The sequence below is a fragment of the Janthinobacterium silvisoli genome (genome assembly GCF_014200725.1).
GTDB lineage: Bacteria > Pseudomonadota > Gammaproteobacteria > Burkholderiales > Burkholderiaceae_D > Janthinobacterium.
On the sequence record NZ_JACHCL010000002.1, the window covers coordinates 1,203,085 to 1,260,422 of the forward strand.

The 57,338-nt window shown below is 57.7% G+C and carries 51 protein-coding genes, 1 tRNA gene and 2 pseudogenes (2 of these 54 only partly in view); 20 read left to right on the top strand and 34 right to left on the bottom strand.

All coding sequences use genetic code 11. From position 1 onward, the window contains the following. Positions 1-127, top strand: partial view of a YnfA family protein gene (locus tag HDE75_RS15535; protein ID WP_183676835.1) — the final stretch only. The gene continues 227 nt to the left of window position 1, outside the view; only the last 127 of its 354 coding nucleotides appear in the window; the start codon falls outside the window, past its left edge; its stop codon occupies positions 125-127. Here HDE75_RS15535 and HDE75_RS15540 read toward each other — a convergent pair whose 3' ends face one another. Both HDE75_RS15540 and HDE75_RS15545 read right to left on the bottom strand, forming a co-directional pair. After that, on the bottom strand, positions 128-535 hold the full coding sequence (locus HDE75_RS15540) for a TerB family tellurite resistance protein (protein WP_183676834.1): 408 nt from the start codon (positions 533-535) through the stop codon (positions 128-130). A gap of 20 nt (positions 536-555) precedes the next feature. After that, on the bottom strand, positions 556-1,515 hold the full coding sequence (locus HDE75_RS15545) for a TerC family protein (RefSeq protein ID WP_311735120.1): 960 nt from the start codon (positions 1,513-1,515) through the stop codon (positions 556-558). 130 nt (positions 1,516-1,645) lie between these two features. Between HDE75_RS15545 and nhaR the strand changes: the two genes are divergently transcribed. Then, positions 1,646-2,545 carry a transcriptional activator NhaR gene (gene nhaR, locus HDE75_RS15550; protein ID WP_183676833.1) on the top strand — a complete coding sequence of 300 codons (900 nt, stop codon included), beginning with the start codon at positions 1,646-1,648 and terminating at the stop codon, positions 2,543-2,545. Between the two features lie 48 nt (positions 2,546-2,593). Here nhaR and HDE75_RS15555 read toward each other — a convergent pair whose 3' ends face one another. Next, positions 2,594-2,971 carry a c-type cytochrome gene (locus tag HDE75_RS15555; protein ID WP_183676832.1) on the bottom strand — a complete coding sequence of 126 codons (378 nt, stop codon included), beginning with the start codon at positions 2,969-2,971 and terminating at the stop codon, positions 2,594-2,596. Positions 2,972-3,074: 103 nt separating this feature from the next. Further along, positions 3,075-4,088 carry a zinc-binding alcohol dehydrogenase family protein gene (locus HDE75_RS15560; protein ID WP_183676831.1) on the bottom strand — a complete coding sequence of 338 codons (1,014 nt, stop codon included), beginning with the start codon at positions 4,086-4,088 and terminating at the stop codon, positions 3,075-3,077. A 93-nt stretch (positions 4,089-4,181) separates the two neighbouring features. Between HDE75_RS15560 and HDE75_RS15565 the strand changes: the two genes are divergently transcribed. The 3 genes from HDE75_RS15565 to HDE75_RS15575 all read left to right on the top strand — a co-directional run bounded on the left by HDE75_RS15565 (position 4,182) and on the right by HDE75_RS15575 (position 7,132). Beyond that, positions 4,182-5,099: a LysR family transcriptional regulator gene (locus HDE75_RS15565; RefSeq protein WP_183676830.1), complete on the top strand. Its 918-nt coding sequence runs from the start codon at positions 4,182-4,184 to the stop codon at positions 5,097-5,099. 125 nt (positions 5,100-5,224) lie between these two features. After that, entirely contained in the window at positions 5,225-5,671 is a 447-nt protein-coding gene (locus tag HDE75_RS15570; RefSeq protein WP_221291866.1) for a cupin domain-containing protein, read from the top strand. A 135-nt stretch (positions 5,672-5,806) separates the two neighbouring features. Continuing rightward, on the top strand, positions 5,807-7,132 hold the full coding sequence (locus HDE75_RS15575; RefSeq protein ID WP_183676829.1) for a chloride channel protein: 1,326 nt from the start codon (positions 5,807-5,809) through the stop codon (positions 7,130-7,132). Here HDE75_RS15575 and HDE75_RS15580 read toward each other — a convergent pair. The 4 genes from HDE75_RS15580 to HDE75_RS15595 form a co-directional block, all read right to left on the bottom strand. After that, the gene (locus tag HDE75_RS15580; protein WP_311735121.1) at positions 7,122-7,637 is read right to left on the bottom strand and encodes a MarR family winged helix-turn-helix transcriptional regulator; all 516 of its coding nucleotides are present in this window, start codon (positions 7,635-7,637) and stop codon (positions 7,122-7,124) included. The two genes, HDE75_RS15575 and HDE75_RS15580, sit on opposite strands and share 11 nt — an antisense overlap. An 87-nt stretch (positions 7,638-7,724) precedes the next feature. After that, positions 7,725-8,792: a toxin-antitoxin system YwqK family antitoxin gene (locus HDE75_RS15585; protein WP_183676828.1), complete on the bottom strand. Its 1,068-nt coding sequence runs from the start codon at positions 8,790-8,792 to the stop codon at positions 7,725-7,727. A 14-nt stretch (positions 8,793-8,806) separates the two neighbouring features. Continuing rightward, positions 8,807-10,645, bottom strand: coding sequence for a lipid A export permease/ATP-binding protein MsbA (msbA, locus tag HDE75_RS15590; RefSeq protein WP_183676827.1), 1,839 nt, complete (start codon positions 10,643-10,645; stop codon positions 8,807-8,809). Positions 10,646-10,766: 121 nt separating this feature from the next. Then, a complete protein-coding gene (locus HDE75_RS15595; RefSeq protein WP_183676826.1) occupies positions 10,767-11,147 on the bottom strand; it encodes a hypothetical protein in 381 nt (126 codons plus the stop codon). A gap of 178 nt (positions 11,148-11,325) precedes the next feature. Between HDE75_RS15595 and HDE75_RS15600 the strand changes: the two genes are divergently transcribed. The 4 genes from HDE75_RS15600 to HDE75_RS15615 are packed head-to-tail and all read left to right on the top strand — an operon-like array spanning position 11,326 to position 14,527. Further along, the gene (locus tag HDE75_RS15600; protein WP_221291867.1) at positions 11,326-12,846 is read left to right on the top strand and encodes a metal-dependent hydrolase family protein; all 1,521 of its coding nucleotides are present in this window, start codon (positions 11,326-11,328) and stop codon (positions 12,844-12,846) included. Positions 12,847-12,886: 40 nt separating this feature from the next. Then, positions 12,887-13,870, top strand: coding sequence for a ribonuclease Z (locus HDE75_RS15605; protein WP_183676825.1), 984 nt, complete (start codon positions 12,887-12,889; stop codon positions 13,868-13,870). A gap of 15 nt (positions 13,871-13,885) precedes the next feature. Then, positions 13,886-14,053, top strand: coding sequence for a hypothetical protein (locus tag HDE75_RS15610; RefSeq protein ID WP_183676824.1), 168 nt, complete (start codon positions 13,886-13,888; stop codon positions 14,051-14,053). A gap of 6 nt (positions 14,054-14,059) precedes the next feature. After that, complete coding sequence (locus HDE75_RS15615; RefSeq protein WP_183676823.1) at positions 14,060-14,527, top strand: GNAT family N-acetyltransferase; 468 nt, start codon at positions 14,060-14,062, stop codon at positions 14,525-14,527. Between the two features lie 48 nt (positions 14,528-14,575). Here the strand turns inward: HDE75_RS15615 and HDE75_RS15620 are convergent, their stop codons facing one another. Together HDE75_RS15620 and HDE75_RS15625 are read right to left on the bottom strand one after the other, a co-directional pair. After that, the gene (locus HDE75_RS15620; RefSeq protein ID WP_183676822.1) at positions 14,576-15,355 is read right to left on the bottom strand and encodes an alpha/beta fold hydrolase; all 780 of its coding nucleotides are present in this window, start codon (positions 15,353-15,355) and stop codon (positions 14,576-14,578) included. 126 nt (positions 15,356-15,481) lie between these two features. Continuing rightward, entirely contained in the window at positions 15,482-16,564 is a 1,083-nt protein-coding gene (locus tag HDE75_RS15625; protein ID WP_183676821.1) for an aldo/keto reductase, read from the bottom strand. A 171-nt stretch (positions 16,565-16,735) separates the two neighbouring features. Between HDE75_RS15625 and HDE75_RS15630 the strand changes: the two genes are divergently transcribed. Further along, positions 16,736-17,611: an AraC family transcriptional regulator gene (locus tag HDE75_RS15630; protein ID WP_221291868.1), complete on the top strand. Its 876-nt coding sequence runs from the start codon at positions 16,736-16,738 to the stop codon at positions 17,609-17,611. Here the strand turns inward: HDE75_RS15630 and HDE75_RS15635 are convergent. After that, positions 17,588-18,784, bottom strand: a complete 1,197-nt coding sequence (locus HDE75_RS15635) for an MFS transporter (RefSeq protein WP_183676819.1) — start codon at positions 18,782-18,784, stop codon at positions 17,588-17,590. The two genes, HDE75_RS15630 and HDE75_RS15635, sit on opposite strands and share 24 nt — an antisense overlap. A gap of 88 nt (positions 18,785-18,872) precedes the next feature. Here HDE75_RS15635 and HDE75_RS15640 point away from each other — a divergent pair, with 88 nt between their 5' ends. Continuing rightward, a complete protein-coding gene (locus HDE75_RS15640) occupies positions 18,873-19,778 on the top strand; it encodes a LysR family transcriptional regulator (protein ID WP_183676818.1) in 906 nt (301 codons plus the stop codon). Positions 19,779-19,786: 8 nt separating this feature from the next. Here HDE75_RS15640 and HDE75_RS15645 read toward each other — a convergent pair whose 3' ends face one another. The 4 genes from HDE75_RS15645 to HDE75_RS15660 all read right to left on the bottom strand — a co-directional run bounded on the left by HDE75_RS15645 (position 19,787) and on the right by HDE75_RS15660 (position 22,981). Next, the gene (locus tag HDE75_RS15645) at positions 19,787-20,407 is read right to left on the bottom strand and encodes a flavin reductase family protein (protein WP_183676817.1); all 621 of its coding nucleotides are present in this window, start codon (positions 20,405-20,407) and stop codon (positions 19,787-19,789) included. 32 nt (positions 20,408-20,439) lie between these two features. Then, positions 20,440-21,291: an AraC family transcriptional regulator gene (locus HDE75_RS15650; protein WP_183676816.1), complete on the bottom strand. Its 852-nt coding sequence runs from the start codon at positions 21,289-21,291 to the stop codon at positions 20,440-20,442. 15 nt (positions 21,292-21,306) lie between these two features. Continuing rightward, the gene (locus tag HDE75_RS15655; RefSeq protein ID WP_183676815.1) at positions 21,307-21,939 is read right to left on the bottom strand and encodes a YbhB/YbcL family Raf kinase inhibitor-like protein; all 633 of its coding nucleotides are present in this window, start codon (positions 21,937-21,939) and stop codon (positions 21,307-21,309) included. A gap of 124 nt (positions 21,940-22,063) precedes the next feature. Further along, positions 22,064-22,981, bottom strand: a complete 918-nt coding sequence (locus HDE75_RS15660; RefSeq protein WP_183676814.1) for a DMT family transporter — start codon at positions 22,979-22,981, stop codon at positions 22,064-22,066. 124 nt (positions 22,982-23,105) lie between these two features. Here HDE75_RS15660 and HDE75_RS15665 point away from each other — a divergent pair, with 124 nt between their 5' ends. Next, the gene (locus HDE75_RS15665; RefSeq protein ID WP_183676813.1) at positions 23,106-23,906 is read left to right on the top strand and encodes an AraC family transcriptional regulator; all 801 of its coding nucleotides are present in this window, start codon (positions 23,106-23,108) and stop codon (positions 23,904-23,906) included. Positions 23,907-24,023: 117 nt separating this feature from the next. Here HDE75_RS15665 and HDE75_RS15670 read toward each other — a convergent pair whose 3' ends face one another. After that, positions 24,024-31,622, bottom strand: a complete 7,599-nt coding sequence (locus HDE75_RS15670) for a beta-1,3-glucanase family protein (RefSeq protein ID WP_183676812.1) — start codon at positions 31,620-31,622, stop codon at positions 24,024-24,026. Positions 31,623-32,158: 536 nt separating this feature from the next. On the opposite strand from HDE75_RS15670, the gene HDE75_RS15675 reads away from it, so the two are divergent. Continuing rightward, positions 32,159-32,539 (top strand): BPSL0067 family protein, encoded by a 381-nt coding sequence (locus HDE75_RS15675; RefSeq protein ID WP_183676811.1) that lies wholly within the window; start codon positions 32,159-32,161, stop codon positions 32,537-32,539. A 94-nt stretch (positions 32,540-32,633) separates the two neighbouring features. Here HDE75_RS15675 and HDE75_RS15680 read toward each other — a convergent pair whose 3' ends face one another. Both HDE75_RS15680 and HDE75_RS15685 read right to left on the bottom strand, forming a co-directional pair. Further along, positions 32,634-32,942: a carboxypeptidase-like regulatory domain-containing protein gene (locus HDE75_RS15680; protein WP_183676810.1), complete on the bottom strand. Its 309-nt coding sequence runs from the start codon at positions 32,940-32,942 to the stop codon at positions 32,634-32,636. A 131-nt stretch (positions 32,943-33,073) separates the two neighbouring features. Next, positions 33,074-34,141 (bottom strand): alginate lyase family protein, encoded by a 1,068-nt coding sequence (locus HDE75_RS15685; protein WP_183676809.1) that lies wholly within the window; start codon positions 34,139-34,141, stop codon positions 33,074-33,076. 395 nt (positions 34,142-34,536) lie between these two features. Here HDE75_RS15685 and HDE75_RS15690 point away from each other — a divergent pair, with 395 nt between their 5' ends. Both HDE75_RS15690 and HDE75_RS15695 read left to right on the top strand, forming a co-directional pair. Beyond that, complete coding sequence (locus HDE75_RS15690) at positions 34,537-35,817, top strand: glycosyltransferase (RefSeq protein ID WP_183676808.1); 1,281 nt, start codon at positions 34,537-34,539, stop codon at positions 35,815-35,817. Between the two features lie 272 nt (positions 35,818-36,089). Continuing rightward, positions 36,090-36,482: a tautomerase family protein gene (locus HDE75_RS15695; RefSeq protein ID WP_183676807.1), complete on the top strand. Its 393-nt coding sequence runs from the start codon at positions 36,090-36,092 to the stop codon at positions 36,480-36,482. Between the two features lie 54 nt (positions 36,483-36,536). On the opposite strand, the gene HDE75_RS15700 is transcribed toward HDE75_RS15695, so the two are convergent. From HDE75_RS15700 to HDE75_RS15710, 3 genes are all read right to left on the bottom strand, one after another. Continuing rightward, positions 36,537-37,670 (bottom strand): sensor histidine kinase, encoded by a 1,134-nt coding sequence (locus tag HDE75_RS15700; protein ID WP_183676806.1) that lies wholly within the window; start codon positions 37,668-37,670, stop codon positions 36,537-36,539. 280 nt (positions 37,671-37,950) lie between these two features. Beyond that, the gene (locus HDE75_RS27075; RefSeq protein ID WP_465052541.1) at positions 37,951-38,319 is read right to left on the bottom strand and encodes a hypothetical protein; all 369 of its coding nucleotides are present in this window, start codon (positions 38,317-38,319) and stop codon (positions 37,951-37,953) included. A 38-nt stretch (positions 38,320-38,357) separates the two neighbouring features. Continuing rightward, positions 38,358-39,413 (bottom strand): oxidoreductase, encoded by a 1,056-nt coding sequence (locus tag HDE75_RS15710; protein ID WP_183676805.1) that lies wholly within the window; start codon positions 39,411-39,413, stop codon positions 38,358-38,360. 131 nt (positions 39,414-39,544) lie between these two features. Here HDE75_RS15710 and HDE75_RS15715 point away from each other — a divergent pair, with 131 nt between their 5' ends. Next, positions 39,545-39,973, top strand: coding sequence for an RrF2 family transcriptional regulator (locus HDE75_RS15715; protein WP_183676804.1), 429 nt, complete (start codon positions 39,545-39,547; stop codon positions 39,971-39,973). Between the two features lie 91 nt (positions 39,974-40,064). Here HDE75_RS15715 and HDE75_RS15720 read toward each other — a convergent pair whose 3' ends face one another. Next, on the bottom strand, positions 40,065-40,763 hold the full coding sequence (locus tag HDE75_RS15720; protein WP_183676803.1) for a DUF1353 domain-containing protein: 699 nt from the start codon (positions 40,761-40,763) through the stop codon (positions 40,065-40,067). A gap of 375 nt (positions 40,764-41,138) precedes the next feature. Between HDE75_RS15720 and HDE75_RS15725 the strand changes: the two genes are divergently transcribed. After that, on the top strand, positions 41,139-41,585 hold the full coding sequence (locus HDE75_RS15725) for a hypothetical protein (RefSeq protein ID WP_221291869.1): 447 nt from the start codon (positions 41,139-41,141) through the stop codon (positions 41,583-41,585). 143 nt (positions 41,586-41,728) lie between these two features. Here the strand turns inward: HDE75_RS15725 and HDE75_RS15730 are convergent, their stop codons facing one another. Together HDE75_RS15730 and HDE75_RS15735 are read right to left on the bottom strand one after the other, a co-directional pair. Then, positions 41,729-42,343, bottom strand: a complete 615-nt coding sequence (locus tag HDE75_RS15730; RefSeq protein WP_183676802.1) for a hypothetical protein — start codon at positions 42,341-42,343, stop codon at positions 41,729-41,731. A 292-nt stretch (positions 42,344-42,635) separates the two neighbouring features. Further along, positions 42,636-42,875 (bottom strand): hypothetical protein, encoded by a 240-nt coding sequence (locus tag HDE75_RS15735; RefSeq protein ID WP_183677975.1) that lies wholly within the window; start codon positions 42,873-42,875, stop codon positions 42,636-42,638. A gap of 210 nt (positions 42,876-43,085) precedes the next feature. Here HDE75_RS15735 and HDE75_RS15740 point away from each other — a divergent pair, with 210 nt between their 5' ends. Next, positions 43,086-44,486 (top strand): aminotransferase-like domain-containing protein, encoded by a 1,401-nt coding sequence (locus HDE75_RS15740; protein ID WP_183676801.1) that lies wholly within the window; start codon positions 43,086-43,088, stop codon positions 44,484-44,486. 528 nt (positions 44,487-45,014) lie between these two features. Here HDE75_RS15740 and kwaB read toward each other — a convergent pair. The 3 genes from kwaB to HDE75_RS15755 all read right to left on the bottom strand — a co-directional run bounded on the left by kwaB (position 45,015) and on the right by HDE75_RS15755 (position 47,057). Continuing rightward, the gene (gene kwaB / locus HDE75_RS15745) at positions 45,015-45,935 is read right to left on the bottom strand and encodes an anti-phage protein KwaB (protein ID WP_183676800.1); all 921 of its coding nucleotides are present in this window, start codon (positions 45,933-45,935) and stop codon (positions 45,015-45,017) included. Between the two features lies 1 nt (position 45,936). Then, positions 45,937-46,527 (bottom strand): anti-phage protein KwaA, encoded by a 591-nt coding sequence (kwaA, locus tag HDE75_RS15750; RefSeq protein ID WP_183676799.1) that lies wholly within the window; start codon positions 46,525-46,527, stop codon positions 45,937-45,939. Between the two features lie 71 nt (positions 46,528-46,598). Continuing rightward, on the bottom strand, positions 46,599-47,057 hold the full coding sequence (locus HDE75_RS15755) for a hypothetical protein (protein ID WP_183676798.1): 459 nt from the start codon (positions 47,055-47,057) through the stop codon (positions 46,599-46,601). An 88-nt stretch (positions 47,058-47,145) separates the two neighbouring features. Between HDE75_RS15755 and HDE75_RS27035 the strand changes: the two are divergent. Next, a pseudogene (locus tag HDE75_RS27035) lies at positions 47,146-47,825 on the top strand (SOS response-associated peptidase family protein). 452 nt (positions 47,826-48,277) lie between these two features. Here the strand turns inward: HDE75_RS27035 and HDE75_RS15765 are convergent. The 7 genes and pseudogenes from HDE75_RS15765 to HDE75_RS15795 form a co-directional block, all read right to left on the bottom strand. Then, on the bottom strand, positions 48,278-49,963 hold the full coding sequence (locus HDE75_RS15765) for a hypothetical protein (protein ID WP_183676797.1): 1,686 nt from the start codon (positions 49,961-49,963) through the stop codon (positions 48,278-48,280). A gap of 670 nt (positions 49,964-50,633) precedes the next feature. Then, positions 50,634-50,921 (bottom strand): annotated as a pseudogene (locus HDE75_RS15770) (phage portal protein); the annotation flags it as partial. A gap of 260 nt (positions 50,922-51,181) precedes the next feature. Then, positions 51,182-51,271: transfer RNA gene (locus tag HDE75_RS15775), tRNA-Ser, on the bottom strand. 70 nt (positions 51,272-51,341) lie between these two features. After that, positions 51,342-53,396: a putative bifunctional diguanylate cyclase/phosphodiesterase gene (locus tag HDE75_RS15780; protein ID WP_183676796.1), complete on the bottom strand. Its 2,055-nt coding sequence runs from the start codon at positions 53,394-53,396 to the stop codon at positions 51,342-51,344. Between the two features lies 1 nt (position 53,397). Beyond that, positions 53,398-54,573 (bottom strand): EAL and HDOD domain-containing protein, encoded by a 1,176-nt coding sequence (locus tag HDE75_RS15785; protein ID WP_183676795.1) that lies wholly within the window; start codon positions 54,571-54,573, stop codon positions 53,398-53,400. A gap of 205 nt (positions 54,574-54,778) precedes the next feature. Continuing rightward, positions 54,779-55,414, bottom strand: coding sequence for a response regulator transcription factor (locus tag HDE75_RS15790; protein WP_183676794.1), 636 nt, complete (start codon positions 55,412-55,414; stop codon positions 54,779-54,781). A 22-nt stretch (positions 55,415-55,436) separates the two neighbouring features. After that, positions 55,437-56,810 (bottom strand): cache domain-containing protein, encoded by a 1,374-nt coding sequence (locus HDE75_RS15795; RefSeq protein WP_183676793.1) that lies wholly within the window; start codon positions 56,808-56,810, stop codon positions 55,437-55,439. 261 nt (positions 56,811-57,071) lie between these two features. On the opposite strand from HDE75_RS15795, the gene HDE75_RS15800 reads away from it, so the two are divergent. Continuing rightward, positions 57,072-57,338, top strand: partial view of a carbon starvation CstA family protein gene (locus tag HDE75_RS15800; protein ID WP_183676792.1) — the 5' portion only. 1,794 nt of this gene lie beyond the right edge of the window; the window shows 267 of its 2,061 coding nt (coding positions 1-267); its start codon is at positions 57,072-57,074; its stop codon lies beyond the right edge, outside the window.

Consider the following 57,338-nt stretch of genomic DNA (forward strand, 5'->3'; position numbering starts at 1 on the left):
CATCGCCACCGCGCTGGGCTGGCTGTGGCTGGTCGACGGCATCACGCCAGCCTGGACCGATATCGTCGGCGTGGGCCTGGCCCTGGCTGGCTCGGCTGTGATTGCCATGGGCAGCAAGACAGCCTGATCAACGCGTATGCCGGTGGAAATTGGTTTCAGCTGACCAGGCATTGCTGGCGCGGGTCAGCAAAACCGCTTCCCCATCGGCCAGCCAGCCGTCGGCATCGGCGATTTTCCACATCGCATGCAAGAGCTTGCGGCGCAAGTCCGGATCGGCAATCTCGGCCAGCAGGCTATCGATCACAGGGTTGCTCAGTTGTACCGCGCCGTGCAGGGTGGCGGTCGCCGTCAGCATGTCGTCGCACAGTTCTTGCAGCAAACGCTGGAACTCAGCAGCATCCATATCGATATGCTCGAGTATCTTGCTGCGCTGCAGGGCCTGCAATTCGGCACTGGCCAGGTTGCCGTCGACGATCATCATCAAGGCCAGCAGCCGTCCCGCTGCCTGTGGACTATTTACCGCATACGTACGCATCATCATTCCTTCAGTTAGATTTACTTTTCACTGCGGCGTATCAATACGCTCGCTACACAACTTGCCGCGATCAGCACCGCCACCACGACCAGCGAAGCTTCTACCGGCACGTGGTACCACGGCATGATCAACATCTTTGCGCCGATAAACACCAGCACCATCGCCAGGCCATACTTGAGCAGATGGAAACGGTCCGCCACGTCGACCAGCAGGAAATACAGGGCCCGCAATCCCAGGATGGCAAACAGGTTCGACGTGAACACGATGAACGGATCGGTCGTGATGGCGAAAATGGCCGGGATCGAATCGACGGCAAACACCAGGTCCGTCACCTCGATCAAAATCAGCACCAGGAACAGCGGCGTGACATACAGCAAGCCTCCCTTGCTTACCGTAAAGCGTTCGCCATGGTCACCCTCGGCCACCCGCAAATGGCGGCGGGCAAAACGCAGCACGGGGTTGTTGACAACGTCAGGCTCGGCATCGGCCGCCACCAGCATGCGCAGTCCCGTGACCAGCAAGAAGGCGCCAAACAGGTACAACACCCAGCTGAACTCGCTCACCACCCAGGCGCCCGCCATGATCATCACGGCGCGCATCACGATCGCCCCGAATACGCCGTAAATCAACACCCGGCGCTGGTACTGCACCGGTATCTGGAAGGCGCCAAAGATCAGCAGAAACACGAACACGTTATCGACCGACAGCGCTTTTTCTATCAAATAGCCGGAAAAGAATTCCAGCGCCTTCTGATTGGCGATCTCGGGACCAGCCGTGCCATTCAGATACCACCACAGGCCGCCGTTGAACATCAGCGCCATGCCGACCCACACCAGCGACCAGATGGCCGCCTCCTTGACACTGACCTTGTGCGCTTTGTTGCCGCCGAATACAAACAAATCCAGGACCAGCATCAGTAGCACGAAAGCGATAAAGCCGGCCCAGACGGGCGCCGTTGCAATACTCTCCAGGCCATTCATAAACTACCTCCTCGCATGGTTTTATCTAAAGCCAGGTAACCATCATAGAAGCAAATAATACATCGAACAAATCGAATATAATGAATGAATACATCGAAAAATTCGATGTATTGATGACCGGGAGAAGACCATGTCTGCGCTTAACTTCAAGCACTTGCGTTATTTCTGGATGGTGGCCAGGACGGGCAGCATTGCCCGCGCGGCGGAACAGCTGCATTTGACGCCGCAATCGATTTCCGGGCAGTTGAGCGACTTTGCCGAGTCCCTGGGCGTGGAATTGTTTCGCCGCAACGGGCGCAAGCTGGAATTGACGGATACGGGCCGGCGCATCCTGCGCCATGCGGAAGATATTTTCAGTACCGGCGATGAGTTGCTGGAAATCGTGCGCGACCAGTCACGCACCAGCACCACCACGTTTCGCGTCGGCTGCGCCGATTCCGTGTCGAAACTGATCGCCTGCCGCCTGGTCGAACCGGCCTTGAGCCTGGATCAACCGCTGCGCATGATTTGCCGCGAAGGCCGGCTGGCCAGCCTGCTGGCGGACCTGGCCGTGCACCGGCTGGACCTGATCATCGCCGACCGCACCATGCCGGCTCATTTGAGCGTGCGCGGCTTCAATCATTTATTGGGAGAAAGCGGCATGACCGTGTTTGGCACGGCAGCCCTGGCGGCCACCTTGCCGGGCGAGTTTCCCGCCTGCCTGGACGGCGCCCCGCTGCTGCTGCCGGGAGAAGACTATGCCATCTACGGCCGTTTGCTGCAGTGGCTGGGCGAAAACAAGCTGCATCCACGCATCGTCGGCGAGTTCGATGACAGCGCAATGATGCAGGCGTTTGGCCAGTCCGGCGCCGGCCTGTTCTTTGCCCCCACCGTGATCGCGCGCCAGGTATGCGAACAATACGCGGTGGTGGCGCTGGGCCAGGTCGACAGCCTGGTGGAACAGGTGTATGCGATCACCACCGAGCGCCGTTTGCGCCACCCGGCCACGGTGGCCATCAGCCAGAATGCGCGGCGCGAGCTGTTTGCATAAGCTGTTTATATAAGCTGTTTGCAAGCAAGCCTGAATGGCTGCTGGACATCATCGATTTTTTAAAATCACAGCACTCATGTATTGATGCAAATCACGAAAATCCTGCACCCGCCAGGCGTACGGCGCCAGCTTGACGCCATTCTCACGCAGGGTTTTCGGTATCAAGTCGCCATTGGGACGCAGTATGACCGATGACACAATCACGCCCGGATAATCATGCAGCCGCTTTTTGAAAGCAGCTGTCGTCAAATCAGGGGTGGCAGGATTGCTTTTATTCGCCAATGGCCCAGTTCCCTTGATATCTATTCCATGGCACATGGCGCATCGCTGCACATAGAGTTTTTTCCCATTGGCATTATCGGCGAACGATGATGAAGTTTGCATCATCGATAAGATTCCTAGTGTGGCGATGAATAATAGTTTCATTTTTATGTGGGCTGCTTGTCTCAATCAAATATGAATCCAGAGTAGACCCCTCGCACCCGCGAGAGGCCGGCTGGCAGGCCGGCATTGTCCCATTAATCCCGGTTTAATCCTGTTCTGCCAGCACGATCTTGCCGCAACCACCACCACGTTCGATCATGCCGTGCGCCAGCGCCATGCTGGCAGCTCCTGGCGCCAGCCGCTGCTGCAGAGTGCTGCGCAACACACCCTCTTCCAGCAAGCGCGCCACCCGCTGCAGGATGTGATGCTGCTCGATCATGTCCGGCGTGCCATACAAGGGCCGCGTAAACACCATTTCCCAGTGCAGCGACACGCTTTTGGCTTTCAGCGGGGCCGCATCGAATTGCTGGTGGTCATCAATGACGGCCAGCTTGCCGTGCGGCGCGATAATCTCGACCAGTTCCTGGAAGTGCTGCGCCGTATTCGACAAGGCGGCGATATGCGTCACAGCAGGAATGTTCAAGGCAGCGACCTGCGCCACCAATGGCAGGCTGTGGTCAATCACGTGATGGGCACCCATGCTGCGGCACCATGCGACGCTGTCCGGGCGTGACGCGGTGGCGATTACCGTGAAACCCGTCAACTGGCGCGCCAGCTGTATCAGCAGCGAACCCACGCCGCCCGCGCCGCCCAGCACCAGCAAGCTGCCGCGCTGCTGCAGGTCTCCCGGAGTGATGGCAAAGCGCTCGAACAGCAATTGCCAGGCCGTCAGCGCCGCCAGCGGCACGGCAGCGGCTTGCGCAAAACTCAGATTGGCCGGCATGGCGGCCGCAATGCGCTCATCGACCAGCTGGTATTCGGCATTGCTGCCCGTACGGTCAAACGAACCGGCGTAATACACGCGCTGACCCGGCTTGAATAAACGCACTTCAGCGCCGGCGGCTTCCACCACCCCAGCCGCATCCCAGCCGAGGGCACGCACCGTATCAGGCACTTGCACCAGCCCCGCGCGCACCTTGGTGTCGAGCGGATTGACGCCCACGGCGTGCACGCGCACCAGCACATCGCGCGGACCGGGGACAGGTTTGTCGACTGTCGTGTCGAACAGGCAATCAGGGTTGTCCACCTTGCTGCCCAGCTTGAAAGCTATGCTTTTCATAAGACTACCTCCATGTAAAAACCCATGGTAGAGCGCTGCACAACAAAGAAAAATATGCTTCAATGCGTTTCACTACTGACCAAACTGTCATGAATGAATACCACTGATAACTTATCTGGCGTGACCCTGTTCGTGCAACTGGCGCGGGCGGGCAGCTTTGTCGCAGCGGCGCGGCAAGCAGGCATTTCGCCATCGGCCGTCAGCAAGAGCCTGGCCCGGCTGGAACAGCGCCTGGGCGTGCGCCTGTTCCAGCGCAGCACGCGCCAGCTGAGCCTGACGGCGGAAGGCAAGCTATTTCTCGCACGCAGCGAGCACATCCTGGCGGAAATGCAGGCCGCCCAGCAGGAGCTGGCTGGCCATCAAACACCGCAGGGCAAGCTGCGCCTGGGCTTGCCGGAACTGGGGCAATTCCTGTTGCCCGTGCTGGCCGACTTTGCCGAACAGCATCCTGCCATCACACTGGAGCTTGATTTCAGCGATGGGCTGGCCGACGTGGTGGGCGAAGGCTTTGACGCCGTGCTGCGCATCGGTGCGCCGCGCGACTCGCGCCTGGCCGCCCGCAAGCTGGCCCAGTTCCACTCTTGCGTGGTGGCTTCGCCGTCTTATCTGGAGCGCCATGGCACGCCACTGACACCGGCCAATCTGCAGCACCATGCCTGCCTGCACTATCGCTTCCGTCACAGCGGCAAGATCGAAGCCTGGCATTTACTGCGGGAAGAAGATGCGCCGCCGCTGGAACTTCCCCTGTCCATGGTCTGCAACAACCTGGAAGCGCGGCTGCACTTCGCCCAACGCGGCCTGGGGCTGGCCTGGCTGCCGCACTTTCATGTGCGTGCGGCGCTGGCCGATGGCAGCCTGCGCGAAGTGCTGGCGCCTTACGCCGTGCACGACCATCCAGCCCACAGTTGCTGGCTGTTATGGCCCTCCGGGCCGCATCTGGCGCCGAAAGTGCGGGCCTTGATCGACTTTTTCGCCGACGCGGGAAGCTTCTTGCAAAGCGTCGAAAAATAAGGCTGCTTTTCGCATGATTATTGCCAGAGCGGATATTTCTTATGAGAAATTGTTTCCATATGATCGTATCGATGCTAGCCAGCAAGGGCTGGCGTCGTAACTGATTTGACCAACAATGGAACTCAATGATGCGCTTGATATCGAAAGCAGGAACTGCCGTCTCCCTGGCCCTTGCCGGATGGCTGTCGATGGCTTGTGCGCAGGCAAAGGACGCCGCGCCAGCCGTGCAGGTCGAGACCCTGTCGAAGACCAGCACGGCCTGGGATGGCGAGGCATACCAGGCCTACCCCACGGGCACGCCGGAAGTCACGGTATTGAAAATCACCATCCCCGCCCACTCGGAACTGCCCTGGCATACCCATCCGATGGAAAATACGGGGTACATCTTGTCCGGTGAGTTGACGCTGGAAAAAAAGGACAATGGACAAAAAATGGTCTTCAAGCCAGGGCAAGTGGTCAATGAAACCATCGGCGAAGTCCATCGCGGATTGACCGGCGACGAGCCGGTAGTGCTGATCGTGTTTTATGCGGGACAGAAAGGCATGCCATTGTCTGAAAAGCCGCTGCCTTGATGGCTTTGCGATAACAGCCGTGTTCCCCTAGCGCCAAGCAATAAAGTAACGCCAGCGAAATACATTTGCCCAAATATAGGTTTATAATCGCAAGTCTCCCCGACGCCCAGCGCGCCTCCTTCAGGACTTGCCGCAATGAAACACCTGCACGATATCCCTTCTGCTTTCAAGCAAGAGTTTGCCAACCCGCGCCTGTGGTGGACGCGCGCCGTCGTGATCGGCATGGCCGCCATCGCCGGCCTGGTGGTGGTCGGCTTTACCTGGCTGGCCGAAGGCGCGCTCGACCTGTTTCTGCATTTCAATGCCAAGGCCTGGTGGCTGGTCCTGCTATGGACGCCTGCCCTGGCCGCCCTGATCGTCTGGCTGACGCGCCGCTACGCCGCAGGCGCGGCCGGCTCCGGCATCCCGCAAGTGATGGCCACCCTGGACCCCGCCGTCAGCCCGGCCGACCGTTCCCTGTTCGTGTCGCTGAAATTGAGCGCAGCCAAGATCGTGCTGACGGCGGGCGGCATGCTGGGCGGTTTGTCGCTGGGACGCGAAGGGCCGTCCGTGCAAATCGCCGCCGGCGTGATGCTGGCCGCGCGCCGCTTCTTGCCACGCCACACGCAAATCAGCGCGCATTCCTTGCTGGTGGCGGGCGGCGCGGCCGGTATCGCGGCCGCCTTCAACACGCCGCTGGCAGGCGTCATGTTTGCCATCGAAGAACTGTCGCGCACGCCCGAACAGCGCAATAGCGGCTTGATCGTGGCCGGCATCGTGCTGGCGGGCTTGATGGCCGTTTCCATTACCGGCAACGCCACGCATTTTGGCGTGATACACCCCGGCCCCATCGCCATGGCGCTGGCCCTGCCCGGTTTGCTGGTGACCCTGGTGGCGGGTGTGGCGGGCGGCTTGTTTTCGCGTTTGCTGCTGGCCTCGGCACGCGGCAACCCGCTGGGCAAATTATCGGGCTGGCGCAGCCGCTACCCGGTCTTGTTTGCCGCCGTCTGCGGTTTGCTGGTGGCCGGTATCGGCATCGCCAGCCACGGCGCCACGTTTGGCAGCGGCACGGGCGCCACGCGGGCCATGCTGGCTGGCGACAGCAGCATGCCAGCTGCTTTTGTCGGCTTTAAATATGTGGCCACCTGGCTGACCGTCTGGTCAGGCGTGCCGGCCGGCATCTTTGCCCCATCGCTGGCCATCGGCGCCGGTATCGGCCATGACATCGCGCAATTATTGCAATACCCATATGCGCCGGCCCTGATCGCGCTGGGCATGGTAGGTTTCCTGGCGGCCGCCACGCAGGCGCCTCTGACGGCCTTCATCATCGTCATGGAAATGGTCGATGGCCACAGCATGGTGCTGAGCCTGATGGCTTGCGCAGTGGTTGCCAGCACCGTTTCGCGCGTGCTCAGCCCACCGCTGTATGGTGCGCTGGCGCAACTGCAATTGCAGCGATTGCCTCAAGCGCCTACATCGTAAAGGTGAACGGCTGCATGCCGGCCTGGCGGTCATCAGGCGTGACCACGGCCAGCAAGGCCGTCAGCCCCTGGTTCAGTTGCGCCAGGCTGCTAGCGTCAAGCTGGGCCAGCGCACTGGGCAGCAAACCACGCGCGGGCTGCGGCGCATCGGCGATGACAAGCTGGCCCTGCTCCGTCAAGGTCAGGGTCACGACGCGCTGGTCGGGCTGGTCGCGCGCCTTGCGCACATACATTTTTTTCACCAGGGCATCGACCAGATTGCTGGCCGTGGTCTGGTGCAGCGACATTTTCGTCGCCAGTTCCCCCATGCGCAGGCCGGGCTGGTCGTGCAGCTCCTGCATCACCCATAATTGCGCACCGGACACGCCACACTGCTTCTCGATCTGCGCCGAGTGCCGCTGCGCCGCGCGCATGACAACGCGCATGTTTTGCAAGGCCAGGCTGCGCGCCCGTTCCAGCTCACCTGGCGCTACATTGACCGTTGCCGACGCTACGCGTTCTATCACCACTGTCTCCTGAGATTATCCCGGCCCTTGAGTCATCCTCGACCAAGCCGCAAACCCGCATGATACCTGCAATCGCGTATCAAGAGATCATGGATTAAGGGGCACCGGCTGCCCATCCTGCCAGGCTTGCGCCATGGTCTGCTTGCCGCTTTTATCCCAACGGCGTTCCACACCCTGTTTCTGATCATGCTCATACGGCACGATCTGTTGCAAGCTGCCATCGCTGTACCAGATTTGCATCAAGCCATGACGTTGCCCATCGACAAAGGGAATCACGCTGGCGCGCACGCCGTTTTCATACCACTCGGTCACATCGCCCTGCTCGCGCCCCTGCACATCACGCTGCCAGGCAATCACGGGCTTGCCATCCGGTGCCCATTTTTGCATGCTGAGGACTTCGCCGTGGTGGTACAGCACTTTTTGCGATACTTGCCCATTGTCATGGCTTTCAAACGACCAGCCTTCAGGCTGGCCATGCACGAATACGGTGCGGGCGCGCAAGCTGCCGTCCGGGGCGTAATCGACAAACTCGCCTTCGCGCTTGTCATGCACGAAGCGCACGCGCTGATACAGTTGTCCATTGGTATGAAATACTTCCGACAAGCCATGCATCTGGCCATCTTTCAGGTGGGCACGGCTGCTGACCTTGCCATTCGCCCCATACGATACATAGACACCATCAGCTATCTTTTGACCGCGATACACGATGCGGCTCATCAACTGACCATTCTCGTGGAAACTCTCGACCAGGCGCCCATTCGGCAATGGTGTTTCGCGCTGTTTGAGCTGGCCACTCTCGTAAAACAGCTCGCCGCCGGCCAGTTCCTTGCCCTGGGCATCGAGCCTGGCTGTTTTAAACACCTGCCCATTCTCGTAATACCATTTGCGCAGGTGCACAAACTTCGCCTGGCTCAATTTCAGATCGGTGGTGTAAGTCTCCATGGCAATTTTGCCTGGCGTTTCGGGAAACGCCAGCAACACATGCCAGGCGCCCAGCGCCTCGTCGCGCACGGGCGGCGTGCGCAAGGCATACATGGCGTGCGACGCATCGCTGGGCTCAAAATCTTGCGTCAGATACATGGATTGCGCTTCTTCTGGCGCAGGCGCTTGCCGCGCATGCGCGACCAATGGCAGAGCCAGCGCCAGCCACAACATTGGCCAGGACTGCTTCACACGCTGCGCGGCGCTGCCGGCTCGCGCGACAGCTGGCTGGCATGCAGGCGCGCATAGGCGCCATTGCGCTCCAGCAAGGCTGCGTGGGTGCCAGATTCCACCAGCTGGCCACCTTGCATCACGACGATACGGTCGGCGCTCTCAATGGTCGACAAACGGTGGGCGATGACGATGGTGGTACGGTCGCGCATCAGCACTTCCAGCGCCGCCTGCACTTGCCGCTCGGATTCGGTATCGAGCGCACTGGTGGCCTCGTCGAGCAGCAAGATAGGCGCATCCTTGTACAGCGCGCGGGCGATCGCCAGGCGCTGGCGTTGCCCGCCAGACAGGCGCGAACCGTTCTGGCCGGCTGGCGTCGCATAGCCTTGCGGCAATTGCTCGATGAAATCATGGGCGTAGGCGGCGCGCGCGCACGACTCGATGCGGGCCTGGTCCGGCGTCGGATCGCCATACGCGATATTGGCCGCCACCGTATCGTTGAACAGGATCACGTCCTGGCTGACCAGCGCGAACTGGCGACGCAGGGCCAGCAATTCGTAATCGCGCACATCGACCCCATCGAGCAGGATACGGCCGCTGCTCACGTCATAGAAGCGGGGCAGCAAGCCCAGCAAGGTGGTCTTGCCACCGCCGGAACCACCCACCAGCGCTACCGTCTCGCCGGCCGCGATGTCGAGCACAATATTGTTCAGCGCGGTAGGGGCATCGGGATCGTCGCTATAGCGGAAATTCACATTCTGCAAGGACAGATTACCCTGCACCGTCGCTGGCGTCTGCGTGCCAGGGTCGGGCTCGACCGGCGTATCGATCAGGGTGAATACGGATTCGGCCGCTGCCAGGCCACGCTGCAGCGGTTCATTGATCTTGGTCAGGTTCTTGATTGGCGACTGCATGGCCATCAGCGCGCCCATGAAGGCGACGAAGGCGCCGGGCGTGATGGCGCCGCTTTGCGCGCGCAGCATGGCGAAATAAATCACCGACGACAAGGTGATACCAACGAGCATCATGATGAAGCCGGAATTGACGGCCGAGGTGGACGCATGCTTGACGGCCAGCTGGCGGTTCAGCTTCACGACCCGCAGGAAACGTTTCTTTTCATATTGCTGGCCGCCAAAGATTTTCACCACGCGCTGCCCGCCTATGCTTTCATCGAGCACGGAGGTGAGTTCCCCTACGGCTTGCTGTGCGCTCTTGCTCAAATGGCGCATGCGACGCCCCGCCAAGGTGACTACCAGCGCGACGATAGGCAAGGATGCCATGCAAAAGATGGCCAGCTTGACGTCTATGCTGAACAGCAAGACCAGATAGCCGATGGTGGCCACCGAATCGCGCACCATCACGTTGAGTACGTTCAAGCCCGCCTGCGATACCTGGCTGGCATCGAAGGCCACGCGCGATTGCGTCACGCTGGTGGTGGTGGTGTCAAAAAAGCGGCTGGGAAGGCGCATGATGGTGGCAAACATCTGCTCGCGCAAATCGGCCTGCACCCGGCTCGACAGCCACACGGAACCGTAATCGCCGGCAAAACTCGACACCATGCGCATGACGGCCAGGCCCAAAATGGTGGCCGGGATCACCCATAGTTCCGTCTGACCCGCATGCGCGGGCAGGAAGCGGTCCACCCAGCCTTGCAGCGTGGCCATCATGCCCGTCACTGGCGCGGCATGTTCGGTGGCGGTGCTGCGCATGGCGTCCACCACGTTTTGCAACTGGCGTATCAGCAGCACGTCGGTGGCAGACGCCACGCCCACGGCCAGCAAGGTGGCGGCGACAATCGCGCCGTAACGGCGAAACTGGCTGACCAGGCGGAAAAACAATCGGCGGCTTTGCTGCATGTAGGTGAGAATGGTAAAAGGGAAAGCGTGATTTTAACGCGTGCCGGGGTTCCCTAGAAGAAACTCTCCAGGCCAGCACGGGAATCAGCCTCCCAATACAACAGCTTGGCTGCAGGACCGGCTAGGATTTCGCCACTTTCCAGTTTTCGCTACCGGCCTTGCACAGTTTCAATTTCAGCGTCTGGTCCTGCCCCTTGGCCGTCAAAGCCACATGCAGGGTACGGCACACCTGGGCATCCGTCTTTTCCGTCTCGCTGGCCGTGATGTCGGCATGGATGCGCACGGAATTGCGCAAGCCTTCATTGCTCCACTGGCTGGTTTCACCATCCTTTTTTTCATTCAGCACCTGCGTCGCGGCCTTGGTCAGGGCCGGGCTATCGTATTTATTCAGATAAGCCATCGGCGTTTCCGCCAGGAAGCCCAAGCCCACGGCGGCGGCCGTGCCGCTACAAACAACCAGCGCCAGCGCGGCGGCAATTTTTTGATATTTTTTAAAAAACATGCGTGACCTCCTCGATTAAGCATCATCAGGCATTGAACTGCGAACGGCATGCGGGCCCAGCATAGCGGACCACGTGTCAATTCTATATTTGTTTTCGTAAAGCAAGTGCACGCTTGACTCCGCTTACCGTGCGGCTTTCAATGAACGCTCCAACACCTCGACATAAGGGATGACCGCCATGGCACTGGTTCACACTGGATTGACGATAGCGGAACAGACACTGGCCAGCGCCTGGCAAAAGACCTGGCAGACGGGCGGCTTGAAACCCCGCGCCTGCGATTGCGGCGGCACCGTCTTCAATATCCTGTATCAGCGGGTCATGGCGGACATGCGGCGGCGCCAATTTCTGGGCGGCACGGCCGCCATGCTGGCTCCCTTCCTGGGACTGTCTGCTAGCAATGCCATTGCCCAGCAGCCGCAGGCGCCCGTACGGCCATTGCTGCTGACCAATCTGCGCCTGTTCGACGGCACGGGCAAGCCGCCACGCACGGGTGTCAATGTGCTGGTGACGGGGTCCACCATCACCGCCCTGCCATCAGCCGGCGAGAAAGTCGAAGGCGCACAAATCATCGATTGCCAGGGCAAGCTGGTGATGCCAGGCTTGATCGACGCCCACTGGCATACCATGCTGGCCGGCATCAACCAGGCCACGGCCATGACTTCCGATGTCGGTTATTTGTACCTGGTGGCGGCGCAGGAAGCGCAGCGCACCCTGTTGCGCGGCTTTACGTCCGTGCGCGATGCGGGGGGCCCTGCGTTTGCCCTCAAGCGCGCCATCGATGAAGGCATCGTAACTGGTCCGCGCATCTTCCCATCGGGCGCCATGATTTCGCAAACCTCGGGCCATGGCGATTTCCGCCTGCGCTCGGAAGTGCCGCGCGCGGCCAATGCACCGTTGAGCGTAGTGGAATCGGTGGGCGTGGCCATGATCGCCGATGGCGAAACGGAAGTGCTGCGCCGGGTGCGCGAACAATTGATGCTGGGCGCGACGCAAATCAAGATGCTGGCTGGCGGCGGCGTGGCCTCGCTGTACGACCCGCTCGACAGCACGCAATACTCGGAACGCGAACTGCGAGCCGGGGTGGAAGCGGCTGCCGACTGGGGCACTTACGTGATGGCCCACGTCTATACGCCGAAAGGCATACAGCGCGCCATCCGCGCGGGCGTGCGCAGCATCGAGCATGGCCAGCTGGCCGACGACGAGAGCGCGCGCATGATGCGCGACGGCGGTGTGTGGTGGAGCTTGCAACCGTTTCTGCAAGACGAGGACAGCAATGTGTATCCCGATGCGGCGCGCCGGGCCAGCCAGCAAATCGTTTCCGATGGCACGGTGCACGCTTATGCGCTGGCGCAAAAATACGGCATCAAGACGGGCTGGGGCACCGATATCCTGTTCAATGCCAAGATCACGCACACGCAAGGCCGGCAACTGGCCAAACTGACGCGCTTTTACGATCCGCTCACCCTGCTGGCGCAGGCCACGGGCCAGAATGGCGAACTGCTGACTTTGTCAGGTGCACGCGCGCCCTATGCCGGTCCCTTGGGCAAGCTGGCCGTGGGCGCGCTGGCGGACTTGCTGGTAGCCGATGGCGACCCGACGAAAAATCTCGATTTCCTGGCGCAACCGGAGCAAAACTTGCTGCTGATCATGAAAAACGGCCACATCTACAAGGACAAGCTGGGCGCACAGGCAAGTTAACGGATAGCCAAGCAAAGCAGCCTGCCGCATAATATGCGGCATGTTCAAACTGACTTTCCTCGGCACGTCTTCGGGCGTGCCCACCCGCTACCGTAACGTCACCTCGCTGGCCGTCCAGCCCTCCACCAGCCGCGACTGGTGGATGGTCGATTGCGGCGAAGCGACCCAGCACCGCTTGCAGCGCATACCCCTGTCCGTGCACGACCTGGCCGGCATCTGCATCACGCACGTGCATGGCGACCATAGCTACGGCTTGCCGGGCCTGCTCGCCAGCGCTTCCATGACGGGCCGCAAGCGGCCCTTGCTCCTGATCGCGCCACCCGCCATCAAAGCCTGGATCGACGCCACCTTGCTGCACACGGAACTGTTTTTGACGTATCCGCTGATCCATATCGACGTCAACAGCAGCGACATCGTACATCAGGAGACAGGGCTGATCATTACCCGCCATGCGCTGTCGCACCGCGCCGACAGCGTGGCGTTCCGCTTCGCGCTGGAAAGCAGCAAGTGGAAACTGGACAAGGCCGCCCTGCAAGCACGCGGCGTACCGTCCGGCCCGGCCTGGGGCCAATTACATGCAGGCAATGACGTGCAGCTGGAAGACGGCAGTCTGCTGGCAGCTGCCGACTTCCGCATCACGAAAACAGACCAGGCGACCATCGTCATCGGCGGCGACAACGACACGCCGTCCCTGCTGGCAGACGCCTGCGCCGGTGCGCAATTGCTGGTGCATGAAGCCACCTACACGGAAGCCATGCTGCAAAAAGTCGGCCCCGGCCCCACCCACAGCTCCGTGCAGCGGGTGGCGCAATTTGCCGCCGCCAGCCAGTTGCCGAATTTGATACTCACGCACTTTAGCGCGCGCTACCATCACGCGGCCGGTATGGCGGAACTGGAAGCGGAAGCCAGGCAGCACTATGCCGGCAGCTTGTTCCTGGCGCGCGATTTTGATACCTATGAACTCGATGCGGCTGGCGTACTGAACAAGCTGCCTCCCCCTGAACACCAGACCAAAGGAGAATAGCAAGTGGACAAACACATGATAGAGCAGCGCCTGAGCGAACTGAAACGCAACCAGGCACAAGGCGAACAACAGCTGCTGACACTGGACGCGCAAAAACGCGAGCTGCAAGCCACGCTACAACGCATCAGCGGCGCCATTACGGTGCTGGAAGAATTGCTGGCCTCCCCCGATACGCCTGACTGAGAACCCATGAGCCTTCAAAAGACATCGATTACCTTCAGCCCCGGCCGCGCCGGCGACACGCCAGCGTATATCGCACTGCGCGGCAAGACCCGGCAAAATGCCATCGGCCAGGAGCGCCTGGCCGAACTGGGTATCACGGCAGAGTCGTGGGCGGAAATGATAGAGTCCGGCAATCTGCCAGGGCAAGTTTGCCATCAGGATGGCCAACTGATCGGCTATTGCTTTGGCGACAGGGAAAGCGGCGAGATCGTCGTGCTGGCGCTGTTGCCGGAAGCCGAGGGACTCGGTATCGGCAAGGCTTTGCTGGACAGGGTGATGGCTGAACTGAGCGCAGCAGGCCATGCTCGATTGTTCCTCGGCTGCTCCAGCGACCCGCAATCACGCTCCTATGGCTTTTATCGCCATCTGGGCTGGAAATCGACGGGCGAAACGGACCAGTACGGCGATGAAGTACTGGAATACCTGTTCACATAATGCGCCTGGCCTGATACCAGGCAGGCATCAGGCAGAGCACAATAGGACTTACAGGCCAGCCGCTTTTTCAATCAGGGCAGCAATTTCCTGTGGATGGGAAATCAGCGCCAAGTGGCTGCCTTTGACTTCGATGGTTTGCGCATGCATGCGCTGGGCCATGAAGCGCTCGAAGTCAGGATTGATGGTGCGGTCTTCCGTCGAGACAGCGTAATAGCTGGGCTTGACTTTCCAGGCGGCCTGGGTAGTGCGGGCCGAAAAGATCGCTTGCGAGGCTTGGCCTTGCACCGCATACAGGGTGCGCGCCTTGGCGGTATCGAGATCGCCCGCAAAGTCATGCAGGAAAGCCTGTTCGCTCAGCTGGGCATAACCGTCCGGCGTCTTGATCAGGCCAGCGCTGGCAGGTGCTGCCGGGAACTTGGCCGCCAGCGCGCCGTAATCTTCACCGGCATCGGGGCCACGCGCCGCCACGTACACCAGCGCCGACACTTTCGGATCGGTACCGGCTTCGGAAATCACCATGCCGCCATACGAGTGCGCCACCAGCACAGTCGGGCCATCCTGCAGCGCCAGCACGCGGCGCGTTGCTTCGGCATCGTCAGCCAGCGAGCGCAATGGATTTTGCACGGCAGTCACGTGCAAGCCCGCTTTTTGCAGCAGTGGAATTACTTCCGACCAGCTCGACGCATCGGCATACAGGCCGTGCACCAGCACCACATTCTTGGCGACAACAGGATTGGCGGTCGGCGCCGCACTTTGCGCCATGGCGCCGGTGGAAGCGAAAAGAAAGGTAGCGCTGGCGATCGCGGCGGAAATAAGACGAGCTTGCATGATATGGTCCTTGGAGTGGGTTGGGGAAACAGTAAGGACAGTATGCAAGCGTGCCTGCAACAGCAACATGACACGCTTATGACAAAATAATGACAAGAAGAACTCAAAGACCAGGATGAACCGTGCCTAGTAGCGTGTGCTGCTCGCCGTCAGCCACGGCAGCGCCGTGGTTTGCCGGCCATCGACCGTGGCGCCAGCAAACGCCAGCATCGGCGCCAGGTGTTCGTTGACGTCGGCCGGGAAATTGAGCGCCGGTTTGGTGACCTGGTCCAGCCTGGCGATCTCTTCCTGCGTGAGCTTGAGCGTCAATGAACTGAGGTTGTCCTGCAACTGGTCCAACCGGCGCGCGCCGATCAGGGTAGAGACTACGCCCGCGCGGCCTTGCACCCAGGCCAGCGCCACTGCGGCCGGGCTGGCCTGGCGTTCGGCGGCGATGGCCTTGACGACATCGATCACCAGGAATTCCTGTTCCGACGGCGAAGCGCCCACCAGCTTGGAACGCTCGGACTGGCTGATGCCGGCATTTTCACGCGTATATTTGCCGGACAGCCAGCCGCCCTTGAGCGGACTCCAGGGCATGGCGCCCAAATGCAGTTCACGCGCCATCGGCATCAATTCGCCTTCCACCGTGCGCTGCAGCAAGGAATATTCCAACTGCAGCGCGATCAGCGGCGCCCAGCCGCGAAATTGTGCGATGGTTTGCGCCTGCGCGGTTTTCCAGGCCGGTGCATCGGAAATGCCGATATAGCGGATCTTGCCAGCCCGCACCAGATCGTCCAGGGTGCGCATGGTTTCCTCGATCGGCGTGCTCGGTTCCCAGTTATGTATCCAGTACAGGTCGATATAGTCCGTCTGCAGCCGGCGCAGTGACGCTTCGCACTGCTCGATGATAGCCTTGCGGCCATTGCCGCCACCGTTCGGGTCGCCCGCATGCAGGTTGCCAAAGAACTTGGTGGCGATCACGCTGCGGTCGCGGCCTTTACGCCGCGCAAAGAAGTCTCCGATGATTTTTTCCGAATGCCCATTCGTGTACAGATTGGCCGTATCGATAAAGTTGCCGCCCTGCTCCAGGTAGGCGCTGAGGATAGCTTCCGAGTCGGCCGGGCTGGAACCCCAGCCCCAATCTTCGCCGAAAGTCATGGTGCCCAGGCACAGAGGGCTGACATGCAGGCCGGAATGGCCAAGGGTGATATAGGAATCGAGCGACATGGTGTACTCCTGATGGTGGTGGTGAAGCCTCCATCTAACCACCGCCCAGCCTGCGCACACTAGCCGATAAGGCGCAGAGTCTTGCACGATCCGCTCAATCCTGCGTCCGCAAGCTGTTTGCGCTTGCGAACAATCCCAGCCTGGGGCTACCATCAAAGCATGGATAAACTGATGGAAATCTGTGCCCTGATCCGCCGCCAGGCCCATGACTGGCCAGCGCAACTGGCCGTGGACGGCGTGCGCGTATATGCCTCGCAGGACGCCACGCCGCCAGCCCAGCATATCAGCGAGCCGATGTTTGCGCTGGTGGCGCAAGGGGCCAAGCAAACGATATTGGGCGAACGCACCTATGACTATGGCGCCGGGCAATATCTGGTGGTGTCCGTCGATTTGCCGATGTGCGGCTGCATTACCGAGGCCAGCGCGGAAGCGCCCTTCCTGGCTGTCGGCCTGACCCTGAAACCGGCCATCATCGCCTCCTTGCTGCTGGACATGCCGCACAGCACAGTGACGGCAGCGACCAGCGTTTCTGGCATGCACGTCAGCAATGCCAGACCCGAGCTGCTGGACGCCGTGCTGCGCTTGCTGCGCCTGCCCGACCAGCCTGGCGATATCGCCGTGCTGGCGCCGATGCTGGAACGTGAAATCCATTGGCGGCTCTTGTCTGGCGAACAAGGTGTGGCAATACGGCAGATCGGCATGGCCGATAGCCGGCTGTCGCATATCGGCCGGGCCATCCGCTGGATACGCGAACATTATGCCGAGTTGCTGCGCAGCGAGGATCTGGCCCGGCTGGCGGCCATGAGCGTGTCATCGTTCCACCGCCATTTCCGCGCCGTGACCGCCATGAGTCCCTTGCAATACCAAAAGCAAATCCGCTTGCAGCAGGCGCGCGTGCGGCTGATGCAGGAGCCTGGCGACGTGGCGGCCATCGGCTACAGCGTCGGCTACGATAGCCCTTCGCAATTCAGCCGCGAATACAGCCGTTTATTTGGCGCGCCACCGGGCCGCGACAGCGTCCAGCTACGCACCAGCAGCATCTTGTAGCGGACAAGCGGCCAGATGTGATGCACGCGCGCTGCGCGACCAGCCCAGCGCCCCGAACGCCAGCGCAATCATGGCGATCGATACCAGCGGCAAGGCGTCCAGGCCCCACACCGGCGCCACCTTGCCGGCCGTCGAGGAGCCGAGCGCCATGCCGATGAACAGGCACGAGGAATTGAGCGCCAGCACCAGGCCGCGCCACTGCGGCGCCAGCTCCACCATGCGCCGCTGCTGGGCCGGCAAGAAAATATCGACTGCCAGCGCCCACAGCACCAGGGTGGCCAGCGCCACCACCAGCCAGCCTGGCGTGACAGCCAGCACCACGAAGGCCACGCCCATCATCAGCAGCGACATCGTCAGCGAACGTTCGGCCGACCATAGCATCGCCAGCTTGCGCGCCACCTGGTTGCCGGCGATGCCCGCCAGGCCATAGATCAGCAAGGCGATGGACACCATTTGCGGACCGGCGCCGAATTTATCGTGCAAGATGGGCGTGATCATGGTGTAGCTGGCAAACAAGCCACCCAGGCCCAGCACCATCACCGCCAGCGCGCTGGCCAGATCGCGCCGGCACAGCACGGTCAACAAATCGCGCAGCTGCACTTTCTGCCCTGCCGAACGGTCCTGCAGCATCAAGGCCAGCAACACGCCGGAAATGACGGACAGCAAGGCGATCAAGCCAAACATCGCCCGCCAGCCCAGCGTGTGGGCGATCCAGGCCGACAAGGGCACGCCCACCACCGACGCTACCGTCATGCCCGTAAACACGATGGCCAGCGCCTGGCCCTGGCGCTCGGGCGGCACCATGGTCGAACCGAGCGAAGAACCGACCGGCGTCACGGCCGCCATGCCCAGTCCCGTCACGATGCGCGCCAGCACCAGCACCGTGTAATTGGGCGCCAGCGCGCAACCGGCCGCCCCCAGCGCCACGGTGGCCAGGCCGGCCAGCAGCAAGCTGCGGCGCGGCAAGTGGCCGGCAAATACCTGGATCAGCGGCGCGCTGATGGCAAAGGTGACGGCAAACACTGCCACCAGCATCGCCACCGCGCTGCGCGGCATGGCCAGCGAGGTGGCGATTTCCTGCAAGGCGCCCACCACCGACAGCGAGGCCGTGCCGGTGGCGAAAAAGGAAAAGCTCAGCAATCTGAGGATAAGGCTGGTGGAACGCTTGCTCATGATGGTCTCGAAGGGAATACGCGATACCGGCATGATGGCCCCATCACTGGTATATTTGAAATCGATTGTTAATATTCGAGGTATAACTATGATCGATATGAAAGGCGCTGACCTGGCCTTGCTGGTGTCGCTCGACGTCTTGCTGGAAGAAGCCAACGTCACCAGGGCAGCCGTGCGTCTGAACATCAGCCAGCCCGCCCTGTCGGCGCAACTGGTCCGCCTGCGCGACTTGCTGGGAGACCCGCTGCTGTTGCCATCCGAGACCGGGCGCGGCATGGTGGCCACTGAGCGCGCCCTGCAATTGCGCGCGCCACTGCGCGAGGCGCTGCTGGGCCTGGAAAAAACCGTGCGCGAGCCAGCCGTGTTTGATCCGGCCAGCGCCCAGCGCAGCTTCACCGTGGCGGCCAACGACAATGCCACCGCGATACTGGGCCTGGGCCTGGCGCGCACGTTCGAGGCACAGCATAACGCCAGCCTGCGCCTGGCGTTTCGCAACGCAGATCCGGAACAGGTGGTCGGCCAGATGGAAAGGGGAGAAATTGACGTGCTGATCGCCGGCTCGCGCTTCCTGCCGCCCGCCTTGAAAAGCCGTGAACTGATCAGCGACGTTTTCATGCTGGCCCAGCGCAAGGGCCACCCGCGCGGCACGGTCCCGCCCGACCTGGCCAGCTATTGCGCGCTGCAGCACGTGATCGTCTCGAACAGCGGCGGCTTCCATGGCTTCATCGAAGAGCATCTGGCCGCGCTGGGCATGCAGCGCCAGGTGGTTTTATCCGTGTCCAGCTACAACCTGGTACCGCTGATGCTGGCCAGCACCGACTACGTCTGCGCCCTGCCCCTGTGCCTGCTGAACCGCTTTAGCGACACGCTCGATATCTTCCCCCTGCCGCTGGCCAAGCTGGGCTTCACCCTGTCGATGGCCTGGCATCCGCGCAGCGACAATGATGCAGGGCACCGGTGGTTAAGGGAGCGGCTGATGGACGAGGCAAAGTAAGAGAACGCCTATCGCGGCCGGTACATCTGAAACAGGGACTCCTGGCTCACTTCGAAATAGTCTGCAGGCCCGCCACCACGCAGTATAGGATGGGCGCCCGCCGTATCGTAGCTGCCGTTTTTCAGCAAAGCCTGGTCGATATGCACGCCGATCACTTCGCCCAGCACCAGCCAGGTGGCAATTTCATCACCATCAGCGCTGGCCAATTGCAGTATCTGGCTACAGCGGCACTCGAATGCCACCGGGCTTTCTGCAACGCGCGGCACCTTGACCATACGCCCGGGGACAGGCGTGAGGCCGGCCAGTTCAAACTCGTTGATGTCCGGCGGGGCCGCCACGGAACTCAGATTCATGGCCTCGGCCAGGGGGCGGGTTGCCAGATTCCAGACAAATTCACCGGTTTGCTCGATATTGTTCAAGCTGTCTTTACGGCCGACGCTGGCAAAACCGATGATGGGTGGGGTGTAGTTAAAGGCGTTGAAGAAACTGTAGGGCGCGAGGTTGAGCACACCGCTGGCTGAATGCGATGCGATCCAGCCGATCGGGCGCGGCCCCACGATGGCGTTGAAGGGGTCATGCGCCAATCCATGTCCTTTGGACGGCTCGTAAAAATGCTTGTTCTCTGTCATGTTTTTTCTACCCTATCAATTACATCATCAACTCAGCGCACCTGCGATGGCGAGCATCCGAAACGCTCGCGGAAACGCAGGGAGAAGCGTGCACTGGCGCGGTATCCGCACGCTTCAGAGATATGCTGAAGATTCCAGCCGGTGGTCTGCAGCAAGGTCATCGCGTGGTGCATGCGTATATCCAATAGCAAAGTTTCAAAGCGTAAATTTTCGGCCGCCAGCCTGCGCCTTAAGGTCGCTTCGCTCATGGCAAGCTCCCGGCCAGCCTTGGCCGTCGTCCATGGATGCGCGGGTGCATCCGCAAGAATACGCTTGAGGCGGTCAGCAATATGTTGCGTCGATGGCCGCGAAAAATGGCAGCCGCGCTCAGCCAGCGCCAGCAGCAAGCCGACCAGCCTGTGCATTTGCTCGCGCTCGCTGATGTTGCTTGAAGAGATGCCGCGCACGCAATGCTCCAGGGTATCGGCCAGGTCCGCGTCGAGCACCATCTGGCGGCCATGTGCGACTGCTGGCGATGTCAGCATGTCATCCGCATGACGCCGGTGAAATTCCAGCATCACTTCCGGTGCAAACGCCAGCAGCAAAGATTGAAACGTCTGCTGCTCGCCACCAGGGATTTTCTGGATATCGGCACACGCGTTTTGCGCCATTGCCACCAGCGTCAATGGACCATCCAAGGTCATGGAAGTTTCCCCATTGTCGATGATCATCTGGCCTGACTTCACCAGCAGCAAGGTGGCGTCAAAAAACCTGAAACCCTGGGCGTGCTGTGGTCGGCGCAAGCACGGCTGGACCAGCGTGCACAAGCCCCCGCGAGTGACGAGATTGCCAGATGGCAAAGACAATATCGCTACTCCCTTGCCGCTATCTGCCATCGTTTTCATGTGCCTGCAACTATCTCACTTTTGTTGCAAATCGGGATTCAGGGTATAGGTGCCAGTGAGACTGGCTTGCGCAAGCACGTGACCGGCGAGCGCGTCCCGCACATTAGCGCCAGTCAAGGGAGCATTGACGGCGATATGCGGCAAATCGAGTGCGTACAAGGTGAATACATAACGGTGTACCAGCGTATCGTTCCAAGGCGGACATGGACCATCGTAGCCGTGATAGTCACCCGCCATTTGCGCATCGCCCGCAAACCAGTTGGTATAGTCATTGATGCCGTGACGCAAACCATCGGGTGCTGCGGGACCGGCTTTGCCGCGCGCCAGCACGCCATCACTATGGCTGCCGGCAGCGATCTCACGCGCAACCGCAGGAATATCGAGCAAGAGCCAGTGGAAGAAATCGACGCGGGGCAGCGATGCTGGCACTTCCCGCCCTTCCTGGTTGACGTCCTCGCCACTGCTTGGTACGTCAGGATCGTGACAAATCAAGGCGAACGATTGTGTACCGGCAGGCACATCGCTCCAGGCCAGGTGTGGATTGCGGTTGCTGGACAAGGCCACGTGGGTCACTGGATCAATGACCGCAAAGGCAAATTCGCCTGGAATGATGGCGTTATCGGAAAAGCTTAGGCTGCTCAATTTCATGGGGGCTGGCTCGCTATGTTGTGGAGGGAACAAACAAAATTATAAGCAACATCAAGCAGAATAAATGAACCATTCCGATCAAAATAGTGGCATTGGCAGTCAATTTGATTGGATTTGATGCACTTTACCACTGCCGTACAAAACGTGACGCCAGCCACGCATGGCAGCTGACGCAGACAATGCCGGCCACGACGAACAATGCGCCGACCATGAATCCCGGGTTGATTTTCTCGTTTAACAGCCATGCGCCCAGCGCTACGCCGAACAGCGGCGTGAGGAAGGAAAACGCGCCTAGCCCGGAGGCCAGATAGCGGCGCAGCAAGGAAAACCATAGCAGCAGGCTGAGGAACGAGACGATCACCGACTGGAACAGCAGGTTGGCAATCAGCAAGGGCGTGGCGTGGAAGGTGGTTTGCCCCGTGAGCACGGCAAAACCCAGCAAGACTATAAACGCCACTGACAGCTGGAAGATGGCGGTTTGCGATGCAGACACCTTGGCCAGCCCCGAACATCGCACCAGCACGGTAGTCGCGCCCCAGGCGGCGCCCGACAGCAGGCACAGCGCATCACCGAACAGGCTGCTGGCATCGCTAGACTGCTGTCCGCTGGACGGCGTAAAAAAAGTGATGGCGACGCCGGCAAAAGCCAGCACGATGCCCAGCCATTGCACGGGCTTCAAGCGCTCGGAACGCAAGCTGAAATGCAGGCCGACGGCGGCAAACAGTGGCGCCGTGTACAGGAACACCACGCCGTGCGCGGCGCTGGTGAAACGCAGGCCCGTACCCAGCAGCAGATACTCCAGGGCAAATAAGAGACCGGCGCCCAACCCCGCGCGCCATGGCAGGGAGGCAAGGCTGGGCTTCTCACGCCGGTACAGCATGAAGAGGGCAACCAGCACTGCGCCTATGCCGGAGCGCAAGGCGATCTGCAGGATGGGGCTGGCGTCATGCGCCGTCGCCTTCAGCCCGATCTGCTGCATGCTCCACACCAGGCACAACATGATCATCGCGGCGACCGCCTGCCGGTCGATATTCTTGTACATGACCGATACCTTTCCTGAATAAAACCCATTATGTGACAGGCAGATTTTCTTGATATAGTGAATATCCGCCAAGGCATCGCTGTTTCCGGTCAACCTCAACACTGCCAAAAATGGGAGAGTATTCGTGCAAAAGAAGACCCGGCAAATCCTGCTCGCCCCCTACACACAGGAACTTCCTGGCGCCATCTATTTCCGCAGCGCCCCCATGCCGGCAGACGGTTTTTATCCCCCGCATCATCATCCCTGGGGCGAATTCGTCTCGGCAGTCAGCGGCGTGGTGGAAGTGCAATATGCAGGAGGGCACTATGTGGTGCCACCCCAGTACGGTATCTGGCTACCGCCCCATACCGAACACCTGGCGCAGAACCGCAGGGAAGCCTGGCATAGCTCGGTGTATATCAGCGTGGCGGAATGCGCGGACCTGCCCACGCAAGTGACGGCCTTGACGGTCAGTCCCTTGCTACGCGCGATGCTGGAACATCTGCACCGGCAGCCGCCAGGCATACCGCCAAGTGCAGCAGAAGCGCGCTTCCTGAAGGTACTGGTCGACCTGCTGGCGACAGCCGAACGGGCCGGCAGTTACCTGCCCAGCTCGGACGATCCGCTGGTGCAAAAAGTATTGAACATGCTGCAGCATGAGCCGGGCGATAGCCGCTCCGTGGCCGAACTGGCGGCGCATGTCCATACCAGTGAGCGCACCTTGATGCGCCGCTGCCAGCGCGACCTGGGCATGACCCTGGCGGAATGGCGGCAACGGTTGAGGGTCGTCAAGGCCATGTCCCTGCTGGCGCAAGGCCGCACGGTGGAAAGCATCGCCCTGGAACTGGGCTACGCCAGTTCCTCGGCCTTCATCACGATGTTTCGCCGCCTGACGCAGGAAACGCCGGACGAATACCGAAAACGCACGGTGGGACTGGAGCGCTGAAGTCAAGCCAAAGCCAGCTAAGCACTAGCCGAAAAAAAAGGCCGCGGCGTCAACCACGCCGCGGCCTTCTCACTGTTGACTAGCGTTGTTCTGCTTGTCTCCAGATGACTTCATGACTTACCAGCCTATGCCCAGCACCAGGTGTTCCGGTTTAGGGCCGATGACGCTCGAGCTTTGGCCCGATACGTCGTCATAGGCAAAACCGTAAGCCTTGGCGCCGACACTATGGTCATGCCAGAACTTCGCATAGTAGTTCGCTGGCGACGCCGCATACCACGCGGCGGTCGGAGCGCCCCACAAGGAGGTGTCTTCCATGATATGGCGGTTCAAGGCGGCGGCGATTTGTGCTTCCAGTGCCAATTCAATGGAAATCACTGCACCGTCGGTTTCGCCAGCCAGCGGACTGGCCAGCACGCCTTTGGCTTCCAGCATGTCCTGGGTGCTAGGCTTGCCTGGCACCGTGTACACAGTGCTGCCAAGCACGCCATTACCCTTGTCGATTTCATGGAATACGACGGTATCATCGGCAGCGACCTGACCGACGAAACGGCGCGAATTATCGTACATATCTACGACCAGTGGCTTGGTGCGGTACAGATTCCACATGTCGTTAATATATGCATCGAAATACGCAGCGTTGACACGGCCGGAATCGAAGCTGCTCTTGCCTGGCGCCAGGATACGGCGAGGCTGCACTGCGTCTACCAGAAACTCTTTCGGCATTTCTTTCTGGTAAGCCGCAAGGATGCTGTCGCGCGTTTCGGAAATACCGACTTGCTGGTGGAAATTATGGCTATCGCCATACACGTCCATCAACAGCGGGAAACCAAATTGGTCCACCTGGGTCGGGTTCATGTACAAGTTGTCGTTGAGCGTGAACTCGTACCAGTCAAAGTAGATATCGATGTTCGGATCATTATGGTTATTCAGATCCGGACCGGCGAAACCAGTTTGATGATTAATATCCTCATTAATCTTGATGAACAGCGGCGAGCCCATCGAAACAAAGATACGGCCCGAATCCATCTTCGGCAACTTCAAGTTCTTGGCTTGCGCCAGGGTGAAGAAGTAATTGCTGAAGTTCTCGCCGTTTTTCGTCAAATGACCTGGTGCATCATTATCAGACAACAACATTGGCAAGATCGTGCCGTCCGCCTGGAGGTAGGCGAAGTTGTCCTTGTTGTTAGGATCACGGCCAATCACGGCCACGTAGATCTGATCATCAGTCCATTTACCATTGGTATTGTTTTTCAGATCGACCGTGACGAAACCCGGAACTACCGGATAGTCGGGATTGGTACCGCCGTTGTTACCACCGCTGTTACCACCATTACCGCCAGTATTACCAGTGCCACCATTATTACCGGTGCCACCGTTGCCGTTGTCGACCGGATTCACGGTCAGCTTGGCGCCGGTCGATACTGCACCGATGCCGTTGGCATTGGTGACGCTGACGCTAAATACCGCACCGTTGTCGCTGCTCTGCACCGCTGCAATATCGTAGCTGGCAGAGGTCGCGCCTGGGATCAGGTCGGTATTGCGGTTCCATTGATACGTAAAGGAACCGTTGCCGGCAACGCTGGCCTCGAAGTGGGCGCTCTGGCCTGCGGTCACTGTAACAGCAGCCGGCTGTGCCGAGAATTGCGGTGCAGGGCCCGGGTTAGCCGGACCGTACACTTCGAACTCGTACAGCGAATAGCCGTATGGCGTGGCGCGGACAAAGCCTTGCAGGCGCACATAACGGGCAGAGACCGTCGGGAACGTAATCTGTTCCACGCCGCCCTTGCCGCCGGTGATGTGCTTGACTGGCACCCAGGTATTTTTATCATTCGATACCTGGATTTCATACTCGCTGCCATAGGCATTTTCCCATTGCAAAGTCACTTGCGAGATCAGGGTAGGCGCGTACAGATCAATCGCCATCCATGCCTTGTCGTCGAACGCCGACGACCAGCGGCTGTCGCGGCTGACGATACCGTCAATCGCCAGGTTGGCAGTGGTGCCCTGCGGATTTTCGACAGGGCTGGAAAACGCGGTCTTGCCGAGTGCCAGATTGCTGCCCAGTACCACATCGCTACCGCCGCCAACGCCATTAGCGGCGCCACTCGCGGCACCCGTGCCGTTGTTCGCGCTATTAATGGTATTGGTATCGCTGCCACTACCGGCGCTGATGCTTTGCGGTACGCCCACGGTCAACACTGCGCCATCGCTAGGCAGTTTGCTACCGTTCGAGCTTTCCACCACGACACTGTAAATCGCGCCGTTGTCATCGCTGGTCACTGCTGGCGTATCGTAGGACGGTACGTCGGTGCTTGCCACCAACACGCCCTGCTTGAGCCATTGGTAAGTCAGCGTGCCCGGACCCACTGCGTCCACCGTGAAGTGGGCCGACTGGCCGACCGCCACAGTTTGCGCTGCAGGCTGGGTACGGATGGTCAGTGCAGGTGCGTACACTTGCATCTCATACAGGGAATAACCATATTGCGTGCCGCGTTTCACACCGTGCATGCGCACATACTGTGCCTTGGTGATGGCGAACAACAGATTTTCTACACGGCCTTGCCCGCTGTTCTGGGTATAGACTGGCGTCCAGACTTGATTGTCTACCGAGGTCTCGATAATGTATTTCGAGCCAAACGCAGTTTGCCAATCGAGCACCACCTGGTTGATCTCTTGCACGGAGCCGAGATCGATGCTGACCCATTGGTTGTCCGAGGTAGCGTCGTCGCCCTGGAATACAAACGATGCCCAACGGGTACCTTCCAGGCCATTGTCGGCGCGCACCCTGCCAAAACCATCATTGACATACTGAGGGCCAAAGTAGTCGGCACTCTCCGTGGAGCTGGAGCTTGGCGTGCCTTTCAACGCCAGGTTGGCGGCATCGGACGGTACGCCGTCGATGACCAGCAAGTTGGCGTCGTTGCTGCTGGTCACTGCACCGTTGGCCGGATTGGTGACATCGACCCGGAACCGTTCGCCGTTGTCGGCCAGTGTCACAGGCGACGTGGCAAAGCTGCTGCTGGTGGCGCCAACGATCAGCTGATCGTTGCGGAACCATTGGTAAGTAAAGCTGTCGGCGCCGCTGGCGACAACGCTGAACTTGGCCGTCTGGCCTGGAACCAATGACTGGTTAAACGGCTGCGACACGATGGCAGGCGCTTGCTGCTGCGGTGGCTGATTGCCGCCACCAGTACCATTGTCGTTTGCCGCGACGATGGTCAGGACAGCTGGATCGCTGGTGATGCTGTTGCCACGGCTATTGCTGATGATCACCTTGTACTTGGCGCCATCGTCGCTTTTCGTCACGACCGGGCTGTAGACCGGGTTGAGCGAAGAAGCCACTTGCACATCATTACGGAACCAGGTGTAGGTCAGAGGACCGGTACCTGTGGCGACGGCGGCAAAATACGCTTGCTTGTCACCGCTGGCCGACAATTTGACCGACTGGGTCAAAGGCTGGGCAACGATGGCTGGTGCCGCAAACTGCAGCGTACCACTGACGCACAGCACGTCGTTCGGGAAGTTGTTGAACAACTGGGTCGTAACATCGCCGTTGGACGACACCACGTAGGCACGGGTCGCATCGGTTTCCGAGATGTTCGAGGTCCAGGTGCTCCAGCCGCCCGGGAAGGCATCGACGTTAAAGCTGTCGCCAGCGATCGACAATGCTTCTTCCCTGGTCGGCAAACGGCTGCCGATGGTGGAGCAATACTGGCCAGCCAACACCTGGGTGAACTGGGCGATGCCATTCTTGGTCGGTACGCGGCTCCACAGCAAACTGGTGCTGTTGTCGGTGACGACGTTGTTGTTGCCTGGTACCAAGGTGTAACGCTCGGGAGCGCTGCCGTCCTTGGACAGATGGGCAACGTTATACACTTCCAGCTCGTCCAGCGAATAACCGTAGTCAGGGCTACCGCGCAGGGTGCCGGTCATGCGCACATAACGGCCGTTGACGAGAGGGAAAGAGGTATCTTCCACGCCGCCATTGCCTTTATCTTGCGAATAAGCCTTGGTCCAGGTTTTATTATCGTTCGATACTTCAACGATATATTGCTTGGCATACGCCGGATCCCAACGCAGGATCATGCGGTTCATGTCCATCGGCGAACCCAGGTCGACCGTCAGTTCAGCCGTCGGGTTGAAAGCCGAACCCCAGCGCGAATTGATGTCGCCATCAACTGCCTTGCTTGCTGCCAGGCCGATCGCATCCTGGGTGGTGTCTGCCGTCGCCGTGCGGGCGCGTGCCAGATTGACGCCAGGAGCGGCTTGCAACAGCGAAACAGGATCGCTGGTCTGGTCGCCGGCGGCATTGTGCACGAGTACCGTGTAGCTGCCGAAATCGCCAGCCTGCATTGCCGGGAAGTCCAAGGTGGCGCTGGTGCCGACGATGCGCTGGTTCTTGTCGAACCAGGTGTAGGTCATCGGTTGGGAACCCGTTGCCTGCACCACCAGAGTGGCATGGCTGTTCAGCGCTGCCACCTGATTGGCTGGCTGCGTGAAGTGCGGTCCGGTCGCAGCGCCCACGGTCAGGGTGACCGGTGTCGATTGCACGCTATTGACCAGATTGCTTGCCACTACGTAGAACGAGGCATTGTTATCACCCAATACGACAGCGGGGATGGTATAGCTGTTCGACGTTGCGCCATCAATCTTCTGATTGTCGCGATACCACTGGTAGGCCGGTGGCGGCGCACCATTTGCAACGATCTGGAAGGTAGCGGTCTGGCCTTCTACCAGGCTCAGTGCCACAGGAGCGCTGACGATGACTGGCGCTTGCGGCGCAACTACTGTCTCGACGGCGTCGCTGCTGGTCTGGTCGCCAAAGCTGTTTTTCACCTTGACAGTGTAGACAGCGTTATTGTCGCCATTGACCGCCAGGGCGGTGTCGTAGCTGCTGCCTTTGGCGCCAACGATTTCAACGCCATTGCGGTACCAGGTGAAGTCCAGCGGTGCGGCACCCGACACGACTGCTTCGAAATGCGCAGACTGGCCTACGCTGACGGTCAGCGATTGCGGTTGCGCCACGAATGCTGGCGGCAACTGGCTGGCGTCGGCAGGTTGCGGTACTGGCACGACTTCAAAGCTGGCAACATTGCTTTGCAGCGTGCCATCGGAAGAAGCTGCCGTCACCGTCACGGTACCCGGTTCGAACTTGCTGCGCACCGCGATACGCACCAGGCCGCCTTCGGCTGCCAGTTCATGGTCGCCAGGCGCGTGGTAGCTGGTCGGCTTGTCTTGCGACACGGCATTGTTCCAGCCGCCACGATAATTGCCGTTGCTGCTGACCGTAAACGTGATGTTGGTGCTATCTTCAGGCAACAGGATATTGTTCGCGTCAACCACTTTAGCGGTGATGAACGCGGCATCGCTGCCGTTGGCCGTGATCTGGAAGGTGCTGCCGTCAGGCTTTTTCAAGCCAGGCTCGGTGCTCAGGATGATGTGGTCGGCCTTGCCGGCGGTAGCACGCTGGTCTTGTACAACCTGGCCATTGTATTGCACCACATTACCGATTTCATCGAGACATTGGGCCGTGACGGTACCAGCTTGCCATTGAACATTGTCCCAGTGCGCCTGATGCGGCAGACCGGTGGTGTCCTGGGTCAAGTCGGTATTTTCAAAGTCCAGCGGATTCGGCGTCTGATCGTCGCCCTGCTTCACGCCATTGACCAGCAAACGTACCGCCGGGCAATTACTGAAGGTATTGACGCGCACGATGCCGGAACGGTTCCAGTGATGCGCCAGGTTGACTACCGGACGCGTCTTGTAATCGACCCAGGCTGCCTGGTACGCGTAATACATCAGTTTAGGCAAGCGGCTACCGTCCATCATCGATGAACCCAGCGAGCGCACTTCATTCTTGCGCAAATCAGGCGGATTCGGATTGTCGGCGGTAGGCACAGGCACCGGACCGGTCGAGGACAGGAACACATTGTTTTCACCCGGCGTTTCAGCCAGGTACCATTGCACCATACCAAAGGTTTTCGCTGCCACGCCACGGCGCCAGTTGTTCAGGAACTCGGCGGTCAGTTCGATCTCGTGATCGTATTTATAGCGGTAATCACCTTTGCCCCAGTACTCGGCGCCCCAGGCAGGCGAATTCGGGAATTCCGACTTCACGCCCAGTTCGCAGCCGTTCAGGGTACATCCAAGCACGGTGCCGTTCTTGTCGTTCGGGGTACGGTCGGTTGCCACGCGGGTATTGACCGGATCCCAGGTGTTGTTTACCGCTTTCAACACTTGCGCGTAATTGGTATCCATCGGACCGTTATTCGATTCCCACGACAGGATCGAAGGATTATTACGGTCGCGCACGATCATCTCGGTATGGATTTCCGTTTTCAAGGCAAACTTATCGAGTTCGCTTTGGGTACAGCTATCGCTCAAGGCCGCGTTGTAGCATTTATCGAAAGCGCCTTCGCCTTCGCCGCTAGGCTGGATGATGAAGATACCGAGCGCATCGGCGGCTTCGACGAATTCCTTGCTCGACGACGAATGGCCCGGACGGTACAAGCTGCCGCCTGCATCGGCCAGCAACTTCAGGTCGCGCCATTGCTGCTCTTCCGGCACGGCGCTGCCCAGTGCCGGATAGTCGTAGCGGCCGGAAGCGCCCCACAGATGATGGGCAAAACCGTTAATGATCGGGAAATCGTTATTCCAGGTAATGGTGCGGATGCCGAGCGGGCTTTCGACCGTATCGACCACCGCGCCATCGACGCTGACGATATGCACCACGCGGTACATATAAGGCGTACCGTGGCTGCTGTTGTTCGGGAACCACAGCGTAGGTTTGTCGACCGTCAGGTTTTGCACAAACTTGTTGGTCGTCAAGCCCGGACCTGCGTTCGGCTGCAAGACGCGCGCGTCCTGCGCCTGGGCCACCAGGGTGCCGCTGGCATCGTAAATGCGGGTCGTCAGCGTGACGTTTTTCTGCACGCTGTCTTCGTTCAGCACATTGGTCTCGACCTGGATCGCAGCCGACGAGTTGTCGCCTGCAATGCTGACGGTGGACACATGCGTGCCCCAGGTCTTCAGGATGGCGTAGACGTTTTCAGGAATATGCACCTTATCGGTGATATGCATGTACACCGGACGGAACAGGCCTGAATCGCCCTGTCCAAAACGGGCGTCACCGGCGAAATGCGGGTCTTCGAAACCGTTCTTGGTGATCTTCACCGCCAGCACGTTGTCGCTGCCGAGGTTGACCATATTGGTCACGTCGACAATGAACGGCACAAAGCCGATGACATGGGTATAGGTAGGGTTCAAGGCGCTGGTGCCTTGCACTTGCACGCCATTGATGAACACTTGGGCGCCAGTATGCGCGCCTTCGAATTCGATCAGTATCTTGCGGCCCGCATAGGCGGTCGACAAGGGCAGATGCTTGCGGTACCAGACAGTACCGTAAGGCATGCCGGCCAGGCCCGACGTATTGTTGACGAACATATCCTGTTCGTTGACAGAGTGCGGTACGCCAACGGAAGTCCAGCCGCTATCGTCATAAGCGATATCGGTTACTTTGGGATCGCCGATGAAACGATCATCGTTGGTATATTTCCACGGAGTCGCGCCGAGATTGATCTTCAGGCGTTCCGATGGCGGCGCCAGCGCGGACAAGTCTGCCGCCCTGGCATTGGGTGGCCGGTACAGACTGGCCAGCAGGCATAGTACAAGGAACAGCCAAAAACTTGGCCGTATTGCAGGTCTACTATTTTTCATTAGTCACCATAGAGAAATGAACCACGCCGCGTGCAGGGTTGCAGCGCGTGGCGTGGCACCAGGCACTTGCACGTCACGCCCCTGCACTCACCAACATCGTCAGTGCAAAGCCGCCCCGTCAAGCATGTTTAACGCCTTTAAGACACGTTAAATGTTTCCACAGGGCATTATTATCTGAATAGTTTCCTAGTGCAACAGATTTCCATAAGGCAACAAAAGAATACTGAAAACAATAGTAAATAAGATTACTTAATTTGATACTTTTAACATAAAAGAAGGCCTATCGCGCAAATGACAGAATTATCGATATTAATTTAAAAAAACACCGTTATATATTATTTCGCCGATTACATAGACTTGACGACGACAGCGTCGCGTATGCCTTGCGACAAGACATAGCCACATCTGGCTCAGGCCACCATGCTGCACAGGCGTGCAAGCCAATTAAAGAGTGGTTTGTTTGTCTTCGTTTAAGATGCTGGCCGCCAATCGGACTTACCTTGAAATCCTTGCCCCTTTACCTGAGGAGACACGGCATGGCCTACATTTACGCCAAGGCTGCAGGATTGAAGAACCAGCCCATCGTCGGCAGCCACCATGGCGCGGCGCTGGTACAGGAATATGCCGGTGCTCCCACCACCGCCCACTGGCGCCAGGGCGCTGCGGTAGCCGGCAATACGGCGCTCAAACCCGGCACGGCTATTGCCACCTTTGCCGGCGGGCGTCATAGCAGCCATGGCCACCATGCCGCTTTTTATGTCAGGCAAGGCATCAATGGCATCGTCATCGTGGACCAATGGAAGGCGGCTAGCAAAAGCAAGATTTCCCTGCGCCTGATCCAGTCGCAGGGTAAGGACCAGCCGGGTAATTACCTGCAATTCCGGGACAATGCCGACGCATTTTTTGTGATTGAGTGAAATCGCGAGGGAAAGATGCGGGTAGCAATGATACGGTAGAGCTGATGTGGACCGGGGTGGCAATTCACCTCACTACTACCCCGGTCTGGCGTTTTCAGTGGCTTGCCTGGGCCTCAGCCTGTTGCTTGACCACCGTGGTGCGCCCGGCAATCACCGGCGCGCCGCTGCTGCGGCGCGGCAGACCCTGGTAGACCACCTGGTATTGGCCGGGGACCAGCTTGGCAGCCTCAAAATGACCTTCGCCATCGGCCACCGCACCGCTGATGGCGCCGGTTTTGTCATTGATGATGACAATTTGTTCCCTGGGTTTGGCCTGGCCTTCGATACGGCCAGTCTCTGCGGCGCTCGCCGTTTGGGCAGCCAGGGCAAAGCACAGCAAGCTACTGATTTTACGGAGTGCCATAAATAATCTGGAATGAGTGAGAAAACAAAAACATAGCATCGGCCTTGAACGGCGGCTAAACCCATGCGATGGATGGACATATTCGCCGATGGAACAGTGCATGCATGCGATGAATGGATGCACTGCATTGCTCACTGAAACAAGACCACCCACTCCAGGCCATTCATCCACAACTTGCCATTGGCAATCACTTGTCCGCCATCGGCATTCGGGAATTGACGCTGCAGCAAGGTGAAGTAAGCGGCGTTGTTTACGCCATTCAAGTGGCCGCCATTGCTTTGATAATAGGGAAACGTCTCGGGGTGCAAGGTCCAGGCGGCTGCTTTTCGGTACGCAGCCGACAACTTGTTGCCCTGTGGGCTATGCCAGACCGCCTGCCCCTGCAGGTCGAGGATACGCGCAGCAGCGGTGGTCGGCAGCAAGGTGTAATGGGTATAGCTGAGCCCATTGATGCCCTTGCGGTCGCCGCTGCAATAGGCGGTGCTGTCGCTGCGGCAAATTTCCAGCGGCAGCGATCCGTCCGCGGCGACTTCGCTATCCATCAGTTCCAGCCAACGGGTCCTGCTACTTGCCAGCAACGCAGCATCGCCGGTATAGGCCGCGATCGATGCATTGAGCAAGACGCCCCAGTTGGCGTGGTTGTTCTTGCGGTCGCTGTGCGATAGTGGCAGGGCGATGCGCGTAATCAGTCGCCGGAACGATGCATCATTCCAGCGGTTGGCATTGCGCACCATCGATGCAGCGATCACATAGGCGGGCAAGTCGAAATTGATGTCCGATGCGCCCTGTTCGGAGGGCACGGACTGCAAGGTATCGGCCCAGGCGGAAATGATGGCTTGCGCATGCTGCGCGTAGCGTGGGTCTTGCGACACGGCATAGCACAGCCCTGCACGGTAGGCGAGCTCGCCATCACTGGCAAAGCGCTTGCCCATCGCGTTTTCGACGACGCCCGTCTTGCTGTAATGCGCAGGCGGCGCAAACACGGCAACCGGCGCCGCTTGCGTATCGATCTCCTTGTCACAGCGCTGCATCAGCGCGGCCGTCCTGGCGGGCTCGCTGCGCAGCAAGCCGATGTCTGCATTGGTCAGCCAGATGTTGCTGGACGCCATGACTGCAGGTGCGGATATCAGCCCCGCTACCGTCAGGGCGAACAGGGCGCATCTGCGTGCGAGCCGGTGCAAAAGGTGGTTTGTTGCCATGGGTATGACTCCTGCGTTCAGATACGATGTCGCCATTAAACAACGTGGCAGATGACGATGACATTACAAGATATCCATGTAGCCAGAAACGAGCATTGGTGCGGGATACAAGCCCATTGACTGCCATTCAGACACGATTCCAACATTGGAAAAATATCAGATTGGAACCATTTAGCACGATTTTCATATAGTACCAACAATCAATTCCTCTCATTCACGCTGCGCCTGCATGACATGCCTGGCAGCGGACCGGTCAGCTGTAAAGAATACTGGCATATTCTTGCTTCAGTCCCTGGCTGCGTGACAGACCAAGCGCTGCATACGCCACGGCATTCAACAAACTCCCGTGACCATCCAACACCGCCCGCAAGCGGTCTTAGTAGAAGAGGAATAGCATGACCCAGGTAATTATTGGCGCCACCGACGCCCAAGGCCACACCTCGCCGATGCTGTTCATCGCGGCCGAACTGGTGCGCCGTGGCCACCAGGTGACGTTCATCACCGGCACACAATTCAAGGCGGCCGTGGAAAAGACCGGCGCCACTTTCGCCGGTTTCAGCGGCGCCGCCGAAATCGATAAAGCGCTGCTGGTCTCGCCTGAGCGCCTGGCGCTGCAAGGGTTGGAGCAAGTGAAATATGACTTGAAACACCTGGTGATCGATACCATCGCCGACCAGTACGCCACCCTGCAGCGGGTGCTGGCGCAATACGGCCACGACCAGGCCGTGGTCTTGACTGAATCAGGCTTTTACGGCGTGGCGCCGGCATTGCACGGCGCACCCGGCGTGCGCGCCAAAGGCTATATCGTGGTGGGCACCGTACCGCTGATGCTCAGCAGCATCGATACGGCGCCGGGTGGCATGGGCTTGCCGCCTGACAGCTCGCCGGAAGGACGGATCCGCAACGCGGCGCAAACCGCCTTTTTCAAGCAGACGCTGTTCGGCGACACGCAAGCACTGTATGCGCAAGAACTGGCACGCCTGGGCGCAACGGAAGCGGCCTCGTTCATCTTTGAAACCATGGCCGTGCACGCCGACAAATATCTGCAATTGTCAGTCGAGGAACTGAGCTATAAACGTTCGGACTTGCCTGCCCATATCGACTTTATCGGCGCCCTGCCCTCGCCGCCATCCGACGCCGCGCTGCCCGACTGGTGGCAAGATGTGCTCGACGCCGAACAGGTGGTGGTGGTCACGCAAGGCACCGTCGCCAACAGCGACTTCAGCCACCTGATCGCGCCGACGCTGGAGGCGCTGGCGGACCTGCCGGTGCTGGTGGTGGCAGCTACCGGCAGCACGACGGTGCCGGACCATGTCCCCGCCAATGCGCGGGTAGCCAAATTCGTGCCTTTCGTCGACTTGTTGCCGCATACCAGCATCCTGGTCAGCAATGGCGGTTATGCAGGCACCCAGCAAGCGCTGAGCTTTGGCGTGCCGATGGTATTGGCTGGCGAAACCGAAGACAAGATCGAAGGCAATGCGCGCACCGCCCACACAGGCGCCGCGATCAACCTGAAGACCCAGCGTCCGACGGTAGCCGCGATCCGGGAAGCCGTGCAGCAGATTCTGGCGACGACGAGCTACCGCCAGAACGCACAGCGGCTGCAGGCCGAATATGCCCAACTCGATCCATATGCCAGCATCGCCGACACCATCGTGCAATTTGACCGCAAGTAATCCGGCACGACGCCAGCCATACCATCGCTGACACCAATGGCGCGCATCGCGACGGTGCGCGCCCACAATAGGTGGGCTGATGGTGGGCTGATGCGTAACAAGCGTTAATCCTCATTATGGTCTTGGCGAACATCAGCTAGCCATCACATCTGGTTCAGACCACACTTTTACTTTATTGGGTAAGATATAAGCAAAGCATCCCTGACCATGCAGGTTTTCAGGGAAGCCGCAGACGTACTTCAGTCCCCACGTCACTCTTGAAAGGTCTTGCCATGCCATTAGTCAGGCTCAATATCAGCAAGGATGCCTCCTCGGAACAAGTCAGCGCTATCAGCGACGTCATCTACGACGCCTTGGTCAATATCGCCAATGTACCCGTGCACGACAAGTTCCAGATCATTACGCGCCATGCCGCCGATGAACTGGTGTACCCGCAGGCAGGCTATCTGGGCGTCGACTACACACCAGGCATCGTGTTTATCCAGATAACCTGGAATCTCGGCCGCACCATCGAAATCAAACGGGCCTTGTACAAGGCGATTGCAGAAGGCATTCATCTGAAGGCAGGGCTGCGCCTCCAGGACGTATGGATCAGCCTGGTTGAAGTGCCGCGCGAGAACTGGTCTTTCGGCAATGGGGATATGCAGTATGCGCCATTGCCCTGAGGATGCGGCCGTGCACCCTGTCAAGACTGCTCTGGCCGTAAGCCGCATACCGCGCTAGGCAGCAACAGATCTACGGGGCAAGGAAATGGTGAAAATGCAGCCCACTTCAGGAACATTGTGAACGCTGAGATTGCCACCGCTTGCCACCACACTTTGCTTTGCAATGGTGAGCCCCAGGCCGGCGCCAGTCCTGTTTTTTCCGCTCTGGGAAAATGGCAAGAACATGGACTGCTCGGCTCCCGGCGGCAAGCCACCGCAATGATCCGTCACGTCTATCCGTATCCGATCAGCAGAAGCGTAGGCACTGAGCACAACCTCAGTATCCGCCTGGGTAAATTTGAACGCATTTTGTAAAATGTTCGCCAATGCAGCGAGCAGCAATGGCCGATTGCCGGAAATCTGCAGATCGGTATCGACGGCTTGCACTTTGAACTTGCAGCCTGATTTTTCAGCTGACAACTCTGCCGACGCCTGCGCTTCTTCAATAAATGCAGACAAGGAAAAAGAGAGTAGTTCGCCCTCCCTGCGCCCTATTTCCTTGATGTCGTCCAGGGAGGTGTCGATCAACTTGCTTAGATTAAAAATACTTTTCTCAAGTATTGTTCCCGTCGCTCCCGACAAATTCAAGTTGCCGACTTTTGCCGCAGTAAATGCCAATGCCGTCGTACCAAGCAGATTGCGCAGTTCATGAACAAAGTACCCCAGGCGTTCATTATTGTCTTTTGCCAGCTTGGCCGCCGCAACGGAATCGCGCTGATAGCTGAATTCTGTCACCGCGTCCGCAATCGCATTGTCCAGGCAGCGGTTCAAGGTACGGAACTCATCGATTTGAAAAGGCGCATCGCGCTCGATGGCAAGGTCCGTGATTGCCTGGCAAAGATCGCCATAATCATGGACGACCTGGTCGACGGAAAATCCCAGCGCCAGCAGTTCCCGGCCATGTTCAGCGGCCGATATGCCCATTTCCGACAGCGCCAGGCCACCGCCCGCAGGGCCTGAGATACTGCGGCTTTCCATCGGGGTCGAGGTACGCTCGATTGCCAACGTCCTGATCAATTGATCCAGGAACATCGGCACGCCATTGCGTAGTTGCGCCTCGGAAGCGATACGCCCGGGGCGAAGGGCCACTTTTTCCCGGCAACGCACTGCTAAATCCGTGCGGTTATTAATCAAGAACTCGTACATCATGGTGTGATCCTATGGGCATCGGCTGATACCATCAGCCTGATGCTGGGGAAGCACCACAGCCCTGATTCATATTAGCACCCATTACAAAAAAGACATTTTCAGTTACAAATTGGGGTGTCTACGTCGTAAAGTGCCATGGCAAGCCAACACTTTCGTGGTCCCAAGATTTTCTGGATGAATCGAGAACAGAAGCGGATTCGATCACTGCCCCGCCAGAGTAGCGCCTTCGGTTTCCGCGACTTTATGGACGGCTGAACAAAGAATCCAGGCATAAGAAATGTTAGAAATGGATATCCCCGTTGTAATTTTTAAAGATGAGACCATCACCAGCCACATCGAGACCTTGCTGGATCTGGGCGAGCCTGTATAGATCGCTCAAAGCAAGAACGCAGCCCTTCAGGAGCACCCTGAATATGCCGGAGGTATTTGGGCCTTGGTCGAAATCGACCTTGATAAGATCGATAGCAAGCCTGAACGCATCAATATCAGCCTGCCGCGCTTTATCCTGAACAAGATTGACCGCTATGCTGATGCACGCCATGAAACGCGCAGCGGTTTTATATCGCACGCCACTGTGAAGCTCATTACGAGTGAATCCAAGCCTGTCGAGACGGCTGGCTGACAAGTGCGGGGCTATGCTGAACAGCATACGCCCCGCAGGATACCTCTCACCGTCCTGGCAATCTCCTAGACAGCGGCTACCGGATAATCCGTATAACCATGTTCCCCGGCGGAATAAAAGGTTGCCGGATCGACTGGATGCAGTGGCGCGCCCAGCGCAAATCTGCGTGGCAAGTCAGGGTTGGCGATAAAAGGACGGCCAAACGCGATCGCATCGACCTGCATATCCGCTAGCGCCGATGCAGCGCCTTCCCGGTCGAATTCTCCAGCGGCGATGATCTTGCCGCTGAAATGGCGCCGCAATTGACTCAAGGCGATACCATCGCCCGCGCCTTGCTGCCGGTCTTCCGGGCTGACCCGGGTCAAGTGAACATAGGACAGCGCGCGGCGGTCCAGTTCTTCCAGCAAGCGCCCGAAGGTGGCCAAACCATCCGGATCGGCCGCGCCATTGACGGGAGCGCTCGGCGACAAGCGGATACCCACCCTGCCCGGCCCCCACACCGCGATCGCCGCATCGACAATCTCCAAGGTCAACCGCAAACGGTTCTCGATCAGGCCGCCATACTGATCGCTGCGGGCATTGCTGCCGGGCCGTAGAAAACGGTCCAGCAAAAAGCCATTGCCGTTATGAATTTCAACGCCATCAAAACCACAGGCCTTCGCCGCTGCCGCCGCCGTCGCAAAGGCAGTGATCATGGCCTCGATATCTTGTAGGTCGAGGTCTTGCGGCGTCAAAGGCTTGCCCATGGCCCAGCCAAAAGGCAGCTTACCGTCCGTGTCAAAACGCGCCTTGCCGATGGTCGACAGTTGCGCCACGATACGCCCCTGCTCGCCATGCACTGCGGCCACCACCCTGGACCAGCCCTGCTGCTGTTCGGGCGTCCAGATCGCCGGCAAGGCGGGATAACCGTCGCCATATGGCGCCACCATGATCGATTCGCTGATGATCAGGCCGGCACTGGCGCGCTGCGCATAATAACGGGCCGTCAACTCACCTGGCGACAAATCCGCCCCCACGCGCAGGCGCGACATCGGCGCCATCACGATGCGGTTCGGCAGGCGCAGCGCGCCCAGTTCCAGCGGATCAAACAAGGCTTGCGACTTGCTGCTTGCTTCAGACATGGCTTCCCCTTAAAAGTATCAATAGAAAGTACATTATACTTTTAAATGAGACTTTCATTGATACAGTTATGACCGCAACCACTGGCCACCCCGAATACAGGTATCATCGCTGTTTTCAATAGGATAATGGCATGGTCGATCTCCGCTTTTCGAGCGCACTGCAAATCATGCTCAGCGTGGCGAATGCGGCACAGCTGGGGGTAGACATCGTCTCATCGGCCCAGCTGGCGGTCGGCCTGAACTCGAACCCCTCTTTCGTGCGCAAATTGCTGGTGCCATTGTCGCAGGCTGGATTGCTCAGCTCGATAAAAGGCAAGTTTGGCGGCGTGACACTGGGCAAGGCACCGGCACAGATTACCCTGGCCGACATCTACGTCGCCATCAACCCCACCAGAAAGTTATTCGCCAGCCGCGACGATATTCCCCACCGCTGCTTCGTCACCGCCAATATGGACCGCATTTTTGAAGATGTCAGCACACGCTCGCAGGCGGCGGTGCTGGGGGTGTTGGCAGAGCTGACCCTGGAGCGGTATTTACGGGAGTACGCGGTCAGGAGTTAGTTCAATGGATGCAAGCAAGGGCTTGTGTCTGATCGATGGCAGAGCCGCCCCCGATGTGCGGCTCTGATGATCCATGTAGCGTGCGGCGTTGTCAGTCGATCGCGGCAGTATCGTTGATGGCGACTTCGGCGCCATGCTGGAAGTAAAAATCGCCAGGCCGCAGCGATTCGGCGTAGGCATCGATTTCCTCTATCGAGATAGCCTCTGCATCGGCTTCCAGCAGGGCTGCCAAGGTAGCCATTGCCGGTGCAATGTCGGGGGCGGAATAGTCGGCCTTCCTGTACAAAAATCCAGGCACGCCGGCGACCGTCGTGACGTTATTAACCTTGTTGACGCAGTTTTGACCACATTCGATGCCAGGGATCAGCTGCGTCCATTTCGGGCCGCCCAGCATCACCGCCAGGTACATGGTTTTTGCCTTTGCCATGGAAACCCCTTGATCGATCAGTCCCTCGTAAAATACGTAGTGCGTCTGGCGCCAGGGCCGCACATGCCGGTCGCAATAGTGGTCGTGAATAATCGCCGCCTTGATAAAAGAAGGATCGAATGGCGCACCGATGATGGGCTGGAAGATGCCAGGTATCGACGCACCATCGGTCACCAGCCCAGCCTTGGCTTCCCATTCCACGTTACTGCCATCCTTGAAATGTAATTTATTCTTCAAGGTACATTGCCCGCTCGCTTCGCATCCGGCGGGCAAGAGTTCCAGATGGCCGGTAAACTGCGCAAACGAATACGCAGGAAGTGCGGAGATAATTACCAGGCACAGCATTCTTAAATAACGATGCATGATCGAATCCTAATAAAAGAGTGGCTAATGGAGCGAAAGCGGGAGCGAAGTCACCGCAGAATCTGTCGGTTCCCTCCTGTTCACAAGCGCACGGTAGAAATTTTCAGCGAGGATGCTGAATGGTTATCTTTGCATTCGCTACAATAGCTAAAATTTCCTTCTCGATTTACGTATATTGTCACTATTGATTTTTCGAGAGATGCGCTGTGTGCGCTGAAGTTATTCCACATGCGGCCAGCATGCATTAAGCGCAAGCGCAGAGCTTATTCCATTCGCTACCGCACTGGCGCCATCTGCCAGGACACGCTATCCGGGTCTATCATGGCGTGGGGCTGTGAATCAGCCAGTTATTTTTAAGGAAGAGCTTGTGACGGGATGTCAGAGCGGACCCTGGCTAGCAGAATTCAACGAGGAATTAAACGAAATAATGATCAAGTCAACAAGAAAAAGATCGAGATGATATCCGCAAGCGAGATTTTATCAAAAGTAAATGACGGTGTTTTTCTTGAGATTATTTTCAAGAAAAACACCGACTGGGATACGCAATTAGACTCAAGGTATTCTTTTGAGTTTGATAGCGCATGGAGCGTTAGCTATGAAAAAGTAACTTCATCTTGTCCGCCTGAAGACAGCACACTTAAGGAGATAAGAGAGACTACATTCAAAAATGTTTATTTAATGAGTAAAAACTCTGATCTTGCTGGCTATGTATCGGACGATATGGGGCTGATCGCGCAGGCATTCGAAAATAAAATTGATATCGACTTCATTAACAAACTTTGGAAAATCTATACGCAGGGAGAGTTTCCAATCCAGATTTAGGCTGAAACATATCAATAGTATGCTGTTCCAAATAAGTCATCTAAAAATACCACTGATCGCGTTTGATATCGTTCTGCTCCAAGACCATCTTGTGAACCATCATCGATAGCGTTCGCCGCCCACAAAAAGTTGGCCTCGGAGTGTTACTGAAACGCGTTGAAATCGGTCCAGACGGTCCGCCATGCGCCGTGCGGAAGTTTTGCTTGCATAGAAATTGAAAGTCTTCCCACGCCCAAACTGTCGCCTGGCTGCCACTGCTCGTTTTCCAAAGAAAGCGCACGCGCTCTGCCCACGTCTACATTTTTCATTTCATCTGTGTCATAGCCGATTTCCACGATAGGATGCAGCACTTTTCCAATAGCTGATAAATATAAAGTATTGACGTGGACATTGGGTTTATCAAAACGTTCGTAAAGCCTCACTGCAGCTGATTTGAAGCCCTTGGCAATTGCAATACTGATGGTCGTTGGACCATTGCACCCCAGAAGCGAGGCAAGCGCCCAATAGTCATGATCAGAAATGATCAGCCTGCCCAAACAGCGTTCTATCCATACCGATTCATCAGTTCTGAACTCTTTCCAGTAGGGATACAAAGAGTTTTGAAGGTAGCCAACCTCATGCAGCGCCCCGACCAGGTTAATTTGCCTATCCATGCAGTCGATATCTTCCAACAGATGGGTAGCGGCTGCAGCGACAGCATACTCACCTTTGCCCATGGATTTATCTTTAAGCTTTTTCAGTTTGGCATTAATAGTCATTATTCTCCTGACGCGGGCGATGCCCCGCTCCTTGTAGTTGCTGGTGTCTTTCGGAATTGCAAAGCGTACCAGCAAAATGCCAGTTGCGATGTCAGCAGCGCAATCTGACGTTCCACCCATGTTGGCGAAGCATCAGAGGCGATCTCATACAAGGGCTATGAAGCGCATCAATGTCATGCCTGATGGCTATGCTATCTGCCGAAGCGAGTCCTGTCCCACCTGCCGATGCTGCCCGAGCCGTATCGGCGAATGGCTGCCGCATCACGGCATATCGGCAGACCATTCTTGTCCATCATGAAAAGGCCACTTCCAGACCGAGCATCCTGACAAGGTCGTAGGTGACGAATCCCAGGCCCACGAGCAATAGCACGAAGATGGCGACCGCCTTGCCGGTCGCGCGCAGGACCTCGCGCCGCTCCTGCTGCCGCCCCTTCTTCCCTTGATCGTAATGCCACTTGATGGCGAAGAACATGCCCGTGCAGAGCACGAGCGCCTTGAATGTCACGAAGACTATAGGGATCCAGTCCATGATTTTGCGTATTTCCAGTTGATTACTTGACACTATCTATCGTGAGGAGCATTTCCTCAAAACGCTGCTTCAGCAGCGACATTTTTTGTTCCAGCCCCCTCCCCCTCCAGGCATCCTGTTTGCTTCTTTCATTATAGCCAGCCATGCAAGGAGGATGTTGCTGCAGGTTCTGAGGCATACTACTTGAAAACAATTTCCATACATTGAGACAAAATGTCCCAGTTAAAAACCATACAAGATGAAGATTTGCCACCCTGGCTGCCGCGCTTGGCGGCGAACAAAGGGCCACGTTTTTTGCAGATTGCCGATGCCTTGCAGGCGGCGGTGGCAGACGGATCCTTGACCCCGGGCGAGCGCCTGCCTCCGCAGCGCCAGCTGGCAGCCCAACTCGGCGTCGACCTGACGACGATCACGCGCGCCTACGACGAAGCCAGGCGCCGCAACTTGCTGGAGGGGCGCGGCGCCCGGGGCACGTATGTGGCGGCGCCGAAAGTCGAACTGAACGCCATCCTCGACCTGAGCATGAATACCCCGCCGCCGCCAGCTGGCGTGGACTTCGACGACATGCTGAAACAAGGTTTGTCCCAAGTATTGATGCGGGCCGACAATGAGTTGCTGATGACTTACCACCTGGGCGGCGGAAGCGACTCCGACCGCAAGGCTGGCGCCACATGGCTGGCGCCGATGTTTGGACCTCTCGATTCACAGCAGCTGCTTGTCTGTCCCGGTGCGCAAGCGGCAATCGCCGCCTTGATCCTTGCGCTGACCAAGCCTGGCGATGTCATCCTGGCAGAGCCCATGAGTTACCCAGGCTTGCGTACCGCAGCGGCCCAATTCGGCCGGCGCCTGATTGCAGTGGCAGCGGACCAGCACGGGATGCTGCCCGAGATGCTGGAGCAAGCCTGCCGCCAGCACCAGCCCGGGCTGGTCTATCTGAATCCAACATTGCAGAACCCAACCGCCATCACCATGCCGGAACGCCGGCGCAAGCAGCTCGCCAGCATCGCGCAGCGCTGCCATGTACGCATCGTCGAAGACGATCCCTACTGGCTGCTTGCCGACGTCCCGCCGCCACCGATAGCCACCTTTGCCCCGCAACAGGTGCTCTACATCTCCACCCTGTCGAAATGCCTGACACCAGGCTTGCGTATCGCCTTCGTGCTGATACGCGACCCGATCGAGCGCGAACGTTTCCTCGTCGCGCTACGCTCATTTGCGCTGATGGCCGGGCCCCTGACAGCCGCACTGGCCACGCAGTGGATACTCGACGGTTCGGCTGGCGGCTTGATGGAAGGCATACGCAAGGAAGCGCGCCTGCGCCACCGCATGGCCCGCGATATCCTGGCGGGGCGCTATAGCGGCTCCGGGGACGGCTTGCATGTATGGCTCGAATTGCCGGCGTACTGGAACTCATCCCAACTTGCCCACGCCGCCGCCAGCTACGGCATCGCCGTCACGCCAGCGGAGGCGTTTGCTACCGGCAGCGGCTACGTGAACGCGATTCGGATTTCTTTGGGGAGTATCAAGGACAGGGGGCGCTTGCGGGCGGGGTTGCAACGGGTGTCTGAGTTGCTGGCAAGGAGGCCGGAGGGGGTTGGGGGGGCGGTGGTTTGAGTGGTTAGGAAAGCCTAACTACCTCACATTGTCCCTTATTAGGATGTCCATGAAAACCGGACTAGCTCAAACTGACCCTCGCATCCGCGATTAGTGCTGGTTTCTACTACGCATAACGCATGAGTTCGTGTCTGAAAGGCAGAACTGGCCCTCGTATCGGCCCTCGTATCCCGCAGGGTGCGCAGGTCCCCTGCTCGCTTCCGACAGGCAATAAAAACGCCCTAAGGTAATTTCTTTATTTCCTGGCGGAAGCGGTGTAAGCCACATAACTAGGTTTTAGGCCATTTTAGCAATATAAATCCATAATCATACCTACTATGCTACCTACAATAGGAATCGCTCAGTTACACTATAACTCACGACTTGATAAGGCGAAACGTCTCAATTTTAGAGAATTAAACTCCAAAATCTTTGCTTTTAGGGAAGCGAGTACAACATAGAATTTTCTTATCCACATGAAAAAAATCCTTCAGGTCATAAATATTATTTTTTGCATCTTAAATTAGCTTTTTCAACTCAACCAAAAAATTATGCCATTTTATTTTTAGCCAAACTATCATAATCATTTTGAGTTAATGTTGATTTAAGATAATCATCATTTAGTAGTTTAATTAATTTCTTAACACTATCTTTTGATGTTAATTGAATGCGCGAATTTACAATATTAAATCCTAATATTGATTGATTCAATACTGCAAATTGCAAGATAGTAGCAGGAGGCAATGCTAAAACCTCACTTTTTGCAACTCGAAGAAAATCTTTCTGTGGCGCCAGTCCATTCAAGAGATACGACTTTACATCATCAACAATGTTGAGAGCGATGATAACATTAGAAGTTTTTCGTTGAATTTGTTTAGCAACAACATAAAATTTAAAAGATTTTTCAAACTTCTTAAACTCATTTATATAGAAATAATCATCAAATAAAATCAAATCAAATCCGCCAGAAATCTTCAACACATCGCTAGGCAAATATGTCAACCTATCTCCAGCCTTAAGAAGCATTATCTGATTCTGCTTAACATAAGAAACTGGATACATCTGCTTAAAAAATATCACTTTTGAAACTGCCGACGAAATCCTTATTGCAATAGTTTTCACATCAGAAATTTCATGATTTTTAAATGAAAAATCACCTACATTCTGGGCAACCAATAAATCTTCAAGAGGTTTAAAGTCAACTGGTTTATCTGGCAAATCATAGCCAAGCAATACGTCTGATCTAGCATCAATTTCTGAAAGGGGCAACGTACACAAAGCGTCATTCTTAAAGAATTTTCGCACACTTTCAACGTAACTTTCACAAATTCCATCGGTAGATTTTTGATCCAAATCTCCACGTAAATAAATTAACTCACCATTCTCCTCAACACCTAAAAAAACCTCGAAATTCATACCATCCACGAAAATTGCTTCTAATCCCGCACTCAAATTTTCAATGTTTTTCACATCATATCCTTATGGCTTTTTTTGCAAAATAAATTGTGTGATCCAAAGGCAAATAATTTACAGAATCACCAGCTTCAAGCCTCTCATCAGATATCAAAATGATTTCCCTTCCATCGATTTTCGCTGAGAAAATCTTAAATCCTAAAAGTGACAAAGTAGGATTAGCATAAAAAAGATTTGTTCTTATATATATAGCCCCCAATATAATCAAGGTAATTCCTAGATTTATTATTTGCCGGACATTTTCCAATGCAAACCCAACAAGCGGAATCACATATGTGGCCAGAAAAACCAGATGTTCTGCTCCTTTGTCCTGTATTTCGGATATAATTTTTGGACCTTGCTTCGCACCATTTATTAGATACTTAAATCTAAAATAAAAAAAGCTAGAAACAACAAGAAAGAATATGCACATTAAAGGCAAAAAATTATTTGAAACAATTTTTAAAATTTCTGCCTTTGAAGCAAGAGAGCATTGAAAACATATATCTATACTTATTTTATTGACAAATATCAGTACAAATAGTAACCACAATGACAGGAGATACATACCTATCTTTAGTAGGCGCCCGACTTTAGGTTCAGCAATCATTTATTATGTACGCCATGAATTTTTCTACCGCCCACTGCGTGAGCAAAAAAAAGATGTTCTAATTTCAACAATTAAAATATCTTCACCATACTAGCTATTTGCCGACCCACAAAATACACACTTTGTAACAAATTAAAAAAAGCAACATAAGTTAAATAGAATAAAGTACCTTCCCCCATGGTTTTTCGGAAACCTACTTCTTCATCGGACACATTATCAGCATAGTTTTCTATGCTACAAAGCCAAGACTGGTCATAGCTCACCAGCTCCCCGGCATCATTGCGGACGCGCTCGAAACCAGAAAGCGTGAAACGGCCGTCGTTCGCCCACAAAATATGTGGGTCAATCAGCTCATACCCATCGCGCGCGCCTTGGGTCAGCCTGGCGACCTTGACCGGGCGCCGCAACCCTTGGTCTGTCACGTCCATGATCGTGAGCATTCCGCGATAGGTCACCGTGTACCGATCCGACAGCATGCGGCGCGGTATCTCCAGCCCCAGCTTTCGCATCATCACCATCCTGACTTTCATCGCATCACCTACAATAAATACTGTATATGCATACAGTATATCAAAGTTAAAAACCAGCTATCATTTTTCCATGTGCGGACGTGTTGACATGAGCGAGAATTCGCGACTCTACCTGAATGCCATCGGGTGGACGGACGCCACTATTGACAGCCAGGAGCAGATGCACTTCAACGTCATTCCCGGCACCTACGTGCCGGTGCTGCGCCTCAACGACAATCAGCCGCACCTCAATGACACCTTTTGGAGCTGCCGCCCTGCCTGGGCCGCCGCTGCCAAACCTACCCCTGGCAAGAAAAAGATCCCCATCGCGTTCAACGCATGCGTGGAAAAGCTGGCAGACGCCTACTGGAAGCCGCTGCTACGCGCCGGACGCGGCATCGTCTGCGCGTCGGGCTGGTATGAATGGACGGGGGAAAGGGCCACAAGTAACCCTGGCACACTCACCGCAAAGACCGTGAGCCGCTGTTCCTGCTCGCGCTCGCCAACTTCGGGCCATTCAAGGAAAACCGCGAGGAAGCGGGCTTCGTCCTGGTCACTGCGGATTCAGTCGGGGGCATGGTCGACATTCACGACCGCAGGCCCGTCGCCGTCAGCGCCGACGACGCGCGCCGTTGGCTCGATCCCAAGCTGACAACCAACGAGGCCATGCACATCGCGCGCACGGCTATGCTCGACGCCGACCTGTTCGAATGGCATGCAGTGAGCACGGAATTGAACCGTGGCGTGGATGGGCCGCAGGTAGCGGCGCCACTGACCTGCGCCGAATAACGAAAGACCCTGGGCTGCGATACAGACCCGCCAGCGGGAAGCGAGGGCCAGTTCTGCCTTTCAGACACGGACTGATGCGTTGTACGCCGTAGAAGCCAGCTCAGTCGAAACCCTGATTAGAACCACCAAGCGCGCCGCAGGCGCGCAAGGCTGCCGCGCAGCGGCAGCAGGTGGGCGATTCGAACTCACGAACAGTTTAACCCGTCGCTAGTTTTCAAGTCTTCAAAATACCCTTTATATTTCAATAATTTACGTACTATTTCATTCCGCACACATGACCTCATTTCCGTCTTACCCTGCCACTGTAGTAACTAGCCTGAGTCAGTGATGCGGAAACGATTTCTCCCGTGTGCAGCTACTTTAGACAAGGTGTTTAGACTGTATGAAAGCTAAAAATAAAAACAATCAATAAACTTGGAGATTCTCGCTCATCATCGCCACACATCCTCGCCCTATTGCGCCCCGTCCAGGGTAGAAGAGATAATATCGTACCCATTTTCAATTGCTATGTCATCAACCAGTCTATCAAGCTTTTTGGGTAGAAAAATGTTTTCACGTCGTAGTTGCTTTCGCTGCTTCACTAGATATTCAACGTTGTTGCAACGTGAACTTACGTGTGCTCCAAGGGCAAAACAGTAACTGGCCAATTTCCCCTCTTCAGCGACAATATCTGAGGCGAACTCGACCGCCAAATCGAAATCGTCAACATGGCAACGAAGCGCCATTTTTACAACGCTAGTACGTAGCTTCGGCGCATCGCGATGTTCTATGAAATCACACCAGGTACGAGCGAAATGTGCATCAGCAGCCGCTCTTCCAAAATGGCGATCATTCACCCCTCTCCGGTGCGACCGTCGCCTGAACTCATTAAGGTCTTTACCACGCTGGAATGCATGCCATGCAAGCGGATCTCCATCCTCTTGATCACTCGAATCGATGAGTGACTCCAGCGCAGGAAGCCACGTGAGCGGATGCCATGCTGAAAATGAAGTAGTGTCCGAAATAACTGGGCGCAAAGTATAGCGCTTTTCCGTACGCCACCTGTTTACATGATCCCCTATCTCACCGAAGCTATCGAAACGCAAAATATGAGCACTATCGCTTTCGAGCCTTGCTTGAAAATTCGCCCAAGTTCCTTCAGATTCGGATGAATAGGAATCGAAGTTCTCACCGATTTCAAGAGTTCTTAGGAGCCGCACAGCTGTGTCATCAGTGAGCTCCGTGAATGTGTTTGACCTCGCGAATTGTTCCCTTTCCTTGGCCGTCTTAAAAACTGGAAACTCCTGAGGACGACAAGGGTTGCGAATTGCCATCGAGACAAACAACCTGGTCTCCAAGCCATGTGCGAGATAACGTTGCACCTCGTCAAGCAAATACCAAACTATCACAAATCCTGAGGCGCGCCCTCTTTCTGCCTCACGAACCAGCCCTACAATTGCGTGCTCAACATGATTATGCAAACAACAAATATGTTCTCTCAAATCCCAGTTAGGTGGAAGAAAAAAAACCTTTGTATCTACGCTCAAAGCCGTCTCAGGAAATGTCTGAACACTTGCACTAGGAAGTAAATCGGAACGCACCAGTAGAGTAGGCGTGCATTCCTCTACATCAGGATCCCGATACTCCAAAACGAGAACAGGAATGTGCCGGTGCGCTAACTCAGCAATGGCATGTTTCTCCAGGGGAGCCAAGCTGGTGGAAATCAGTACGAGGAAAACCTGCGAACCCGGATGTTGCTGAGACAAACAGTTTGTATAGGCAAGCAATTCCGTCCCGAACTCACGAGCAGCCTTCTTGCTACGTTTAAGTTCCACGATGATAAAAGCTCCACTAATCTCATCCTCGAGAACCAGATCTGGCTTGAGAACCATACCGGTGACATTGGAGATGTTTATATTCGCGCTTTTGAACCTAGGTTCGAAGAGGCTTTTAAGTACACGGCAGGCCTCGCGAGCTGAGCGGTGTCGAAATCGGGAAAGACCGGCGACACGTCCGTACTGCTCGACCTCGCACTTCATTTCTTGCCCCAGTGAGCTTTTCTCATACCTCAAAACACTATATAAATCGCTCACAACAAAATTTTGCCTATTATCCGTCAGTTGAACTATCCAAGATTGAATTTCGCTTTCTTTGGTCATTGCATTGACTCCTTTTCATCAATTCATTGATACAGTGTACTTGATGGCCTCTATCACTTAAACAGGCAGAATAGGCACGGGCAACAGAAGGCCAATAAACCTTATTTGGAACATAAAAGCTAACACTTCCATGTCCCCGCCAAAGCAGCACAAAAATGTTCAAAGTGCGTCAAAATGCGCCAAATCGCACGCCCCCTCTTCGCCCCGCCGCGCCAATCCTCATGCGCCTTCGGCCATGGCGCAAATTTGAGTCAAAAAATCTCTATATAGCGGGCAAGTGTGGAGGGGGGACAACTGCGCGCGCCGGGCCGAAATCGTCGATTTTCTTGCCTCAACGGCAATATTATTCATCAGGGCGTGAAAAAGCCGCCTTATGGGCGGCTTATGCGGTGGCTGGGGCAGTCTGGCACGGCTGGGCTGTCGCGCCCTGCCCTACCAGCTAGTGCAGCGTGGCGATCATCCTGGCCGCCCGGCGCGGGTCTTGGCCGCTTGCTCCTTGTCGTAATCGTCGCGGCAGTCCACGCCGCAGAACAGCATGGCCGGCGCCAATGCTTCATCGCAGAAATAGCAGCAGCCATGCGCGCCACCAGGGCGGGACGGCTGCGCACGGCGGCCAGACCGCGCGTGACCTCTGCAAAGATGATCTTATCGGTGTTGTCTACGTGATCGCTCATTGCCCGCCCTCCTTGGCCAGGCCCAGCTCATACGGCGCGAACTTCACCACTTCCACGCCGGCCCATTCATTGATGGCCAGGAACTGCGTTTGCAGGGGCACCAGCTCATTGCGGGCGAAGACGTGCGCGGCTGGTTCCACGGCGCCGAAGCCGCCTGCGTTGTTCGGCAAGATGCCCATCAGCTGCGGCGGCACGCGGTGCGCGGCCAGCTGGTCGTCGCGCGTTACGCTCTTGATGTTGAAAAATTCGTTCTTGGCGGCCACGTCGGAAACCGGCAGGATTTGCGGAGCGAGGGCCAGTTCTGCCTTTCAGGCACAGGCTGATGCAATGGGGACGTAAAAGCCAGCTCAGTCGAAAACCTGATTAGAACCACGAAGCGCGCCGCAGGCGCGCAAGGCTGCCGCGCAGCGGCAGCGGTTGGAGGATTCGGGGCGGGCTGGGCCGGTAGGCCCAGCCCTTCGAATCTCACACGCAGGGCGCGCAGGCGCCCTGCTCGCTTCCGACAGGCAATAAAAAACCGCCCGAAGGCGGTTTCTTTATTTCTTGGCGGAAGCGGTGAGATTCGAACTCACGAACAGTTTAACCCGTCGCTAGTTTTCAAGACTAGTGCCTTCAACCACTCGGCCACGCTTCCAGATGGCAGCATTATACATAAAGCGGGCGGGCTTACCAATGGGGGTGGGGTGGGTTGAAGAAAAACTAAGCTATATACCCCAATTTTGCCGTAGCTCGCGTTCAAACTCGGCTGCTGGCAGGGGGCGGGAGAAGAGGTAGCCTTGGACTTCGTCGCAGCCTGAGCTTTTCAGGAAGGCTAGCTGCTCGGCTGTTTCCACGCCTTCGGCGATGACTTTGTGGTGCAGTTGCTGGGCGATGCTGATGATGGTGCTGGCGATGGCGCAGTCGCTGGTGTCGGTGGGGATGCCGGTGGTAAAGGAACGGTCAATCTTCAGGGTGTCGATGGGGAAGCGTTTCAGGTAGGACAGACTGGAATAGCCGGTGCCGAAGTCGTCCAGCGACAAGGCCACGCCCAATGCCGTGATGCGGTCCATGATGCCGATCACGCGCTCGATGTTGTGCATCAGGGTGCTTTCGGTGATTTCCAGTTCCAGCCAGGCTGCTTCCAGGCCGTAGCGGGCCAGCGTCGCGGCCACTCTGGCGGGCAGGGCCGAGGTGAATTCGCGGGCGGAGACGTTAACGGCCAGGCGGATCGGTGGCAAGCCCGCTTGTTTCCAGGCTTGCGCCTGGGCGCAGGCTGCTTCCAGCACCCATTCGCCTACTTGCACCACCAGCCCCGTCGATTCAGCCAGGGGGATGAAGTCGGCCGGCGGGATCATGCCGTGTTCGGGGTGGCGCCAGCGGACCAGGGCTTCGGCGCCGATGATGCGCCCGCTCGCCAGGGCATACTTTGGCTGGTAGTGCAGCAGCAATTGCTGTTCTGCCAGCGCGTGGCGCAAGCCGGTTTCCAGGCGCATGCGCGCTTGCATGCCCAGGTTCATGTCCTGGCTGTAGAAAGCCACGCTTTCCGTTTCGCTGCTGCTGTCCTGCTTGGCCCGGTACATGGCGATGTCGGCCAGGCGCAGCAGGGTTTCGGCGTCGTGGCCGTCTTGCGGATAGACGCTGATGCCGATGCTGGCGCCCACGCGCAAGTCGTGGCCTTCGATCAGGAACGGTTGCACCAGGGAAGCGAGCAGCTTTTGCGACACGGTGCTGGCTTCATAATGCTGGCCGATGTCGAACAGGCCGACGGCGAATTCGTCACCGCCCAGGCGGGCCACCAGGTCCTGGTCGCGCAAGACGCGGCGGAAGCGCTGGGCAACCTGGCGCAGCAATTCGTCGCCGATGCGCCGGCCCAGGGTGTCGTTGATCAGCTTGAAACGGTTGAGGTCGATGAACAGCACGCAGCCGAGCATCTTGCTGCGCTGCGCTACGGAGAGCGCCTGGTCCACCAGCTTGGTCAGCAGGGTGCGGTTTGGCAGGCTGGTCAGCGGGTCGTAATACGCCAGGTGGTGCAAGCGCTCTTCGGCCAGCTTGCGTTCCGTGATATCGGTCAGGTAGGCGATCAGGCCGACGGGTTTTTCATCCATGTCGCGCAGCGGCGACAGCGACAGGCTGGCCCAGAAGACTTCGCCGGATTTTTTACGGCGGCGCACTTCCATCAAGCGCCCGCCCTGCTCCAGAAAGGCGTCGCGGAAACCGGTTTCTTCCTCGTCATATAAAAACAGGATGTTGCGGCCCACCGCTTCCACCGAAGAATAGCCAAACAGGCGTTCGGCGCCCTTGTTCCAGCTGGTGATGTAGCCTGTCAGATCGGTCGTCAGCACCGATTCATGCAACTGGTCGAGGATTTGCGTCTGCTGCGCCAGCAAAGCTTCGACTTGCGCGTAGGCATGCGTGGAGCGCTGCGCCAGCGAGTGCACCTGCAACACGCCGGCCGTCAGCGAGGCCAGGCTGGCCAGCTGGCGGCGGTCCTGCTCGCCGTATTGATCGCGGCCCGACACGGCAAAGTAGCCGAAGCACTGGCCATCGAAATTGATTTCCTGCAGCATTCCCGGGGTATCACCGGGCAAGATCGGCAGTGCTTGGCTAAGCTCGCCGCTGGATGGCGGCGGTGCAGGCAGGAACTGGCCATGCGGGCTGGCCATCACGGCGCTGGCGATGCGGCCCAGTTCGGCTACCAGTGCTGCGCCACGCAAACGCACGACGGCGTCGCACAGGGCGGCGCTTTCATTGAGGGTATCGGACACCGGTAGCAAGATCATGCTACAGGTTCCGGCTCAGCTGGATGGCCCACTGGTAAGCCTGTAGCAGGCTGCGCCAATAGGTTTCGCCATCGATGCCGGTGCTGGCCAGCAGGGCGGCGGGCGGATGGGTGCCGCTTTCCACCAGCGCCAGCAAGGCGCCCAGTTCGCCGCTGCGGGCCAGCAGGGCGTCATTCACGCCATGGTCGAGATTCAAGGTTGCAACGATTTCCGCCATGGACATGCCCAGCAGCACGTCCAGCAGGGAAAATACACCGGCCATGAAGGCCAGGTCTTGCTGGTCGCGGTCGCCGCCGCGCAAGGCGCACAGCGCTTCCATGTGCGCCGCGCGCACGGCTGCCAGCGGCAGCAGCGCATGGATCTTGCCATCGTCTTGCTGGCGCGCATACAGCAGCAATTGCAGCCAGCGCTGCAGCTGGCGCCGGCCCAGCAAGGTGATCGCCTGGTGAAAACTGCTGATCGGCGCCGTGTAGCCGAAGGCCGCCGAATTGACCAGTTTCAGCAAATGGTAGCTGAGCGCCGGGTCCTGTTTCAGCGGCACTTCCAGTTCATGCACGTCGGCATCGCGGGCCAGCAAGCCCAGCAGCGCCAGCAGCCGGCGGCGCGAGGTGCCTTCGTCGGCATCGTTTTGCTGGCGGGCGCTGCGCAGCGCGTACCCTCCGGCAAACCAGCTCACGCCCAGCGCCGAAACGGCAGCCAGTTGCTCCTCGTCATCGATGTTATACGCCAGGTGCGGGCCCGGCAGCGGCAGCAGCTGGTGCAGGCCCGGCAGTTCGCTGGATGCATCCACGCTCAGCGCGCGCGCATCGACGTGGGCGGCCATGACGGGGCCGGCATCCGGGCCATCGAGCAGGATGCGGTAGCCGGCATCGCGCCATTGCAGGCATTTTTTCTGGATCGGCTTGTCGGCAGCCAGGGCGGCCGGCAGGCGGAAGATGGTGCGTTGCGGCGTCAGCTGCGCCAGCAGTGCCTCGTCGACGCTGTGGGGGTCGGCCAGCGGAATGATGCAATCGAGGGGCGCCAGCAAGGCAAACACATCGGCAGCGCCGAAAGCGGCCGTCAGCGGGCCGGTGGCATGTTGCGGCACATGCAGGGTGACTGCCACCCATTCATTATGCGCATTAGCAACTGCTTGTAATCCCACCAAAGGAAACAGGTTTGATTCAGACGCTGACATCGATATCTCAGTGTGGGTAAGGCGCAATGGTCAATAAACTGGCCATCGTTCACACGCCTGCGCCAGGCAAGCATGCAATTTCGACAGCGAGAATCATTCTATCCGAATCTCACCCCATAGACAGTTTAATATTGGCAACAAATGTTCAAAAAAAACATTTCCCAAATCCATGCATTTGCACAATAAAACACTGTTACCCTGGCACTTAAGCTACGCCACCATCAAATTGCGCGTGTTCCACCGCATATTTGATCAGCTCCGCCTGGCCTTCGATGCCCAGCTTGCGCTTGATGTTGAGGCGGTGCGTTTCCACCGTGCGCACGCTCAGGTCCAGCACGCGGGCGATCTGCTTGTTAGACTGGCCGGCCGCGATATGCTGCAACACTTGCTGCTCGCGCGTGGTCAGGAAGGAATCGTGCACTTGCGGCCGCGACAATTGCCGCGCCAGCCCCGCACTGTAATAGATGCCGCCCGACATCACGGTTTCGATGGCGAACACAATATCTTTCCCCGGCGCATCCTTGAGCACATAACCGCGCGCGCCTGCCTGCAATGCTTGCGAGACATATTCCAGCTTGTCGTGCATGGACAAAATCAGCACCGCAATCTGCGGGAAAGCCTGCTTGAACAGCGCTGTCGCTTCGATGCCATTCGTGCCGCGCATATTAATATCCATCAGCACCAGGTCGATGGCGTGCGTGCGCGCCTGCGCCAGTGCTTCGTCGGCCCCGCCCGCCTCGGCCACCACGTCGAAATGGGGCACCGCTTCTAACCGCGCGCGCAAGCCGTCGCGCACCAGCGGATGATCGTCCACCAGCAATATGCGTATGCTTTCAGTCATGATTTTTCTTTAGTATTTGTTTTTATTGTTGAAGATCCAGCCGCGCCAGCACCACAGTGCCAGCCGGCGTGGAAGCGATATGCAGGCTGCCGCCGATGGCTTCCATGCGTTCCGTCATGTTGCGCAAGCCGATGCCGCGCTGCGGATGCAGAGCGATGCCGTCGAAATCGAAGCCGCCACCATTATCGGCGATGCGCAGCTCCACCGCACCCGAGACGCCCTCGCTGCCATGCAGGCTGACTTCGATGCGGCTGGCGCTGGCGTGGCGCTCGCTATTGGTCAGCGCTTCCTGGGCGATACGGAACAGCACGGTATTGACCATGTCGGGCAAGCCTTCGCCGGCGTTGGGCGGGCTGGCTGCAAAGCTGGCTTGGGCGCTACTGCTGTCATTGAATTCCTGCACCAGATGGTCGAGCGCGGCGGCCAGGCCCAGGTCGTCGAGGATGGCCGGGCGCAGATTGTGGGAGATACGCCGCACTTCGCCCAGTACCTTGTTCAATTGCTCGGCAGCCCGCTCGAAGGTGGCGGGCGCCTTGGCTTGCTGTTCGGCATTGCCGCATAAACGCGCGATGCCCGCCTCGATCTGCAGCTTGATCGATACCAGCCACTGGCTGATGCCGTCATGCAAGTCGCGCGACAACCGCGCCCGCTCCTCTTCCTGCGACTCGACCACGCGCTGGGCCAGCACTTTCAGCTTGGCATCGGCCACCCGCAATTCGCTGATATTGAGCACCAGTCCGGAACCGGCCACCAGCAGGGAGCCGAGGATGGCGATGGCGGCGATCCACAGCATGGTCGAGCGGATATTGCCTGACTGCTGGGCGTCGACCTTGTCCAGCGCCTGGTCCACATCGTCCATATAAATGCCGGTGCCCATCATCCAGCCCCATTCCGGCATCAGGATCACATACCCGAGCTTGGGCGCCGATTTATTGGTCGATGGCTTGATCCAGTTATAGCGCTCGAAGCCGCCGCCATTTTTGGCCCGCTGCATCAAGCGCTGGATGGTCAGGTTGCCATTCGCATCGCGCAAGTCCCACAGGTTTTGCCCCACCAGTTCGGGCTGGCGCGGATGCATCAGGGAATTACCCTGCAAATCATAGATAAAGAAATAACCGTCGTCGCCATAACTGAGTGCACCCAGTATGCGCTTGGCCTCTTCTTTCGCGGCGGCATCCTTGCGGCCCGACTGGTAGAGATAGGCGATGGAATGGCTGGCCAGGGTCACATAGTGCTTGAGCTCAGCTTCCTTGCTGGCCAAATACGCCTGCCCGATAGTGGCGCGCTGTTGTTCCGCCAGGGTGATGGCCTGGTGCCGCACGGCATAGGCGATCGCGCACATGGCCAGTATCAGCGGCGTAATAGCCAGGAAGATGACTTTCTGTCTGAGTTTCATGGCTGCGCTGCGATCGCGAAAGAATGCAAGAAGGGGCGGAAGGTCTGCTGTAGCCGCCATTTTACGTGGCGGTGTAATAAATGATCTGCGTAGTAATACTTAGCGTTACTGCGTAGTGATGCGCTTGTGATCATTATACGGTTCGTGAATACTCACCATAAGCTGCGCGCACGCCATGGCACACGTTGGCAACATCCTGGGCAAGATCAATAACAGTACCCGGAATCGCGACGCAGTACCCGTCAAATCTTTGGAGGAAGCATGAACCGCATATTGAAACAGCTCGGTTGGGCAGCGCTTGCGCTGGCCGGCGCCGGCTCACTGGGCGTGGTCGCCCTGCAGCGCGGCGAACCGATCAGCGCCATCTGGATCGTCATCGCCGCCGTCTGCGTCTACCTGATCGCCTACCGCTTCTACAGCCTGTTCATCGCCGACAAGGTGCTGAGCCTCAATCCCAACCGCATGACACCGGCCTACAAGCACAACGACGGCCTCGATCACGTGCCGACCAATAAATATGTGCTGTTC

Bases quoted from the DNA above. Each gene is read 5' to 3' on its own strand.
- HDE75_RS15540 (WP_183676834.1), bottom strand. From the start codon at position 535: ATGCGTACGTATGCGGTAAATAGTCCACAGGCAGCGGGACGGCTGCTG.
- HDE75_RS15545 (WP_311735120.1), bottom strand. From the start codon at position 1,515: ATGAATGGCCTGGAGAGTATTGCAACGGCGCCCGTCTGGGCCGGCTTT.
- nhaR (WP_183676833.1), top strand. From the start codon at position 1,646: ATGTCTGCGCTTAACTTCAAGCACTTGCGTTATTTCTGGATGGTGGCC.
- HDE75_RS15555 (WP_183676832.1), bottom strand. From the start codon at position 2,971: ATGAAACTATTATTCATCGCCACACTAGGAATCTTATCGATGATGCAA.
- HDE75_RS15560 (WP_183676831.1), bottom strand. From the start codon at position 4,088: ATGAAAAGCATAGCTTTCAAGCTGGGCAGCAAGGTGGACAACCCTGAT.
- HDE75_RS15565 (WP_183676830.1), top strand. From the start codon at position 4,182: ATGAATACCACTGATAACTTATCTGGCGTGACCCTGTTCGTGCAACTG.
- HDE75_RS15570 (WP_221291866.1), top strand. From the start codon at position 5,225: ATGATGCGCTTGATATCGAAAGCAGGAACTGCCGTCTCCCTGGCCCTT.
- HDE75_RS15575 (WP_183676829.1), top strand. From the start codon at position 5,807: ATGAAACACCTGCACGATATCCCTTCTGCTTTCAAGCAAGAGTTTGCC.
- HDE75_RS15585 (WP_183676828.1), bottom strand. From the start codon at position 8,792: ATGTTGTGGCTGGCGCTGGCTCTGCCATTGGTCGCGCATGCGCGGCAA.
- msbA (WP_183676827.1), bottom strand. From the start codon at position 10,645: ATGCAGCAAAGCCGCCGATTGTTTTTCCGCCTGGTCAGCCAGTTTCGC.
- HDE75_RS15595 (WP_183676826.1), bottom strand. From the start codon at position 11,147: ATGTTTTTTAAAAAATATCAAAAAATTGCCGCCGCGCTGGCGCTGGTT.
- HDE75_RS15600 (WP_221291867.1), top strand. From the start codon at position 11,326: ATGGCACTGGTTCACACTGGATTGACGATAGCGGAACAGACACTGGCC.
- HDE75_RS15605 (WP_183676825.1), top strand. From the start codon at position 12,887: ATGTTCAAACTGACTTTCCTCGGCACGTCTTCGGGCGTGCCCACCCGC.
- HDE75_RS15610 (WP_183676824.1), top strand. From the start codon at position 13,886: ATGATAGAGCAGCGCCTGAGCGAACTGAAACGCAACCAGGCACAAGGC.
- HDE75_RS15615 (WP_183676823.1), top strand. From the start codon at position 14,060: ATGAGCCTTCAAAAGACATCGATTACCTTCAGCCCCGGCCGCGCCGGC.
- HDE75_RS15620 (WP_183676822.1), bottom strand. From the start codon at position 15,355: ATGCAAGCTCGTCTTATTTCCGCCGCGATCGCCAGCGCTACCTTTCTT.
- HDE75_RS15625 (WP_183676821.1), bottom strand. From the start codon at position 16,564: ATGTCGCTCGATTCCTATATCACCCTTGGCCATTCCGGCCTGCATGTC.
- HDE75_RS15630 (WP_221291868.1), top strand. From the start codon at position 16,736: ATGGAAATCTGTGCCCTGATCCGCCGCCAGGCCCATGACTGGCCAGCG.
- HDE75_RS15635 (WP_183676819.1), bottom strand. From the start codon at position 18,784: ATGAGCAAGCGTTCCACCAGCCTTATCCTCAGATTGCTGAGCTTTTCC.
- HDE75_RS15640 (WP_183676818.1), top strand. From the start codon at position 18,873: ATGATCGATATGAAAGGCGCTGACCTGGCCTTGCTGGTGTCGCTCGAC.
- HDE75_RS15645 (WP_183676817.1), bottom strand. From the start codon at position 20,407: ATGACAGAGAACAAGCATTTTTACGAGCCGTCCAAAGGACATGGATTG.
- HDE75_RS15650 (WP_183676816.1), bottom strand. From the start codon at position 21,291: ATGAAAACGATGGCAGATAGCGGCAAGGGAGTAGCGATATTGTCTTTG.
- HDE75_RS15655 (WP_183676815.1), bottom strand. From the start codon at position 21,939: ATGAAATTGAGCAGCCTAAGCTTTTCCGATAACGCCATCATTCCAGGC.
- HDE75_RS15660 (WP_183676814.1), bottom strand. From the start codon at position 22,981: ATGTACAAGAATATCGACCGGCAGGCGGTCGCCGCGATGATCATGTTG.
- HDE75_RS15670 (WP_183676812.1), bottom strand. From the start codon at position 31,622: ATGAAAAATAGTAGACCTGCAATACGGCCAAGTTTTTGGCTGTTCCTT.
- HDE75_RS15675 (WP_183676811.1), top strand. From the start codon at position 32,159: ATGGCCTACATTTACGCCAAGGCTGCAGGATTGAAGAACCAGCCCATC.
- HDE75_RS15680 (WP_183676810.1), bottom strand. From the start codon at position 32,942: ATGGCACTCCGTAAAATCAGTAGCTTGCTGTGCTTTGCCCTGGCTGCC.
- HDE75_RS15685 (WP_183676809.1), bottom strand. From the start codon at position 34,141: ATGGCAACAAACCACCTTTTGCACCGGCTCGCACGCAGATGCGCCCTG.
- HDE75_RS15690 (WP_183676808.1), top strand. From the start codon at position 34,537: ATGACCCAGGTAATTATTGGCGCCACCGACGCCCAAGGCCACACCTCG.
- HDE75_RS15695 (WP_183676807.1), top strand. From the start codon at position 36,090: ATGCCATTAGTCAGGCTCAATATCAGCAAGGATGCCTCCTCGGAACAA.
- HDE75_RS15700 (WP_183676806.1), bottom strand. From the start codon at position 37,670: ATGATGTACGAGTTCTTGATTAATAACCGCACGGATTTAGCAGTGCGT.
- HDE75_RS27075 (WP_465052541.1), bottom strand. From the start codon at position 38,319: ATGCTGTTCAGCATAGCCCCGCACTTGTCAGCCAGCCGTCTCGACAGG.
- HDE75_RS15710 (WP_183676805.1), bottom strand. From the start codon at position 39,413: ATGTCTGAAGCAAGCAGCAAGTCGCAAGCCTTGTTTGATCCGCTGGAA.
- HDE75_RS15715 (WP_183676804.1), top strand. From the start codon at position 39,545: ATGGTCGATCTCCGCTTTTCGAGCGCACTGCAAATCATGCTCAGCGTG.
- HDE75_RS15720 (WP_183676803.1), bottom strand. From the start codon at position 40,763: ATGCATCGTTATTTAAGAATGCTGTGCCTGGTAATTATCTCCGCACTT.
- HDE75_RS15725 (WP_221291869.1), top strand. From the start codon at position 41,139: ATGTCAGAGCGGACCCTGGCTAGCAGAATTCAACGAGGAATTAAACGA.
- HDE75_RS15730 (WP_183676802.1), bottom strand. From the start codon at position 42,343: ATGACTATTAATGCCAAACTGAAAAAGCTTAAAGATAAATCCATGGGC.
- HDE75_RS15740 (WP_183676801.1), top strand. From the start codon at position 43,086: ATGTCCCAGTTAAAAACCATACAAGATGAAGATTTGCCACCCTGGCTG.
- kwaA (WP_183676799.1), bottom strand. From the start codon at position 46,527: ATGATTGCTGAACCTAAAGTCGGGCGCCTACTAAAGATAGGTATGTAT.
- HDE75_RS15755 (WP_183676798.1), bottom strand. From the start codon at position 47,057: ATGAAAGTCAGGATGGTGATGATGCGAAAGCTGGGGCTGGAGATACCG.
- HDE75_RS15765 (WP_183676797.1), bottom strand. From the start codon at position 49,963: ATGACCAAAGAAAGCGAAATTCAATCTTGGATAGTTCAACTGACGGAT.
- HDE75_RS15780 (WP_183676796.1), bottom strand. From the start codon at position 53,396: ATGATCTTGCTACCGGTGTCCGATACCCTCAATGAAAGCGCCGCCCTG.
- HDE75_RS15785 (WP_183676795.1), bottom strand. From the start codon at position 54,573: ATGTCAGCGTCTGAATCAAACCTGTTTCCTTTGGTGGGATTACAAGCA.
- HDE75_RS15790 (WP_183676794.1), bottom strand. From the start codon at position 55,414: ATGACTGAAAGCATACGCATATTGCTGGTGGACGATCATCCGCTGGTG.
- HDE75_RS15795 (WP_183676793.1), bottom strand. From the start codon at position 56,810: ATGAAACTCAGACAGAAAGTCATCTTCCTGGCTATTACGCCGCTGATA.